This is a genomic window from Cupriavidus campinensis, from assembly GCF_905397395.1.
In the GTDB taxonomy this organism is placed as follows: Bacteria; Pseudomonadota; Gammaproteobacteria; order Burkholderiales; family Burkholderiaceae; genus Cupriavidus; species Cupriavidus campinensis.
This window is the reverse complement of the sequence record NZ_CAJPVH010000011.1, coordinates 56,541-114,211: the sequence shown is the minus strand read 5'-3', so window position 1 is coordinate 114,211 and position 57,671 is coordinate 56,541. Positions and strand designations below refer to the sequence as shown.

Below are 57,671 nucleotides of genomic sequence, written 5' to 3'. Positions count from 1 at the left end.
GCGCAAGCAGGCCGGGCGCGCCAGCGTGGAACTGGTCTTCGACAACGCCGAAGGCCGCGCCGCCGGCCAGTGGAGCCAGTACGCCGAAGTGGCCGTCAAGCGCGTGCTGACCCGCGACGGCACCTCCTCGTACTACATCAACAACCAGCCGGTGCGCCGGCGCGACATCCAGGACATCTTCCTGGGCACCGGCCTGGGGCCGCGCGCCTACGCCATCATCGGGCAGGGCATGATCTCGCGCATCATCGAGGCCAAGCCCGATGACATGCGGATTTTCCTGGAAGAGGCCGCCGGCGTCTCCAAGTACAAGGAACGCCGCCGCGAGACCGAAAACCGCCTGGGCGACACGCGCGAGAACCTGACCCGCGTGGAAGACATCCTGCGCGAACTCGGCGCCAACCTCGACAAGCTCGAAGGCCAGGCCGAGGTAGCCCAGCGCTTCAAGACCCTGCAGGCCGACGGCGAGGAAAAGCAGCAACTGCTGTGGCTGCTGCGCAAGCGCGAGGCCCAGGCCGAGCAGGAGCGCCATGCGCGCGCCATCGAGCAGGCCCAAATCGACCTGGAAGCCCAGACCGCCCAGCTACGCCATGTGGAAGCCGAGCTGGAGACGATGCGCGCGGCGCACTACGCCGCGTCGGACGGCATGCACGCCGCCCAGGGCGCGCTGTACGAGGCCAACTCCGAGGTCAGCAAGCTCGAGGCCGAGATCCGCTATGTGGTGGAGTCGCGCAACCGCGTGCAGGCGCAGATTGCCGCCCTGACCACCCAGCGCGAGCAATGGCAGGGCAAGGCCGAGCAGGCCACCGAGGAACTGGCCCAGGCCGAGGAAAACCTGGCCCTGTCCGAGGCCCGCACCATCGAGGCGCAGGACGCCGTGGCGCAGAAGTCCGACGAACTGCCGACGCTGGAAGGCCAGTGGCGCGACGCCCAGCAACTGCTGAACGAGCAGCGCGCCGGCATCATGCAGGCCGAGCAGACGCTGAAGCTCGAGGCCGCCCAGCAGCGCAGCGCCGACCAGATGCTCCAGCAGCTGGAGCAGCGCAAGGAACGCCTGTCGCTGGAAGACAAGGGGCTCGACCGCCCCGACGAGACCCGGCTGGAAGAACAACGCGGCGAGCTGGCCGAGCAGGAAGCGATGCTCGAGGAAGCCCAGGCCGTGCTGATGGACAGCGAGGACCGCGTGCCGCGCCTGGACGCCGAGCGCCGCAGCGCGCAGGAGCGCGTGCAGAGCGAAGCCGCCGCCATCGCCGCGCTGGAAGCCCGCCTGTCCGCGCTGCGCCAGTTGCAGGAAAACGTGCAGACCGAGGGCAAGGTCCAGCCGTGGCTGGAGCGCCATGGCCTGGCCGAGCTGCCGCGCCTGTGGAAGAAGGTGCATATCGAGCCGGGCTGGGAAAACGCGCTCGAATCCGTGCTGCGCGAGAAGTTGGCCGCACTGGAAGTGTCCAATCTGGACTGGGTCAAGGCCTTCCTGTCCGATGCGCCGCCCGCCAAGCTCGCGTTCTACTCGCCGCCGTCCGCTGCGCGGCCCGTGGAGGCGCCCGCCGGGCTGCGCCCGCTGATGTCGCTGGTGCAGATCACCGAGCCGGGCATCCGCGCCGTCATGCAGGACTGGCTGGCCGACATCTACACCGCCACCGACATGGCGCAGGCACTGGCCGGGCGCGGCACGCTGCCGGAAGGCGCGCAGTTCGTCGTTGCCGAAGGCCACCTGGTGGGCCGCAACGCGATCCAGATCTACGCCGCCGATTCCGAGCAGGCCGGCATGCTGGCCCGCGAACAGGAAATCGAAAACCTGCAGAAGCAGGCGCGCGCGCAGATGCTGCTGTCCGACGAGGCCAAGACCCAGGCCGTGCGCGCGGAGTCGGCCTACACCCAGGCCAGCCAGGCGCTGGCCGAGGCCCGCACCCGCGCTGAGCAGGCCACGCGGCGCGTGCACACGTTGCAGATGGACGTGCTCAAGCTGTCGCAGGCGATGGAGCGATTCTCCGCCCGGAGCGGCCAGATCCGCGAGGAACTGGCGGAGATCGAGGCCCAGATCGAGGAACAGCGCGCCGTGCGTGCCGAGTCCGAGGCGACCTTCGAGCAGCACGACACCCAGCTGGCCGAGATGCAGGCGGCCCACGAAGACCACCAGATGGCCTTCGAGGCGCTGGACGGCAAGCTGACCGGCGCGCGCCAGCAGTTGCGCGATTTCGAACGGGCCGCGCAGGAGGCGGTGTTCGCCGAGCGCAACCTGTCCGGCCGCATCGACGAACTGCGCCGCAACATCCAGATGGCGGCGGACCAGTCCGAGCGCATCGCCGAATCGCTGGAAAACGCGCGCGTCGAACTCGAAACCATCAACGAGCAGACCGCCCACACCGGCCTGCAAGAGGCGCTGGAAGTGCGCGCCGAGAAGGAAGAGAAGCTGTCGGCGGCGCGCATCGAGCTGGATGCGCTGTCGGCACAGCTGCGCCAGTTCGACGAACAGCGCCTGGCCGCCGAGCGCAGCCTGCAGCCGCTGCGCGACCGCATCACCGAGTTGCAGCTCAAGGAGCAGGCCGCGCGCCTGAACCAGGAGCAGTTCACCGAGCAGCTGACGACCGCACAGGTCGACGAGGTGGCGCTGGCCGAGAAGCTGACCGCCGAGCTGAAGCCGTCCTACCTGCAAGGCGAAGTCACGCGCATCAACAATGCGATCAACGCGCTGGGCCCGGTCAACATGGCCGCGCTCGATGAACTGTCCGCCGCGCGCGAGCGCAAGACCTTCCTCGACGCCCAGTCGGCCGACCTGAACGACGCCATCAACACGCTCGAGGACGCCATCGCCAAGATCGACCAGGAAACGCGCGCGCTGCTGCAAGGCACGTTCGACCAGGTCAACCATCATTTCGGCGAGCTGTTCCCGCAGCTGTTCGGTGGCGGCCAGGCGCGCCTGATCATGACCGGCGAGGAAATCCTCGATGCCGGCGTGCAGGTGATGGCCCAGCCACCGGGCAAGAAGAACTCGACGATTCACCTGCTTTCCGGCGGCGAGAAGGCGCTGACCGCGATTGCGCTGGTGTTCGCGATGTTCCAGCTGAACCCCGCGCCGTTCTGCCTGCTGGACGAGGTGGACGCGCCGCTTGACGATGCCAATACCGAGCGCTACGCCAACATGGTGGCGCGCATGTCCGACAAGACCCAGTTCGTGTTTATTTCTCACAACAAGATTGCGATGGAGATGGCCCATCAGCTGATCGGCGTGACCATGCAGGAGCAAGGCGTGTCGCGGATCGTGGCGGTGGATATGGATGCAGCAGTGTCTATGGCGGAGGCCGCTTGAGATGGAACTGCAAAACGCTCTGATCATCGCGGGTGTCATCCTGTTGCTGTTGCTGGTGGCGTACAACCGCTGGCAGATCCACAAGGCGCGCCGCGTGCGGCCGCTGATGCCCGAAGACGACCTGCCGCCCATGCGCGAGCCGGTGGTGGGCAAGACCGTGCATCCCGAGACGGCTGCCAAGCTGCAGGAACTGCCGCCCGAGCACATTACGCGGCGCGAGCCCACGCTGGGCGAGGCCGGCAAAGTGGCCAGGCCCGAGGTGAAGCCGGCCGCCCGCCAGGAATCGAACCACGACGCCGAGGTGGCCGAGGTGGCCACGGCCGCCGCACATGCAGCCGCCGGTTCGGCGGATGCCGACGAGATCGTCGCCGACGAAGTGGCCGTGGCGGCATCGCCGGCCATGGTGCCGGCTGCCAGCCGGGACGAGCAAGCCGACGAGGACGGCGCTCAGGCCCAGACCACCACCATGGCGGCGCGGGCCCCGAAGCCCGCCACCCCGGCGGCCGCCCCCGCTGCGATGGACGGCCAGCCGGCGCAGGCCGTGATCGACCCGCTGATCGACTGCATTGTGCCGATGCACCTCGAACGCAAGGCGTCTGGCGACCGCATCCTGCCGCTGACGGGCCGGCTGCGCCGCGCCGGCACCAAGCAGGTCCATATCGAGGGTCTGCGTGCCGAAGCCAACGCCTGGGAGCCGGTAACCGCCGGCCACCAGTACGAGGACATCCAGGTCGCCGTGCAACTGGCCAACCGCAGCGGCCCGCTGAACGCGCTGGAGTTCTCCGAGTTCGTCAACGCCGTGGAGGCGCTGGCCGAGGCGCTCGATGCGTCGGCGGACCTCCCTGACATGACCGAGACCGTCGCCAACGCCCGGGAACTGGACGGCTTTGCCGCCGGCGCCGATGTGCAACTGGGCGTGAACGTGATTTCCGATGGCGCGCCCTGGTCGGCGGCCTATGTGCAGACCGTGGCCACGCAGGACGGGCTGGTGCTGTCCCGCGACGGCACGCGCTTCATCCGCTATGAACCGGGCGCCGATGGCGTGCAGAAGCCGCTGTTCACGCTCCAGTTCGGCGACACGAACTTCCTGCGCGACGACCTGACCGTCAACGCCGGACGCCAGATCACGCTGCTGCTGGACGTGCCGCAGGCCGCGCAGGCGGTCAAGCCGTTCAAGACCGTGTGCGAGTACGGCTACAGCCTGGCCCAGCGCATGGGCGCCCAGCTTGTGGACGACAACATGCGGCCGCTGACCGAGGCATCGTTCGTGGCGATCTTCGCCCAACTCGAAAAGCTGTACGAGAAGCTCGAGGCGCGCGGCATGCCCGCCGGCTCATCGGCGGCCCAGCGCCTGTTCAGCCTGTAAGGAAGCCTGCCATGACCGCCAAGACTCAAGGCGCGCAGGCTCCGGCCTCCGCGCCCGCCGGTGCGTTGCCGGCCGATGCCGCCGCTACCGCGCGCGTGCAATGGCTGCGCGATGAACTCGAACGCCACGCCTACCAGTACTACGTGCTCGATGATCCGTCGATTCCGGACGCCGAGTACGACGCGCTGTTCAGCGAACTCCAGGCGCTGGAGACCGAGCATCCCGACCTGCTGACCGACGATTCGCCCACCCAGCGCGTGGGCGGCGCGCCGTTGTCCGCGTTCGATTCCGTGCGGCATCGCGTGCCGATGCTGTCGCTGAACAATGGCTTCGCCGACGAAGATGTCGTCAATTTCGACCGCCGCTGCGCCCAGGGGCTGGGCCGGACCGCCGCGCCCGCGCCAGCTGACGGCCACGACCTGTTCAGCGCCGCCGAGGCGACCGATCAGGCCGTGGAATACGCCTGCGAACTGAAGTTCGACGGCCTGGCGATGTCGCTGCGCTACGAGGACGGCAGGCTCGTGCAGGCCGCCACGCGCGGCGACGGCGAGACCGGCGAGGACGTGACCGCCAACGTGCGGACCATCAAGGCGATTCCGCTGAAGCTGCGCGGCAAGGCGCCGGCCGTGCTGGAAGTGCGCGGCGAGGTCTTCATGTACCGCGCCGAGTTCGACAAGCTCAATGAACGCCAGGCCGAGGCCGGCGAGAAGACCTTCGTCAATCCGCGCAACGCCGCCGCCGGCAGCCTGCGGCAGCTGGACCCGCGCATCACCGCCAAGCGGCCGCTGTCCTTCTTCGCCTACGGGATTGGCGAGTTGCAGGGCGCGGACCGTCCCGCCACCCACAGCGTGATGCTCGACGGCTTTGCCGGGCTGGGCCTGCCGGTCTGCGCCGAGCGCCAGGTGGTGCAGGGTGCGCAGGGCCTGCTGGCCTTCTATCGCGATATTGGGGCGCGCCGCGACCAGTTGCCGTACGACATCGACGGCGTGGTCTACAAGGTCAACGCCATTGCCGAGCAGGAGCAGCTTGGCTTCGTCTCGCGCGCGCCGCGCTTTGCGCTGGCGCACAAGTTCCCGGCGCAGGAGATGACCACGACCGTCGAGGACATCGAGGTGCAGGTGGGCCGCACCGGCGCCATTACGCCCGTGGCGCGGCTCGCGCCGGTGTTCGTGGGCGGCGTGACCGTGACCAACGCCACGCTCCACAACGAGGACGAGATCCGCCGCAAGGATGTGCATATCGGCGATACGGTGATCGTGCGCCGTGCCGGCGACGTGATTCCGGAGGTGGTGGCCGTGGTGCTGGAGCGGCGCCCGGCCGACGCGCGCGCGTTTGTCATGCCGACCACCTGCCCGGTGTGCGGCTCGCACGTGGAGCGCCTGGAGGACGAGGCCATCGCCCGCTGTACGGGTGGCCTGATCTGCGCCGCGCAGCGCAAGCAGGCCCTGCTGCACTTTGCCCAGCGCCGCGCAATGGACATCGAGGGCCTGGGCGACAAGGTGGTGGAGCAACTGGTCGACCAGGGCATCGTCCGCACGCCGGCGGATCTCTTCAAGCTTGGCGTGGCGAAGCTGGCCGCGCTGGACCGGATGGCCGACAAGTCGGCCACGAACCTCGTGGCGGCCATCGACAAGTCGCGCAGCACCACGCTGAACCGCTTTATCTTCGCGCTGGGCATCCGCCACGTGGGCGAGGCGACGGCCAAGGATATTGCCAAGCACTTTGGCAAGCTGGACAACCTGCTGGCCGCCGACGAGGCCGCTTTGCTGGAAGTCAACGACGTCGGGCCGGTGGTGGCGCAGTCGATCGCCAACTTCCTGGGCGAGCCGCACAATGTGGAGGTGGTCGAGCAGCTGCGCGCCGCCGGCGTACACTGGCCGGAGAGCGAGCCCGCCGCCCGCGCGCCGCTGCCGCTGGCCGGCAAGACCTTCGTGCTGACCGGCACGCTGCCGACGCTCTCGCGTGAGGACGCAAAGGAGCGACTGGAAGCGGCCGGCGCCAAGGTGGCTGGCTCGGTGTCGAAGAAGACCGACTACGTGGTGGCCGGTGCCGAGGCGGGCAGCAAGCTTGAGAAGGCGCAGGCGCTTGGCGTGGCGGTGATCGACGAGGATGGCATGCTGGCGTTGCTGGCGGACGCCACGGGCGCACAACCGGAGGACGCGCAATGATCCGTGACATTCTGAAGATGGGAGATCCGCGCCTGACGCAGGTGGCGCGGCCCGTGACCGCGTTCAACACGCCCGAGCTGCGCGTGCTGATCGACGATATGTTCGACACCATGGAACACGCAAACGGCGCCGGCCTGGCCGCGCCGCAGATCGGCGTGGACCTGCAGGTGGTGATCTTCGGCTTCGACAGCAATCCGCGCTACCCGGACGCGCCGATGGTGCCGAAGACGGTGCTGATCAATCCGGTGCTGGAACCGCTCTCCGACGAGATGGAAGAGGGCTGGGAAGGGTGCCTGTCGGTGCCGGGGCTGCGGGGCGTGGTGCCGCGCCATGCCCGGTTGAAGTATTCGGGATTCGACCCGATGGGGAACCGGATCGAGCGGGTGGCCGATGGCTTCCATGCCCGCGTGGTGCAGCACGAGTGCGACCACCTGATCGGCGTGCTGTACCCGATGCGGGTGAAGGACTTCACGCGCTTCGGCTTCACCGAGGTGCTGTTCCCGGACCTGCCGGCGAACTACGACGACTGAGGCGGCGGCCTCCCTCACCGCTTGCCGGCGAGGGAGGCACCATCTGGCGTCAGAACTTCTCGAATGCGCCCAGGAAGCGCCACTGGCCCGGCGGCAGATCGCCCAGCACCACGCGGCCCATGCGCACGCGCTTCAGGCCTACCACGCGCAGTCCCACCTGCTCGCACATGCGGCGAATCTGGCGCTTGCGGCCTTCGCGCAGCACGAAGCGCAGCTGCTCCTCGTTCTGCCAGCTCACCTTGGCCGGCTTGAGCGGCACGCCATCGAGCGACAGGCCGTGACGCAGCCGCTCGATCTCATCCGCCGGGAACACGGCGCTGATATTGCGCTCGACCGGACCTTCCGGCGATTCCCAGACCACGCGCACCAGGTATTCCTTCTCCACATTCGAGTCGTCGCCGATCAGCGCGCGCGCTACGCGGCCATCCTGCGTCAGCACCAGCAGGCCGGTGGAGTCGATATCGAGACGGCCCGCCGGCGCGAGGTTCTTGCGTTGCCACGGCTGGAAGCGCTTGCGGGTGGGGTCCTCGGCCCACTGGTTCTCGGGCGCGAACAGCACGGCGGCAGGCTCGTAGCCGTCCTCGGCCTGGCCTGAGACGTAGCCGACGGGCTTGTTGATCAGCACGGTCACCCGCTCGCCCTGTTCGGAGCGGGCGGCCTGCAGGATCTCTATCTCGGCGTCGGGGCGGACGCGCGAACCCAGTTCGGTCACGGCCTTGCCGTCTACCAGCACCCAGCCACGCGGGATCCACTCGTCCGCCTCGCGGCGCGAGCAGAGGCCCAGTTCGGACATGCGCTTTGACAGGCGGATGAGACCGTCGTCATTGGCCTCCGCCTGCTGCCGGACCGGCTCGCGTGCCTCGGCGCGCGGTGCCGGACGTTCGGTACGGACCGGACGCGCACGGTCGGCGGTGTCGCTGAAGCGGCGGGCCGGCGCGGCAGGGCGGCGCGTGTCATCGCCACCGGCACCACGCTGCGACGGACGGCGTTCGTCATCGCCATAACGGCGTGGCGGGCGGGCTTCGTCGTCACCGAAACGGCGCGGACGCGGGGCGCCGCGGTCGTCATTGCCGAAGCTGCGCTGGGGCGGACGGCGGTCATCGCCGCCGAGGCCGCGTTGCGGGGGACGACGGTCGTCGCCACCGAAGCCACCGCGTTGCGGCGGACGGCGCTCATCATCGCCATAACGGCGCGGCGGGCGGGCTTCGTCGTCACCGAAACGGCGGGGACGCGGCGCGCCACGATCGTCATTGCCGAAGCCGCGCTGGGGCGGGCGACGGTCGTCGCTGTTGAAACCGCGCTGCGGGGGACGACGGTCGTCGCCACCGAAGCCACCGCGTTGCGGCGGGCGGCGCTCGTCATCGCCATAGCGGCGTGGCGGGCGGGCTTCGTCGTCACCGAAACGGCGGGGACGCGGCGCGCCGCGATCGTCATTGCCGAAGCTGCGCTGGGGCGGTCGGCGGTCATCGCCGCTGAAGCCGCGTTGCGGGGGACGACGATCGTCGCCGCTGAAACCACGCTGCGGCGGGCGGCGCTCGTCATCGCCATACCGGCGCGGCGGGCGGGCTTCGTCATCACCGAAACGGCGTGGACGGGGCGGACGGTCGTCGCCGCCGGCGCCACGCTGGGGCGGACGGCGGTCATCGCCGCTGAAACCACGCTGGGGCGGGCGGCGCTCGTCGTCGCCATAGCGGCGCGGCGGCCGATCGCCCTCGGGGCGCGGACGGGCCGGGCGCGCCGGGCGCTCTCCACGATCAGCCCGATCAGGCCGCGCGGCACCCTCGGCCGGGGCGGCCTTGCGCTTGTTGCGCTCGCCGGCGCGTTCCCGCGCCTCCTTGATGCCCGTCACCACGTCCTGCACGCGCTTGCGGTTCAGGTCGGAGACGCGCACCGGGCGCGTGGGCTTGCGCGGCGCGTCCGAGGTGGACGTGGCGGTCTTGATGCCCAGCGTCTTGCGGCCGGGCGTTTTGCTGTCTGTCATATCGTTGCGTTTGCCCGACCCGCGTTGCCATCAGATGGCTAGCGCGTCGAGCAAATCCTGTTCAAGCTGAATCTGCAATCGGTTGTCGGCGGCAAGGCGGCTGCCATCGACCAGGAACACGTCTTCGACGCGCTCCCCCAGGGTGTTGATGCGCGCCGAATGCACGGACACGCGATGTTTGGCCAGTACGCGGGCAATCGCGTAGAGCAGGCCGGTTCGGTCGTTGGCGGACAGGGACAGCAGGTAGAACTGCCCGCGCTCGTCAGCCCGCAAATCCACGCGCGGCTTGATCGGGAAGCTGCGCGACTGGCGCGACAGCCGGCCCTGTGCCGGATCGGGCAGCGGGCACTCCAGCCGCAGCCGTTCCGCCAGTTCGTGTTCGACCAAAGCGAGGATGTCGCGGTAGTCGCCCGCCAGGCCGGGGTCGGTCACCTGGAAGGTGTCCAGCGCGTAGCCGTGGCGCGTGGTGTGGATCTTGGCGTCCTGAATCGAGAACGCCTTGCGTTCGAAGTAGCCGCAGATGCGCGCGAAGAGGTCCGGCTGGTCCTTGACGTAGACGGCCACCTGCAGGCCCTCGCCAGCCGGCGAGATGCGCGCTTTGACCACCGCCGTGTCGCTATCCACCTTGTTGAACAGGTGGCGCGTGAGCCAGGCGATGTCACGCGCGTCGTGGCGCAGGAAGAACGAGACGTCGAGCTTGTCCCAGAGCGGCTTGGCCAGTTCGGGGTCGAACGCCTTGAGCCGCAGCTGGGCGATGGTGTCGTCGCGGCGCTGGGCCCAGAGCGAGTGCGGGTCGAGCTGCGCGCCGCCGAGCACGCGCAGCGTGATGCGGTACAGGTCTTCGAGCAGCTTGCCCTTCCAGGCATTCCACACCTTGGGGCTGGTGCCGCGGATATCGGCCACGGTCAGCAGGTAGAGCGCGGTCAGGTAGCGCTCGTTGCCCACCACGCCGGCGAAGGCCTTGACCACGTCCGGATCGGTCAGGTCCTGCTTCTGCGCCACGTGGCTCATGGTCAGGTGATGCTCCACGAGCCAGGCGATCAGGTCAGTGTCCTCGCGCGAAATGCCGTGCTGCTTGCAGAAGCGGCGCGCATCGACCGTGCCGAGCTTGGAGTGATCGCCGCCCCGGCCCTTGGCAATGTCATGGAACAGCGCGGCCACCCAGAGTACCCATGGACGGTCGAAGCTGGCCATCAGTTGGCTGCAGAACGGGAACTCGTGCGTGTGCTCGACGATGGCGAAGCGGCGGATATTGCGCACCACCATCAGGATGTGCTGGTCCACGGTGTAGACGTGGAACAGGTCGTGCTGCATCTGGCCGACGATGCGCCGGAAATTGATCAGGTAGCGGCCCAGCACGCTGGTCTGGTTCATCAGGCGCAGCGCGTGGGTGATGCCCTGCGGTTCCTGCATGATGGCCAGGAACAGGCGGCGGTTCTCGGGATCGTTGCGCCAGCTCGCGTCCATGACCGTGCGCGCGTTATAGAGCCCGCGCAGCGTACGCGGGGAGATGCCTTTCACGCCTGGCGTGCGCTCGTAGAGCAGGAAGGTCTCCAGGATCGCGTGCGGGTCGCGCTCGTACAGGTCGTCGCTGGTGATTTCCAGCATGCCCTGGCGTTCCACGAAGCGGTCGTTGATCACGCGTGTGACCTTGGATTCGCTTGGGAACAGCATCGCCTCGATATTGAGCAGCAGCACGCTGTTGAGCTGCGTCACCGCCTTGGCGGCCCAGTAGAAGCGGCGCATCAGCTGTTCGCTGGCGCGCTTGTGGGTGGTCTGCCGATAGCCGAAGGACTCGGCCAGCGCGGTTTGCAGGTCGAACACCAGCACGTCCTGCCGGCGGCCGGCCAGCAGGTGCAGCCGCGCGCGGATCGTGCGCAGCAGGCGCTCGTTGCGCGTGAGTTCCTGCGCCTCGCGCTCGGTCAGCAGGCCGCGCTCGAACAATTCCTTCCAGCTGTCGCCAAGGCCCGCCGCCTGCGTCATCCACAGGATCACCTGCAAGTCGCGCAGGCCGCCCGGGCTTTCCTTGCAGTTGGGCTCCAGCGCGTACGGCGTGTCCTGGTACTTGGCGTGGCGCTGGCGCATCTCCAGCAGCTTGGCCTGGAAGAAGTCGGCGGCGTCGAGGTCCGCCAGATAGCGCCGGTGCATGTCGGCGAACAGCGCTTTGTTGCCGATCAGCAGGCGCGCCTCGAGCAGTGAAGTGCGGATGGTGATGTCCGCCGCCGCCTCGCGCAGGCAGTCGTCGACGGTACGCACCGACGAGCCGATCTCGAGTCCCAGGTCCCAGCACAGGCCGATAAAGCGCTCCAGCTTGCCCGCCATCTCCGCGTCCGGCTCGGCCGGCAGCAGGAGCAGTACATCCACGTCGGAGTGCGGGAACAGCTCGCCACGGCCATAGCCGCCCACCGCTACCAGTGCGGCGCTGGCGGGCAACTCCAGGCCGGTCCAGGCGTCGATCAGCGCGGCATCCACGGCGCGGCGCAGCCGTGTGACCAGCGGATTGACCTGGTTGTGCGCGTCGAATTCGGCGAAGAGCGCTTGCTTGTCGGCGCGCAGCTTGTCGCGGATGCGCTGGCAAAGCAGGAGTTCCGGCGTGGTGTCCATGGTGGAGGCGGTGTGGGTCGCGGGCACGGCTGGAAGTAGAAAGGGCGCCGCGGTCGGCGCCCTGGCGGTCAACGCGGCGTCAGGCCGCGACGGGTTCGGTAATGAAGGCCGGCGGCACCGGCGAGCCGGCCGACAGCGTCAGCACCTCGTAGCCGGTGTCCGTCACCAGCACGGTGTGCTCCCACTGGGCGGACAGGCTGCGGTCACGCGTCTTCACGGTCCACTGGTCGGGCATGGTGCGGATGTCGCGCTTGCCGGCGTTGATCATCGGCTCCACCGTGAAGATCATGCCGGTCTTGATCTCGGTGCCCGTGTTGGGGCGGCCATAGTGCAGCACCTGCGGGTCCGAGTGGAACACCTTGCCAATGCCGTGGCCGCAGTACTCGCGCACCACGCTGTAGCCGGCGGCTTCGGCGTGCACCTGGATGGCATGGCCGATATCGCCCAGGCGTGCGCCATTGCGCACTTGCTGGATACCCTTCCACATGCATTCATAGGTGACCTGCGCCAGGCGCTTGGCCAGGATCGAGCCCTCGCCCACGATGAACATGCGGCTGGTGTCGCCGTAATAGCCTTCCTTCGTGATCACGGTGATGTCGAGGTTCACCGCGTCGCCGCTCTTGAGCACGCGGTCGCCCGGAATGCCGTGGCAGATCACGTCGTTGACGGACGTGCAGATCGCGCCGGGGAAGGGCGGATAGCCCGGCGGCGCGTAGTTCAGCGGCGCCGGCACGGTGCCTTGCACGTCACGCATGTAGGCGTGGCAAAGCTTGTCGAGTTCGCCCGTGGTCACTCCGGGGACGATATGGGGCGTGATGTAGTCGAGGACCTCGGAGGCAAGGCGGCAAGCCACGCGCATTTGGGCGATGTCTTCGGCGGTATTCAGGTGGATGCTCATGCTGCTTCGCCAGAAATAAGTGACGGCGGGGCCGCGGGCCACGCCGGTAATCGATTCGCAAAGTGGGATTATCGCACCATCGCGCCCCGAAAGCAGGGATTTGGCGGCGCGCCGGCCAAGAATTGGCGGGGTGGCGGGCGTGCGGGGGGGCAACCGGGGGCTTGAGCCCGACGTCATTTTGTTGCTACAATCGCTGGCTGACTTGCTGCTGGCTCATGCCGGTGGCGGGTAAGGAAGCAAATTTTATTGGTAAATCGCTGGTCCGCCCATCCGGGGTGTTCCTTTTCAGGAATGTCGGGGCGGACTTCAGACCTAACCCTATTGGAGCACCTCTCATGTCCGTGACCATGCGCGAAATGCTGGAAGCCGGTTGCCACTTTGGCCACCAAACCCGCTTCTGGAACCCGAAGATGGCCCCCTTCATCTTCGGTCATCGCAACAAGATCCACATTATCAACCTCGAAAAGACCCTGCCGATGTTCCAGGACGCGATGAAGTACGTGCGTCAACTGGCAGCAAACCGCGGCAGCGTGCTTTTCGTGGGTACCAAGCGTCAATCGCGCGAAATCCTGGCTGAAGAAGCTGGCCGCGCTGGCATGCCCTACGTCGACGCCCGCTGGCTCGGCGGCATGCTGACGAACTTCAAGACCGTCAAGATCTCGATCAAGCGCCTGAAGGACATGGAAGCCGCCAAGGAAGCCGGCGCGCTGGACACCATGAGCAAGAAGGAAGCGCTGATGTTCGAGCGCGAGATGGCCAAGCTGGAAAAGTCCATCGGCGGCATCAAGGACATGGGCGGCGTGCCTGACGCCATCTTCGTGGTGGACGTGGGCTACCACAAGATCGCCGTGACGGAAGCCAACAAGCTGGGCATCCCCGTGATCGGCGTGGTGGACACGAACCACTCGCCGGAAGGCATCGATTACGTGATCCCGGGTAACGACGACTCGAGCAAGGCTGTGGCCCTGTACGTGCGCGGCGTGGCCGACGCCATCCTGGAAGGCCGCGCCAATGCGGTTCAGGAAGTGGTGGAAGCTGCACGTGGCGGCGACGAATTCGTCGAAGTCCAGGAAGGCTGATTGCCCGCTGGCGCCTGAGGCCGGGGTACACCGGCCACCGGCGCCCGCCTTGCGGCACATTGAAAAGGGGGCACTTCTGGCGCCCCCTTTTTGCAAACTGCGAATCGCAGTGCGCCGCAAGCTGAAACTGACTTTGTTGTCATCCGCCGCGCATACGATGTGCCGCGGGTGAGCCGGACCCAAGTTGATCAGACACCGGCCGGGTGTCCCGGAAGCAGGTGGGACATCGGCCCGAACCAATCAAGGAGTGACAAATGGCGGCAATTACCGCAAGCATGGTTGCAGAACTGCGCGCGAAGACCGACGCGCCGATGATGGAATGCAAGAAGGCCCTGACGGAAGCCAATGGCGACCTGGACAAGGCTGAAGAGCTGCTGCGCGTCAAGCTGGGCAACAAGGCCAGCAAGGCGGCGTCGCGCGTGACCGCCGAAGGCGTGGTGGCCTCGTACATCGACGGCACGACCGGCGTGCTGGTCGAGCTGAACTGCGAAACCGACTTCGTGTCGAAGAACGACGACTTCCTGGCCTTCTCGGCCAAGGTGGCCGAACTGATCGCCAAGCAGAACCCGGCTGACGTGGCTGCCCTGTCGGCACTGGAAATCGACGGCGTGTCGGTGGAAACCACCCGCGCCGCGCTGATCGGCAAGATCGGCGAGAACATGACGATCCGCCGCTTCGCCCGCTACGCCAATGGCGGCAAGCTGGTGTCGTACCTGCACGGCACGCGTATCGGCGTGATGGTCGAGTTCGACGGCGACGAAACCGCCGCCAAGGACGTGGCCATGCACGTGGCCGCCATGAAGCCGGTGTCGCTGTCGTCTGACCAGGTGCCCGCCGAGCTGATCGCCAAGGAGCGCAGCATCGCCGAGCAGAAGGCTGCCGAATCGGGCAAGCCGGCCGAGATCGTCGCCAAGATGGTCGAAGGTTCGGTCCAGAAGTACCTGAAGGAAGTCTCGCTGTTCAACCAGCCGTTCGTGAAGAACGACAAGCAGACCGTCGAGCAGATGCTGAAGGCCGCCAACACCACGGTGAAGGGTTTCACCTTGTTCGTGGTGGGCGAGGGCATCGAGAAGAAGCAGGACGATTTTGCTGCTGAAGTGGCCGCCCAGGTGGCTGCCGCCCAGAAGGGCTGATCGTCCGGGTGGGGGAGGGGCCTTTTTCACGAAGGGCCGATTCCGCCACCGTATAATGCCGAGGGGCGCCGCAAGGTGCCCCTCTGCACAAGCGCGCCAGGCAGCGTGCCGGGCGCCGCGGCTGTATCAGTCGATTTCCGCAGTCACCTGCATGTTGGGCGAAGTTCGCGTAACGATGCCTGCAGATGACGGCGAAAACCGGCTTCGAGCTGTCCCGCAATTCCGTATTTCCGTGCGGCCCTGAGCCAGGCCGGGGTCACAAGCCCCGACAGCCCGGGCCGCGCGCGCCAATCCATCCGTTCGAACGAGCGATCAAGAACCAGCCCGAGGGTGAACATGCCAGCCTACAAGCGCGTCCTACTTAAACTTTCCGGTGAGGCCCTGATGGGCGACGATGCCTTCGGCATCAACCGCGCCACCATCGAAGGCATGGTCAATGACATTGCCGAGATCGTGAAGCTGGGCGTCCAGGTCGCCGTGGTGATCGGCGGCGGCAACATCTTCCGTGGTGTGGCCGGCGGTGCCGCCGGCATGGACCGTGCCACGGCCGACTACATGGGCATGCTGGCCACCATGATGAACGCGCTGGCCCTGCAGGACGCCATGCGCCACGCGAATATCGAAGGCCGCGTGCAATCAGCGCTGCGCATGGACCAGGTGGTCGAGCCCTATATCCGCCCCCGCGCCATCCGCCAGCTGGAAGAGGGCAAGGTCGTGATCTTCGCGGCCGGCACCGGCAACCCGTTCTTCACCACCGACACCGCCGCCGCGCTGCGCGGGGCGGAAATCGGCGCGGAAGTCGTGCTCAAGGCCACCAAGGTGGACGGCGTGTACACGGCCGACCCCAAGAAGGACCCCAGCGCCACGCGCTACACCACCATCACGTTCGACGAGGCCATCTCGCGCAACCTGCAGGTCATGGACGCCACGGCCTTCGCGCTGTGCCGCGACCAGAAGCTGCCGATCAAGGTGTTCTCCATCGTCAAGCCGGGTGCGCTGAAGCGCGTGATCCTGGGCGAAGACGAAGGTACGCTGGTGCACGTATGACGACGGCGGGCCGCGTCACAATGCGGATTCGGCCCGGCCTGAGAGTAGAATGATTCATTTTCGATCCCGTCCGGCGGGATCCTGTCTGGCTGATTTCCGGAGGTAAACATGAGCGTCGCCGACACAAAGAAGAGCGCCGAGCAGAAGATGCAGAAGTCGATCGAAGCCTTCAGGGCCGATCTGGCGAAAATTCGTACCGGTCGTGCCCACACCGGTCTGCTCGATCACGTCCAGGTGGACTACTACGGCTCGATGGTGCCGATCAGCCAGGTGGCCAATGTCGGCCTGGCCGATGCGCGCACGATCAGCGTGCAGCCCTGGGAAAAGAAGATGGTGAGCGCGGTGGAAAAAGCCATCCGCGACGCTGACCTGGGCCTGAACCCGGCCACCATGGGCGAAACGATCCGCGTGCCGATGCCCGCGCTGACCGAAGAGCGCCGCAAGGAACTGACCAAGGTCGTCAAGGGCGAGGCCGAGGGTGCCAAGGTAGCCGTGCGCAACCTGCGCCGCGACGCCATGGAGCAGTTCAAGAAGCTCGTCAAGGACAAGACCATTTCCGAGGACGACGAGCGCCGCGGCCAGGATGAAGTCCAGAAACTGACGGACAAGTTCGTGGCCGAGATCGACAAGCTCGTGGCCGAAAAAGAGAAGGAGATCATGACGGTCTGACGGCCGCCCGGCGGGAACCCCGCCGGCTCCGTCCCCGTCCGCGAATCCATGCAGCACATCAGTTCGACGCTCGGCGTTCCCGATACCACCTACGTGCCCCGCCACGTTGCCATCATCATGGATGGCAACGGCCGTTGGGCGACCCAGCGTCATCTGCCCCGCGTGGCAGGCCACAGCCGTGGCCTGGACGCGGTACGCGCGGTGGTGGAGGCCTGTGCCACCCGCGGGGTGCAGTTCCTCACGCTGTTCGCGTTCAGTTCGGAGAACTGGCGCCGTCCGGCGGACGAGGTTTCGTTCCTGATGCGCCTGTTCATGACCGCCTTGCGCCGCGAGGTGGTCAAAATGCACGCCAATGACATCCGCGTGCGCGTGGTGGGCGACCTCGGGCGTTTCAGCCCGCGCATCCAGCAGCTGATCCGCGATGCGGAGGCCCGCACCGCCGGCAATACCGGCCTGACGGTGACCATCGCCGCGAACTACGGCGGCCGCTGGGACCTGCTCCAGGCCATGCGCAAGATGCTGGCGCGCTCGCCGATGCTCGACCCGGATGCCATCGACGAGTCCGTGCTGGCGCCGCATCTGGCGATGTCCTATGCGCCCGAGCCCGACCTGTTCATCCGCACCGGCGGCGAACAGCGCATCAGCAATTTCCTGCTGTGGCAGCTCGCGTATTCCGAGCTGTACTTCACCGATACCTACTGGCCCGATTTCGACGCCGCCGAGCTGGACAAGGCCTTCGCCTCGTACCGCCAGCGCGAGCGGCGCTTTGGCCGGACCAGCGCCCAACTGGTGGCGCCCGGACTGTCTGGTACGGCCTGAGCGGATCGCCGCGACCGGCCTGTCCTGATCCCACTTTCAAAGGAAACCGCAGCGCATGCTCATCACCCGCGTCATCACCGCCTTGTGCCTGTTGCTGTTGATCCTGCCGATCCTGTTCCTGGCGCCAGTAATGTGGCTGGCGGGGCTGATCGCCGTGATCGTGCTGCTGGCCGGCTGGGAGTTCGGGCGGCTGATCGGACTGCGCCGCTTCTGGCCCTACGTCTACGCGGTGGCCTGCCTGCTCGTGCTGATTTACTTCCATGACGCGCCCGAACGCCGCGCCATCCATTACCTGCTGGCCGCCGCGCTGGTGGCCTGGGGCGTGGCGCTGGTGCTGCTGGCACGCGGGGTGCGCAAGGCTACGCCGGGCTTCACGGTGCTGGGTGCCATCCTGGGGCTGATCATGCTGCCGGCGTTCGGTCACGCCGTGATGGTGCTGCGGGCCGAAGGCATCGCGGTGCTGCTGTCGGCCGCGGTGCTGGTCTGGGCGGCCGATATCGGCGCGTATTTCGTCGGCAAGGCCATCGGCAAGCGCAAGCTGGCGCCCACCATCAGCCCGGGCAAGTCCTGGGAGGGTGCGATTGGCGGCTGGTTGCTGGTGATGATCGTGGCCGTGGTGCTCGGCACCACCCATGTCTTCGCGCCGACCTGGTTTTCACGCATCGCCGACCAGGGCGGGGTGGGGCTGATGATCGGCCTTTCCACGCTGCTCGTGGCGGCCAGCGTTATCGGTGACCTGTTCGAGTCACTGCTCAAGCGTCAGATCGGCAAGAAGGACAGCAGCCGGCTGCTGCCCGGGCACGGTGGCGTGCTGGATCGCATCGACGCGCTCATTCCGGTATTCCCGCTGGCGGCGCTGCTGCTGGCCTGGATGTGATCACAATCTGAATTTGGTTATCTGGTTCCTATGCAACGCATTACCATCCTGGGCGCCACGGGCTCCATCGGCGAAAGCACACTCGACGTAGTGCGTCGGCATCCGGACCGCTACAGCGTGCATGCGTTGAGCGCCCACCGCCAAGTGGATAAGCTGGCGGCGGCCTGCGTGGAGTTCCGCCCGGCGCACGCCGTGGTGGGCTCCGCGGACGCGGCACGCCAGCTCGAGACGCTGCTGCGCGGCGGCGGCGTGAAGACCGAAGTCAGCTATGGCGAAGCCGCGCTGGAATCCATCGCCGCCGACGACGGCACCGATGCCGTGATGGCCGCCATCGTCGGCGCGGCCGGGCTCCGTTCTTCGCTCGCCGCCGCTCGGGCGGGCAAGCGCGTGCTGCTGGCCAACAAGGAATCGCTGGTCATGTCGGGCGCCATCTTCATGGACGCGGTGCGCGAGCACGGCGCCACGCTGCTGCCCATCGACAGTGAGCACAACGCGATCTTCCAGTGCCTGCCGACCAGCGACCCGCGCTACGGCGCGGGCGTGTCCAAGGTGCTGCTGACCGCATCGGGCGGCCCGTTCCGGACGCGTGATCCGTCCACCCTGCACGACATCACGCCGGACCAGGCCTGCGCCCACCCCAAATGGGTGATGGGCCGCAAGATCTCGGTGGATTCGGCCACGATGATGAACAAGGGGCTCGAGGTGATCGAGGCCCATTGGCTGTTCGGCGCCCCGGCGGAGAAGATCGAGGTGCTGATCCACCCGCAAAGCATCGTCCATTCGATGGTGGCGTACGCCGACGGCTCGGTGCTCGCCCAGCTTGGCAACCCCGACATGCGCACGCCCATTGCCTATGGCATGGCGTACCCGGAGCGGATCGACTCCGGGGTGAGCCCTCTCGACCTGACCGTCGCCGGCGGCCTGCATTTTGAGATTCCTGACCTGGATCGCTTCCCCTGCCTCGGGCTAGCCTTTGATGCATTGCGCGCGGGCGGGGTAGCCCCGGCCGCGCTGAACGCCGCGAACGAGGTGGCCGTGGAGGCTTTCCTCGATGGGGCGATCCGATTTACCGATATTGCCCGCGTGGTGGCCGACGTGCTCGCACAGCCGCAGTCTGGTTCGGTCGCGACGCTCGAGGGCGTGCTGGAGGCCGATGCCGCCGCACGCCGTGCCGCGCAGGCATTGCTGACGCGGCTGGCCAGCCGCTAAGTGGGTAGCGCCGTCGCGCCTCGGCGCGGCCAGCTCTGGAGAGGGTGATTTGTCATGCAGACCGTAATTGCGTTCGTCGTCGCCCTGTGCATCCTGATTTTCGTGCACGAGATGGGGCACTACCTGGCCGCCCGTGCGTGCGGGGTCAAGGTATTGCGATTCTCGATCGGCTTTGGCCGGTCGTTGGCGCGCTGGACCAGCAAGGGGCCTGACCGCACCGAGTGGACGCTCGCCGCGATCCCCCTGGGCGGCTACGTCAAGATGCTCGACGAGCGCGAGCGCGACCCCGAGACCGATCCGCCCATCCCCCCGGAAGACCTGCCGCGCGCGTTCAACCGGCAGTCCGTGGGCAAGCGTTTCGTGATCGTGGCAGCCGGGCCGGTGGCCAATTTCGCGCTGGCCATCCTTCTATATATAGTGCTGTTCGCCGGTGGCATGCGCGAGCCGGTACCCGTGGTGGCAACCCCGGCGGCCGGCACCGTGGCCGCCCAGGCCGGTGTGCGGGACGGCGACCGCGTGCTGTCGCTGACCGCCAACGACCGCACCGAGCCGGTCCAGTCCTGGAACGACCTCCGCATGGCCGTGTTCGCCGAAGGTTTTGGCGACGCCAGCGCCGTGCTGCGCGTGCGCGGCACCGATGGGGCCGAGCGCGACATCCGGCTGCCCCGCCTGCCCAATACCGGCGGCAATCCCGAGCAGGACCCGCTGGCCACGCTCGGCCTGTACCTGAAGGGTGGTCCGGTCACGATTACGGAAATCGTGCCGGATTCGGCGGCGCAGCGCGCCGGACTGAAGGCCGGCGACCGCGTGGTGGCCTGGCAGGGCCAGCCCCTGACGCAGGCGAGCGAGCTGATCCGCGCCGTACGGGCACGGCCGGGCGAGCAGGTCACGCTGGGGGTCGAGCGCAACGGGCAGCGGCTGGACGTGCCGGTCAAGCTGGACGCGGCCCCTGCCGCGGATGGCGCCAAGGACGCCAGCGGGGCGGCGGCGGCCCCTACGGGCAAGCTGGGCGCCGCGCTGAACCAGGCGGTGCAGACCGAGATTGTCCGCTACGCGCCGTGGCAGGCCGTGGTGCGGGCCGCCGACCAGGTCTGGAGTACCAGCACGCTGTCCCTGAAACTGCTCGGCAAGATGCTGGTGGGGCAGGCGTCATTGCAGAATCTGAGCGGCCCGCTCACCGTGGCGGACTACGCCGGCCGTGCCGCGAACATGGGTTGGCAGCCGTTTATCAGCTTCCTGGCGCTCGTCAGTGTCAGCCTCGGTGTGCTCAATTTGTTACCCATTCCGGTTCTGGATGGGGGGCATTTGCTGTATTATTGCGTGGAATTTTTGACTGGCAGGCCCGTACCAGATCACTGGCAGGCGATGCTGCAGAAGGTCGGCATCGCGTGCATCTTGCTCCTGACCTCACTCGCTTTGTTCAATGACGTCAGCCGACTGTTTCTTGCGCGCGGCTAGATCCGCGTAGCCGAAAGCGGCCGTTGGCCGGAGAAGGTCGCGTTCCGGCGGTGTCGTCGAACCCGTCGGGAGGGGGCGGCCTTGTCAGCAAAGCCAGGCGTCATCATGGACGGCGTCGGGACGGCATCGGAGCCAATACCCTGCATGAAATCGAAGAGGAATAGGGGATTCACGTTGATCAGACATAAGCGCATCTCGCTGGGCGTGCTGACGAGTGCCATTATCGCGGCCTGGAGCCCGGCGGGCTGGGCCGCCGACCCCTTTGTGGTCAGGGACATCCGCGTGGAAGGCCTGCAGCGCGTGGAGCCGGGCACTGTGTTCGGCTATCTGCCTGTTCGCGTCGGGGAGACCTTCACCGATGACAAGGGCGCCGATGCGATTCGTGCACTCTACAATACCGGTTTCTTCAAGGACGTGCAGATCCGCGCCGAGGAAGGCGTGCTCGTGGTCCAGGTGGAGGAGCGCCCAGCCATCTCGCAGCTCGAGTTCGTCGGCATCAAGGAATTCGACAAGGACACGCTGCGCCGCTCGCTGCGCGCAGTGGGTGTGGCCGAAGCGCGTTACTACGACAAAGCACTGATCGACAAGGCCGAGCAGGAGCTGAAGCGCCAGTACGTGGCGCGCGGCTACTACGCAGCCGACGTGCAGACCACGGTGACCCCGGTGGACCGTAATCGCGTGTCCGTGGTGTTCAACGTGGAAGAAGGCCCGGTTGCCAAGATCCGCCAGATCAATATCGTCGGCAACAAGGCGTTCAAGGAAGGCACGCTGCGCGACGAGATGCAGCTCTCCACGCCGAACTGGCTTTCCTGGTACACCAAGAATGACCTGTACTCGAAGCAGAAGCTCACGGCCGACCTGGAAGCACTGCGCTCGTATTATCTGAACCGCGGCTATCTGGAGTTCCAGATCGAGTCCACCCAGGTCTCGATCACGCCGGACAAGAAGGACATCTTCCTGACGCTGAACATCAAGGAAGGCGATCAGTACAAGGTATCCGACATCCGCCTGGCCGGCGAACTGCTCGGCAAGCAGGCCGAGATGGAAAAGCTGCTGCAGCTGAAGAAGGGCGACATCTTCTCGTCCGAAAAGCTGACGGCCAGCACCAAGTCCATCACGGACCTGCTGGGCACCTACGGCTACGCATTCACGACGATCAATCCGCAGCCCCAGGTCAATCAGGAAACGCGCGAAGTGGCACTGACGCTGATGGTCGATCCAGGCCGTCGTGTGTATGTGCGCCGCGTGAATGTGGTGGGTAACAGCAAGACCCGCGACGAAGTGGTGCGCCGTGAAATGCGTCAGATGGAAAGCTCGTGGTTCGACAGCGAGAAGCTCACGCAGTCGCAGGCCCGTATCAACCGTACCGGCTACTTCACGGACACGAACATCACCACCGAGGACGTGGCCGGCGCGCCCGACCAGGTGGATGTCAACGTGAACGTGACCGAGAAGCCGACCGGCCAGATCAGCCTGGGCCTGGGTTTCTCGTCGACTGACAAGCTCGTGCTGCAGGCCGGCTTGCGCCAGGACAACGTGTTCGGCTCCGGTACCAGCCTGGGGCTAGACGTGAACACGGCCAAGTCGTTCCGGACCATCTCGCTGACGCAGTACGACCCGTACTTCACGGTGGACGGTATCAGCCGTTCCACGGACATCTACTACCGTACGTCCCGCCCGCTGTACTACACCGGCGACCAGGACTACAAGATCGTCTCGGCCGGCGGCGGCTTCAAGTTCGGCGTGCCGTTCTCCGAGAACGACACGGTGTTCTTCGGTATCGGTTACGAGCGTACCGAGGTGCATACCTCGGTCAACACGCCGAGCCAGTACACCGCGTGGCTGAACAAGATCGGCAAGAGCAGTGGCGACCCCATCAACAACTTCCCGTTCACGATCGGCTGGGCCCGTGACCGTCGCGACAGCGCGCTGATCCCGACCAAGGGTCCGTACACGCAGGCCAACCTCGAAGTGGGCGTGCCGGGCGGCGATACGCAGTACTATCGTGCCAGCTTCCAGCAGCAGTACTTCTACCCGCTGTCCAAGGCATTCACGCTGGCCTTCAACGGCGAAGTGGCGTACGGCCACGGCTACGGCGACACGCCGTTCCCGGTGTTCAAGTACTTCTACGCCGGTGGTATCGGCTCGGTGCGCGGCTACCAGACCAGCACGCTTGGTCCGAAGGACCAGAACGGCAACCCAGTGGGCGGTGCGTCCAAGCTGATCGGTAACGTGGAATTCGTGTTCCCGCTGCCGGGCTCGGGCGTGGACCGCACGCTGCGCCTGTTCACGTTCTTCGACTTTGGTAACGTGTACCAGGAAGGTGCACCGATTACGTTCAGCGATCTCAAGTACTCGACCGGCTTCGGCATGTCGTGGCTGTCGCCGATCGGCCCGCTGAAGGTCAGCATGGGCTTCCCGCTGAAGAAGGACGATACGGATCGCGTACAGCGATTCCAGTTCCAGATCGGTACCGCGTTCTGATCCCCAAAAAGGATTTGTTTCATGAAACTCCATACACCACTGATGAAATCCCTGAGCGCCGCCGCGCTGGCCGCAGCGGCCCTGTGCGTAGCCGCCCCGGCGATGGCTCAGGAGGCACGCATTGCCGCGGTCAACTCGGAGCGCATCCTGCGAGACTCGCAGCCGGCCAAGGCCGCACAGGTCAAGCTCGAGCAGGAATTCTCGAAGCGTGACCGCGAACTGCAGGACATGGCCCAGAAGATCAAGGGCATGGCCGACAAGCTCGACAAGGACACGGCCGTGCTGGCCGATTCCGACCGCCAGCGCCGCCAGCGTGAAGTGGCTGACCTCGACCGTGAGTTTCAGCGCAAGCAACGTGAATTCCGCGAAGACCTGAACCAGCGCCGTAACGAGGAACTTGCTCAGGTGCTTGAGCGCGCGAACCGTGTGATCCGCCAACTGGCCGAGCAGCGCAAGTACGACTTGATCGTGCAGGAAGCGGTGTACGTCAATCCACGCATCGACATTACCGATGACGTGATGAAGGCGCTCAACGCCGGCAGCAAGTAAGCGGCGCGCGCTCGTTCGTCGCTGTCTCGTTCTTCAAGGAAGTACCGCCATGCAGACACCCACACTGGGTCAGCTCGCCACCGAGAACGGCGCGCAGGTTGTGGGTGATCCCGACCTCGCCGTGCGCGGCCTGGCGCCGCTCGACCAGGCCGGCCCCGGCGACCTGTCTTTCCTGTCCAATCCACTGTACCTGCCGCAGGCGCTGGCTTCCAAGGCCAGCGCCGTCATCGTGTCGCCGGCGGACCTCGAGCGTATTCGCGCCGATGGCCAGGCTGGCGGTCGCAACTGGCTGGTCGCGCGCAATCCGTATGTCTGCTTCGCCCGCGTGGCGCAGCGCTTCGACCGTGAGGCGAATGCTGATCCGCGCACTGGTATCGACCCGCGCGCGAGCGTGGCGGCGGATGCCGTGGTGCCGGCGTCCTGCTTCATCGGGCCCAACGTGGTGATCGAGGCTGGCGCGCGGCTGGGCGAGCGGGTACGGGTCCTGGCGAATGCCTTTATCGGCGCAGGGGCGGAGATCGGCGACGATACGCTCATTTACGCGAACGTTTCCGTCTATCATCGTTGCGTGGTGGGTGTGCGCAACATCCTGCATAGCGGCGTGGTGGTGGGGGCGGATGGCTTTGGTTTCGCGCCGGACATCGGCCCGGCCGGGGTGGAATACGTGAAGATTCCGCAGGTTGGCCGCGCCGTGCTGGGCAATGATGTGGAAGTGGGCGCTAATACGGCCATCGACCGCGGCGCGATGGCCGATACGGTCATCGAGGACGGCTGCAAGCTCGACAACCAGGTCCAGATTGCGCACAACGTGCGGGTGGGCGCTCATACCGTGATAGCGGGCTGCGCGGCGGTGGCCGGCAGCACCCGCATCGGCCGCTTCTGCGTGATTGGCGGATCGGCCAATTTCGCGGGCCATTTGAATATCGCCGACCGGACGACGGTGTCCGGCGGCACCTCGATTACCAAATCGATTACGAAACCCGGGGGGCATTACACCAGCGTGTTTCCGTTCACGACGCATGGCGAGTGGGAGCGCAATGCGGCCATCGTGCGCGGATTGTCCAAGCTGCGCGAGCGCGTGGTCACGCTGGAACGCCGCCTGCGCGGCCAGTCCGCCGGGTCCAATACCACACAAGACGAAGAGAAATCATCATGACCGCATCCGACATCGACATCCGCAAGATCCTGAAGCTGCTGCCGCATCGGTACCCGATCCTGCTCGTCGATCGCGTGCTGGAGTTCGAGCCGCAGAAGCGGATCAAGACCCTGAAGAACGTCACGATCAACGAGCCGTACTTCATGGGGCACTTTCCCGATCAACCCGTGATGCCGGGCGTGATGATCCTCGAGGCGCTGGCGCAGTCGGCCGGCCTGCTGACCTTCGGCGCCGACATGGAGCGCAAGGAAGGCGCGCTGTATTACTTCGTGGGTATTGATGGCGCGCGCTTCAAGCGCGTGGTCTACCCCGGCGACCAACTGCACCTGAACGTGACCGTCGAGCGCTATATCCGTGGCATCTGGAAGTTCAAGGCCAGCGCCACCGTGGACGGCGAAGTCGCTTGCGAAGCGGAACTGATGTGCACGGTCAAACAGGCCGAAGGCTGATCGGCGCCGCCGCGCCCACACATGGGCCCCGTCCCGCGTGGCAACGCGCGGGACTCAACCGAATTCAGACCACAGGACAGGACGTATGACGCAAATCCATCCCAGCGCACTGGTCGACCCGAAGGCAGAGCTTGCCGCCGACGTGACCGTCGGTCCGTTTTCCATTATCGGTCCCAACGTGCGGATTGGCAGCGGCACCCGGATCGGCTCGCATACCACCGTCGAAGGCCATACCACCATTGGGGAAGGCAACCGCATCGGGCCCTACGCCTCGGTGGGTGGCACGCCGCAGGACATGAAGTACGCCAACGAGCCCACCCGGCTCGAGATTGGCGACCGCAACACGATCCGCGAGTTCACGACCATCCACACCGGCACGGTGCAGGACCAGGGCGTGACCAGCCTTGGCAACGACAACTGGATCATGGCCTACGTGCACATCGCGCACGACTGCCGCGTGGGCAACAACACGGTGTTCTCGAGTAACGCGCAGATCGCAGGCCACGTGGAAGTGGGCGACTGGGCCATTCTCGGCGGCATGAGCGGCGTGCACCAGTTTGTGCGCATCGGCGCGCATGCGATGCTGGGCGGCGCTTCGGCGTTGGTCCAGGACGTGCCGCCGTTCGTGATCGCCGCGAGCGACAAGAACGGCAACAAGGCCACCCCGCACGGTATCAATGTGGAAGGCCTGCGTCGCCGGGGCTTTGATGCCGGCCAGATTGCCGCACTGCGCCAGGCCTACAAGCTGCTCTACAAGTCAGACCTGGGTTTCGACGAGGCGCGCAACGAGATCTCGGCCCTCCTGGGCCAGACCGATGTAGCCACCGGCGCGCCGCTGCGCGCCTTCGTGGAATTCCTGGCCGCGACGCAGCGCGGCATCGTCCGCTAAGCCGCGCCGCACATGATCCACGCCGCAGTGCAGGCCGATCCGCCTACCGTCGCTCGGGGGAATGTCAACAAGCGTGGCACGATTGCCATGGTCGCCGGGGAGGCTTCCGGCGATCTGCTGGCTTCGCTTCTGCTTGAAGGGCTGCATGCGCGGCTGGGTGAGTCCGTGGACTTCGCGGGTATCGGCGGCCGCCGCATGATGGCGCAGGGCTTTGTCTCCCACTGGCCGATGGAGACGCTTTCCGTCAATGGCTATGTGGAGGTGCTCGGTTCGCTGCGGGAAATACTGGCGACGCGCCGGGCGATTCGCGACAAGCTGCTGGCCAATCCGCCGCTGTGTTTCATCGGCGTGGATGCTCCCGACTTCAATTTTGGATTGGAAGTACCCCTGCGTCGCTCGGGCATTCCGGTCGTGCATTTCGTCAGCCCGTCGATCTGGGCGTGGCGCGGCGGGCGCATCCGCACCATCGCGCGCGCGGTGGACCACATCCTCTGCCTGTTCCCGTTCGAGCCCGGGATCTACGCCAAGGCCGGCATACCGGCGACCTACGTCGGTCATCCGCTGGCCGATGTGATCCCGATGGTGCCTGACGTCCAGGGCGCACGGGAAAAGCTCGGCTTGCCCGAGGGCAAGCGCATCGTCGCGGTGCTGCCGGGCAGTCGGCAGTCCGAGGTGCGCAACCTCGGCGCGACGTTCTTTGCGGCCATGGCACGCATGCATCGCATGGACGGCAACCTGGCGTTTGTTCTGCCGGCGGCCAGCGCGCCGCTGCACGAGATCATCCGCGGGCTGCACGAGCGCTACCCTGAGATCGACTTGACGGTGGTGGACGGGCAGTCGCACCTGGCCATGGAAGCCGCCGACGTGGTTCTGCTGGCCAGCGGCACGGCCACACTCGAGGCGGCACTCTACAAAAAGCCGATGGTCATCTCGTACAAGGTGCCCTGGCTCACCGCGCAGATCATGAAGCGGCAGGGCTACCTGCCTTATGTGGGCTTGCCTAATATTCTGTCAGGACGGTTCGTGGTGCCAGAACTGCTCCAGGACGACGCCACGCCCGAGGCACTGGCGCGCGAGACGCTGCTGCAACTGAACGACGAGAGCAATATTGCCTTCTTGCGGGAGCATTTCACGACCATGCATGAGACGCTGAAGCGCGACACCGCCAACCTCGCCGCCGGCGTGGTGGTGGATCTCATGCACGAACGGGGTGTGCGCTGATGGCCAGTCAGAAAGCCGGAAAAGGTCCGTCGCCGCAGATGGGACTCGAGCTGACCCAAACCGTCGCTGTCGTACGCCGTCTTTGCGGCGTGGATGAGGCCGGGCGCGGCCCGCTGGCCGGGCCGGTCTATGCCGCCGCGGTGATCCTGAACCCTGAGCGGCAGATCCGGGGCCTCGCCGACTCGAAGATCCTGACCGCAGAAAAGCGCGAGGTGCTGTTCGAGCGCATCTGCGAACGCGCGATCGGCTGGCACATCGCTTCGGCCTCGGTCGAGGAGATCGACTCGCTCAACATCCTGCACGCCTCCATGCTGGCGATGCAACGCGCGGTGGCGGGCCTGACGGCCAGCGGCATCATGCCCGATCTGGTGCAGGTCGATGGCAACCGCTGTCCGCAGGTGCCGTATCCGGTCGAGGCAATCGTGAAGGGCGACGCCAAAGTGCGGGCCATTTCCGCTGCGTCGATCCTTGCCAAGGTGGCCCGCGACCGCGAGCTTCATGCGCTGCACCTGGAATATCCCCAGTATGGCTTCGATGCCCACGTGGGCTATCCCACGCCGCAGCATCTGGCCGCGCTTGAGCAGTTCGGCGCGACACCGCATCACCGCAGCTCGTTCGCGCCAGTGCGGCGGGTGCTGGAGCGCGACGCGCTGCCATTCTGAGACACATCCTTGAAGCACGTCACTTCGCGCGACAATGCGCTGTTCAAGCACCTAAAGGCCCTCACGGGGTCCACGCACGCGCGCCGCAAGGCGGGGCAGTCCGTGCTCGATGGCGTGCACCTCGCGCAGGCGTATGTGGCCGCGCGGGGGCAGCCGGTCAGCTGTGTCGTGTCAGAGCGGCACTACGATCATGCCGAAGTCCGTCCGCTGCTCGAGGGCATCGATCCGGACCGTGTCGTCCTCCTTGCGGATGCGCTGTTCGCGCAGATCACCAGTGTCGTGAACGGCATCGATCTGATGTTGGTGATCGACACCCCCGGCGGGCACCTGCCGTCCACGATCGACACGGATTGCGTGATCCTGGACGGGGTGCAGGATGCCGGAAATGTCGGCTCGATCCTGCGCAGCGCTGCCGCGGCAGGCATTCCGCATGCCTTCCTGACCACGGGCTGCGCGTTTGCGTGGTCGGTCAAGACCCTGCGCGCGGGCATGGGCGCGAACTTCCACCTCAACATCGTCGAGCATTGCACGCTCGGGATGCTCGAAAGCCGGCTGGCCGTGCCACTGCTGGCGACGTCATCGCACGCCGACGCAGCCGTGTTTGACACCGATCTGCGTCAGCCGGTGGGCTGGGTCGTCGGCAACGAAGGCGCAGGCGTCAGTCCGGAATGGATGGCGCGCGTCTCGCGAACCGTCGGCATTCCGCAGCCGGGCGGCCTTGAGTCACTCAACGTGGCGGCGGCGACTGCTGTCTGCCTGTTTGAAGCGGTCAGGCAGCGCCGCGCGGCGTAGCGCTGACACCAGGAGTTCGGCCTCCAGCGCTACGGGACGATTCTCAAAATCTCAGTAGTTGTCGCGGTCTATCTTGATTTCCTGGAGGATCGTCGTGGCGATCTCCTCGATCGACTTGTGCGTGGAACTGAGCCACTTGATGCCTTCGCGGCGCATCATGGCCTCGGCCTCGTTGACCTCGTAGCGGCAGTTTTCCAGCGCCGCGTACTTGCTGCCCGGTCGCCGCTCGTTGCGGATCTCGGTGAGACGCTGCGGATCAATCGAGAGCCCGAAAATCTTCGGCTTGAACGCGTAGAGTGCCGACGGCAGGCGGCCGCGTTCGAAATCGTCCGGGATCAGCGGATAGTTGGCGGCCTTCAGTCCGTATTGCATCGCCAGATACAGGCTCGTCGGGGTCTTGCCGCTGCGCGACACGCCCACCAGGATCACGTCTGCCTCTTCCAGGTTCTTGTGCGACTGGCCGTCGTCGTGCGCCAGGGAGAAGTTAATTGCCTCGATCCGGTTCTTGTACGCCTCGGTGTCCGCATTCTGGTGGAAGCGGCCGATTGCGTGCGTGGACTTGAGTCCCAGCTCCTTCTCCAGTGGCTCGATGAAGGTCTGAAACATGTCCAGGATCATGGCCTTGGCGCGCCGGATGGCCTTGTTGGCCTCGGCATTGACCAGCGTGGTGAACACGATGGGCGGCACGCCCTCGTTGTAGAACGCCTCGTTGATCTTGCCGACGGCCACGTGAGCCTTCTCCGGCGTGTCCACGAACGGCATCCGCACCTTGCGGAAGCGCATTTCGAACTGGGCCAGAATGGAGTGGCTGAAGGTCTCGGCCGTGATGCCGGTGCCGTCCGACACGATAAAAACCGTACGGACGGCAGGGCGATCGCCAGCGCTGGCGGTGGCCGGGGACGCGGCGGCGGGAGAGGCGGCAGGGCTTGCCGCCGGGCCGGGCGCAGGCGCCTGTTGGGGCGCATCAGGCGCTTCGGGAAGGGACATGTCTGGTCAATTATTTGAGGCAGCCACGCGAAAGTGCGGTGCGGCACGGTAGAATAGCGGCGATCTTTTCGCTAAGCAATTCCGCTCGCGCCGGTGCAGTAACGATTCGCGGCACAATTGTCGACAATGTGCGCCGCAGCATCCGCATGCACTTAGGAATGGTTTAGCCAAGCGATCCGCCGGGAACAGAACCCCAACAACATACCGGTCGGTGACACCGATTTCTTACTTTGTTTTTGAGGCTTTTATGACTAACCAGGCAGATAACGGCGCCTATGTGCTGCCGTTCGAGCAGTTGCGCATGCATGACGTGGAAACCGTCGGCGGCAAGAACTCTTCGCTGGGGGAGATGATCTCCCAGCTGGCAGAGGCTGGCGTCCGTGTTCCCGGCGGTTTTGCCACCACCTCGCTCGCGTTCCGCGACTTCCTGCAGCACAACGACCTGACCACCCGCATTTCGGATCGCCTGAAGACGCTCGACGTCGATGACGTGAAGGCCCTGGCCGAAGCCGGCGCCGAGATCCGCGGCTGGGTTGCCGCCGCCCCGTTCCAGCCGCGCCTGGAACAGGAGATCCGCGAACACTACGCCCGCGTGTCGGCCCGTGAAGGCGCCGAGGCATCGTTCGCCGTCCGTTCCTCGGCCACGGCCGAAGACCTGCCGGACGCCTCGTTCGCCGGCCAGCAGGAGTCGTACCTCAACGTCAGCGGCATCGACGACGTGCTCGACAAGATCAAGCACGTGTTCGCCTCGCTCTACAACGACCGTGCCATCTCGTACCGCGTGCACAAGGGCTTTGCCCACGATGTGGTAGCGCTGTCCGCCGGCGTGCAGCGCATGGTCCGTTCGGACCTCGCCGCGTCGGGCGTGATGTTCACCATCGATACCGAATCCGGCTTCCCCGACGTGGTCTTCATCACGTCGAGCTACGGCCTCGGCGAGACCGTGGTGCAGGGCGCCGTGAACCCGGACGAGTTCTATGTCTTCAAGCCGACCCTGGACCTGGGCAAGTACCCCATCATCCGTCGCTCGATTGGCTCGAAGCTGATCAAGATGGAATTCACGGGCCCGGGTGAGGCCGGCCGGGTGAAGACTGTCGACGTGCCGCCCGAGCTGCGTAACCGCTACTCGATCACCGACGCCGATGTGTCGGAGCTGGCCAAGTACGCGATGATCATCGAGAAGCACTATGCCCGCCCGATGGACATCGAGTGGGGCAAGGACGGCAAGGATGGCAAGATCTACATCCTCCAGGCACGCCCGGAGACGGTGAAGAGCCAGTCGGCCGGCAAGGCCGAGCAGCGCTTCAAACTCAAGGGCACGGCGCCCGTGCTGACCAGCGGCCGCGCTATCGGCCAGAAGATTGGTACCGGCCCGGTCCGCGTGATCAACGATCCGTCCGAGATGGAACGCGTGCAGCCGGGTGACGTGCTGGTGGCCGACATGACCGACCCGAACTGGGAGCCGGTGATGAAGCGTGCCTCGGCCATCGTGACCAACCGTGGCGGCCGTACCTGCCACGCGGCCATCATCGCCCGTGAACTGGGCGTGCCGGCCGTGGTGGGTTGCGGCGATGCGACCGATTTGCTGAAGGACGGCACGCTGGTGACGGTTTCGTGCGCCGAAGGCGACGAAGGCCGCATCTACGACGGCCTGCTCGAGACCGAGATCACCGAAGTCGAGCGCGGCGAGATGCCCGAGATCGAAACCAAGATCATGATGAACGTGGGCAATCCGCAGCTCGCGTTCGACTTCGCGCAGATCCCGAACCATGGTGTGGGCCTGGCCCGCCTCGAGTTCATCATCAACAACAACATCGGCGTTCACCCGAAGGCGATCCTCGACTATCCGCAGGTCGATGCCGACCTGAAGAAGGCTGTGGAATCGGTGGCCCGTGGCCACGCCAGCCCGCGCGCGTTCTACGTCGACAAGCTGGCGGAAGGCATCGCCACGATCGGTGCGGCGTTCTATCCGAAGCCCGTGATCGTGCGCCTGTCCGACTTCAAGTCGAATGAGTACAAGAAGCTGATCGGCGGTTCGCGCTACGAGCCGGACGAGGAAAACCCGATGCTGGGTTTCCGTGGCGCTTCGCGCTATATCGCCGAGGACTTCGCCGAAGCGTTCGAGATGGAATGCAAGGCCATGAAGCGCGTGCGCGACGAAATGGGCCTGACCAACGTCGAGATCATGGTGCCGTTCGTGCGCACGCTGGGCCAGGCCGAGAAGGTCATCGGGTTGCTCGCCAAGCACGGCCTGAAGCGCGGCGAGAACGGCCTGCGCATCATCATGATGTGCGAAGTGCCGTCGAACGCGATTCTCGCCGAGGAATTCCTGCAGTTCTTCGACGGATTCTCGATCGGCTCGAACGACCTGACGCAGCTGACGCTGGGTCTGGACCGCGACTCCGGCATGGAACTGCTGGCCAGGGACTTCGACGAGCGCGATCCGGCCGTGATCTTCATGCTGCAGCGCGCCATTTCCACGGCGCTGCGTCTGGACAAGTACGTCGGCATTTGCGGTCAGGGCCCTTCGGACCATCCGGACTTTGCAGCCTGGCTGGCCAAGGAAGGCATCAAGTCGATCTCGCTGAATCCTGATTCCGTGGTCGAAACCTGGAAGCAACTGGCTTCGTAAGGCATTTGGCGTCACAATAGCGACAACGCATCCAAAGCGGCGCCCGGCTGAACCCGGGCCGCCGCGTGGCACCGGCCCTGCAGCAGGTGTTGCAACAGCCCCCGCAGGCGCCTATGGCGCGGCGGGGGTTTTTTATTTGGGAAAAGGAGCGGGATGTCGTCTTACTACATATGGTTCGCCGCGGCAGTGGTGCTGGTAATCGCCGAGATGGCGACGGGCACCTTTTATCTGCTGATGATTGCGGTGGGCGTGGCGGCCGGTGGCGTAGCCGCGCTTGCCGGCCTCGGTGTGCCGGCGCAGACGGTCACGGCTGCGCTGGTGGCCATCGCATGCATCACGGCCCTGCGGCGCACGCGCTACGGCACGCTGCGGCGGGGTACGGCATCCACGGATCCCGATGTGAACCTCGATATCGGGCAGGAACTTGATGTGTCTGCCTGGGACCCCAATGGGCGTGCCCGCGTGCCGTATCGCGGCGCTGACTGGACCGTGGAACTGGCGCCAGACACCGAGCCGCTTCCGGGTCGCTTTCGCATTGTCGAAGTGCGAGGCACCACGCTGATCGTCTCGCCGCGCTAATCCCTGCGCGGCACACATCCGATGACTAGTCGTTTTCCTATTTGATGGGAGTTGTACATGCTTGCCTACCAGCTCGGGCTGTTTCCACTGATTCTGCTCATCGCGGCCATCGTGCTGATTGCCAAGGGCATCAAGATCGTGCCGCAGCAGCACGCATGGGTGCTCGAGCGTCTGGGGCGCTACCACGCCACGCTGACGCCAGGCCTGACGATCGTGGTGCCGTTCGTGGATCGCGTGGCCTACAAGCACATCCTCAAGGAGATTCCGCTCGATGTGCCAAGCCAGGTCTGCATCACCAAGGACAACACGCAGTTGCAGGTGGACGGCGTGCTGTACTTCCAGGTGACGGATCCGATGAAGGCTTCCTACGGCTCGAGCAACTTCGTGGTCGCGATCACGCAGTTGTCGCAGACCACGCTACGGTCGGTGATCGGCAAGCTGGAGTTGGACAAGACCTTCGAGGAGCGCGAGTACATCAACCACAGCGTGGTCAATGCGCTCGACGAGGCCGCCGCCAACTGGGGCGTGAAGGTGCTGCGCTACGAAATCAAGGACCTGACACCGCCGAAGGAAATCCTGCACGCGATGCAGGCGCAGATTACCGCCGAGCGCGAGAAGCGGGCGCTGATCGCGGCTTCCGAAGGCAAGCGGCAGGAGCAGATCAATCTGGCCTCCGGCGCCCGTGAGGCGGCGATCCAGAAATCCGAGGGCGAGCGGCAGGCGGCGATCAACAAGGCACAGGGCGAGGCGTCGGCGATCCTGGCCGTGGCCGAAGCCAATGCGCAGGCCATCGAGAAGATCGGCCACGCAATCCGGGGGGAGGGCGGCTCGGAGGCTGTCAACCTCAAGGTGGCCGAGGAATATGTTGCCGCATTTGGCAACCTCGCCAAGCAGGGCAACACGCTGATCGTGCCGGGCAACCTCGGCGAAATGAGTTCGATGATCGCCTCAGCGTTGCAAATCGTGAAAACCCAGCAGAAGACCTGAGCGACGCGTTCTGAAGCGGCTTTGCCAGACAAGAACGGAGGCCCTGGCCTCCGTTTTTTCTTATTCCTTGTTGTCGCCCTTCATCAGGCGCGCCTTTTCGCGCTGCCAGTCCCGATTTTTCTCGGTTTCGCGCTTGTCGAACTGCTTCTTGCCCTTGCCCAGGCCGATTTCGCACTTCACGCGGCCGCGCGTGTAGTGCAGGTTCAGCGGCACGAGCGTATAGCCGCGCTGCTCGACCTTGCCGATCAGCTTCTTGATCTCGTCGGCCTTCAGCAGCAGCTTGCGCGTGCGCACGGGGTCCGGCGTCACGTGCGTGGAGGCACTCTGCAGGGGGCTGATGTGTGCGCCGATCAGGTACATCTCGGCGTTGCGCACCACGACGTAGCCCTCCTTGATCTGCACGCGGTTGGCCCGGATGGCCTTGACTTCCCAGCCCTCCAGCACAATCCCGGCTTCGTAGCGTTCTTCGATGAAGTAGTCGAAAAAGGCTTTCTTGTTATCAGCGATGGTCATGCGTACGTGGTGGATTCCTGAGCAAGGCTGCCGCGCTGCGGCAAAGAGGGGAGCGACCGTTGCGGCGTCATCAAGGGGCGCCCTGTGCGCCGGGGATGCCGTCGACCCGCGTGTCGGCTAAAATCTGGATTCTAGCAAACCCGCCCCGTTCGGGCCCAGCCCCTGGCGGCGCCCGCATCCGATTACATGGCAGACGTCCATAAATCCGTCCTGCTTGGCTATTCGGCCGAGCAGATGTATGACCTGGTCACCCGCGTGGAGGACTATCCCAAGTTCCTGCCATGGTGCGGTGGCGTGGAGATCTTCGAGAACACCGAGACCCTGCTCGACGCGAAGCTCCATATCCATTTCAACGGCATCAAGCAGTATTTCCATACCCGGAACGTGCAGGAGCGTCCCACACGCATTGATATGACGTTCGCGGACGGTCCTTTCAAGACCTTCAACGGCTCCTGGCGCTTTACGCCGCTGCGCGCTGACGCCTGCAAGATCGAGTTTCACCTGCATTATGAGTTTTCGAGCTTCATTCTCGAGAAGATCATCGGTCCGGTGTTCAGCATGATCGCCAATACGTTTGTGGATGCCTTCGTCAAGCGGGCCGAGGTGGTCTATGCCAACAATGGCTGAGGCGGGCGCCATGGTGCGGCTCTCGGTCTGCTATGCCAGGCCCGACGCGGTGTTCCTGAAGGAAGTCTCGGTGCCGGCCGGCACGAGCGTGGAGGGGGCGATTCGCGCCAGCGGCCTGACCGAGGCGTATCCCGAAGTGGACCCGACCACGGCCCGCGTCGGCATCTACGGCAAGCTCAAGGCCGCGGAAACGCTGGTTCGGGAGGGGGACCGGGTGGAAGTCTACCGGCCGCTGACCGCTGATCCCAAGCAGGCACGCCGCAAGCGCGTGCAGAAGACCCGGGCCACCGGAACGCGCGAAGGCCTGAAATGGCTGCGCGGCGGGGGCGGGCAGGGGAGTTGACTGGGCGGGCAGCCTATCCCGGCGCCCACCCTCGGCCTCAGCTGCAGTGCTGGGCCATCGACTGGCTGACCTTGTCGAGTTCGGCCGCGCGTTCGTCGCCGTTCAGGCGGTGCGCGGCGCCATCCGGGCCAGCCTTCGAGATGCGCATGCCTTCGCGCAGTCCCGTGGCGTAGTTCGACATCTCTTCGCAGCGCGTCTGGCGGGCCAGTTGCTCGCGTTCCTTGGTGGCGGCTTCCAGGTCGGCCTTGAGGCGCTCCTCGCGGCGCTCGCGGAAGGCCTGATCGGGATCGGTCCCGGCGGCGGGCTTGTCCTTGGCCCGCGCGCTGACCTGGCGGGCCCGGGGCGCGTCCCCCGCGGGGGCCTTGGCGTCAGCTTGACCATCGGCCTTCGCGGCGGTTTCGGCTTCCACCGGGCGATAGGCGCCTGCCGCGCGGCCGGGTGCCATGACGATGGCGCGGTCCGGCACGGAGGGCGGCGGCGGGACATCGCTATAGACCATGCGGCCGGTGCCATCCTTCCACTGCCATTGGGAAAAGGCCGTGGCGGGCACGGCAAGACTGGCGGCAACAAGCAGGTACAGCGCGGTCGAACGGTTCATGGCAAGGGTATCTGTGGCGTCTGGGCAGAAATGCCAGGTTGGCGATGAAAACCGGACGGTAGGAGGGTTGACAATCATGTGACCCCCGCGTCATGCCCGGTAGTCTACGCAGACTTGTCCGTGGCGTGCAAGCGCACGGACCAGGCCACCCCGAGGATCAGCAACGCGATGGCGGCCAACTCCAGCGGCCTTGGCCAGCGGTGATCGAACACAAACCCGTATGCCAGCGCGAACAGCGTCTCAAAAACGATCATTTGCCCCGAAAGCGTCAGGGGTAGGCGGCGACTGGCGATGTTCCAGAGGTTGTTGCCAATTAGCGACGCCCCGAGCGCCACGGCGGCGTTGACCGTCCAGAACCACTGCCATTCGCGCCCGCTGCCCGGGGCGGTCAGCGCGTCGCCGGCCACGAGCCAGCCGATGCCGGCCAGCACCACGGAAACCAGCCCGGTAGATAGCCCGTACAGGGCCGACCACTCGTTCCCGCTGTAATGCGGATGGCGCTGGAGGTAGCGCGCGTTGTCCACGGCGTAGAGCGTCCAGCAGACCAGCGCGCCCGCCGCGCAGGCCACGCCAGCCAGCTTCTGCCACGCCGGACGGGCCAGTGCGCCCGCCGCCGTGCCGTGCGCACTGCCGCCCCCGGCAAACAGGTCGACATTGATGCAGGCGATGCCCGCCGCCACCACCAGCAGTGGCCAGACCAGCCGCGAGAGCGGCACCGCGCCGTGGTCACGGCGGCCCATGATCGTGATGGAAACCGGCAGGATGCCGATGATTAGCGAGGTCGGCCCGACCCCGGCCAGCTGCACGCCGAATGCCAGCAGTACGTAATAGAGCAGGTTGCCGGTGAACGCCTGGCGCAGCAGGGCGACGCAATCGCCCCGGGTTAGCTTTTTTGCGAGGCGCCGCATCAGCGGCAGCGCCGCCACGAAGGCGACGAGCCCATAGGCCAGGTACCGGCCAATGGCGAGTTCCCAGGGCGAAAACGCCGGCAGCAGCTTCGGCGCGATGAACACCATGCCCCAGAACGCGCCGGCCAGCAGCCCGCACAAAACGCCGATGCCCATCGGACTCCTGTTGTGATCTGTGGAAGGGAGGCCGAGAATAGCAAGCGGGATGCAAGAACGCATCAGCAAATCCTGCATTCCTGTATAATCTGCTTTTGCGCCTAGAGGATTTGCTATGCGTCTTGTCCAGAAAGCACTCACATTCGATGACGTGCTGCTTGTACCGGCCTATTCGGCCGTCCTGCCCCGGGATGTTTCCCTCCGCACCCGCCTGACCCGTTCGATCGAACTGAACATTCCGCTCGTGTCCGCCGCCATGGATACCGTGACGGAAGCCCGCCTTGCCATTGCGATGGCGCAGGCCGGCGGCATCGGCATCGTCCACAAGAACCTGAAGCCCGCCGACCAGGCCCGTGAAGTGGCGCGCGTGAAGCGCTACGAATCGGGTGTGCTGCGTGATCCGATCACCATTTCGCCGGACATGAAGGTCCGCGATGTGATCGCGCTGTCGCAGCAGCATGGTATTTCCGGCTTCCCGGTGCTCGAAGGCAAGACCGTAGTCGGCATCATCACCAACCGCGACCTGCGCTTCGAGGAAGAACTCGACGCCCCGGTGCGCGCCAAGATGACCCCGCGCGAAAAACTTGTCACCGTGGCCGAAGGCGCCACGCTGGACGAGGCCAAGCGCCTGATGAACCGTCACCGCCTGGAGCGCGTGCTGGTGGTCAATTCCTCGTCCGAGCTGCGTGGCCTGATCACCGTGAAGGACATCCAGAAGGCCGTGGACAACCCGCTGGCCAGCAAGGACGATCACGGCCAGCTGCGCGTGGGCGCCGCCGTGGGCGTGGGTCCGGATAACGACGAACGCGTGGAACTGCTGGTTAAGGCCGGCGTGGACGTGATTGTGGTCGATACGGCGCATGGCCACAGCCAGGGCGTGCTGGACCGCGTGCGCTGGGTCAAGCAGAACTTCCCGCACGTGCAGGTGGTGGGCGGCAACATCGCCACCGGCGCGGCCGCGCTGGCGCTGGTCGAGCACGGCGCGGATGGCGTGAAGGTGGGCATCGGCCCCGGTTCGATCTGCACCACGCGGATCGTGGCCGGCGTGGGCGTGCCCCAGATCACCGCCGTCTCCAACGTGTCCGAGGCGCTCAAGGGCACCGGCGTGCCGCTGATTGCCGATGGCGGCATCCGTTACTCGGGCGATGTGGCCAAGGCCCTGGCGGCCGGCGCGCACACCGTGATGATGGGCGGCATGTTCTCGGGTACCGAGGAAGCGCCGGGCGAGGTGTTCCTGTACCAGGGCCGCTCGTTCAAGAGCTATCGCGGCATGGGTTCCGTGGGCGCGATGAAGGACGGCGCCGCCGACCGCTACTTCCAGGAAGACAACACCGCCAACGTCGACAAGCTCGTGCCGGAAGGCATCGAGGGCCGCGTCCCCTACAAGGGATCGGTCATGGCGATCATCCACCAGCTCACCGGTGGCGTGCGTGCGTCGATGGGCTATTGCGGCAGCAACTCTATCGCCACCTGGCACGAGACGGCCGAGTTCGTGCAGATCACGGCCGCCGGCATGCGCGAATCGCACGTGCACGATGTGCAGATCACCAAGGAAGCGCCGAACTACCATATCGACTGATCCCGATATGGCCCGCCCGACCTGGGCATCACGGCCGCGCTGGCAACGTCGAGGTTGACGAGGCCGCGCGGCCGCGACGCAAGAAGCATCAGGAAAAAGGAGCGCCCATGAAAGTACTATTGCGAGCCGTGCTGTTCTTCGACGCCTTGCTAGACCTGCTGCTCGGCATCCTGCTGCTGATGTCGCCGTTCACGACGCTGTATGCCGCACTCCAGTTGCCGCAGCCGCAGCCGGCCCTGTTCGGCCAACTGCTCGGCGTGGCGATGATCGGCTTGGCCTGGCTGCTGCTCCAGGCCGCCATCAACGGCCAGTTGACCGTGCCCGTGGCACGCACGGCGGGCCAGGTGAACCTGGTGAGCGCCGTACTGATCGTGGCGTGGACGCTGTTCCTCGACATGCCCGTGCAAGGCGCCGGCAAGGTCTGGCTGCTGACGCTGGCCGCTGTCATGCTGTTCTTCGCCGTGGTGCAGATGCCCGCCGCCAAGCGCGTGCGCCTGCGTGAGCGGGAGCAACTGGCCCAGCGCGAGGCTGAGCTGCGCGCCGCCCGGCATGGCGATGGCCCCGTGTACTATCCCGGCACGCCGGTCGATGCCGTCGACCCCGCCGACCCGCACCAACAACCCGGCGCCGCCTACCCGGCACGCCCGCATGGATCTCCCGAATACCGGCGCGAACCGGTCATTACCCCGCCACCCGGCTACGGCCCAGGTACCGAGGTCATGCCCGAATCCGAGCCGGAAGCTCTGCCAAACGCCCATCATGCACGACAAAATCCTCATCCTTGATTTCGGCTCGCAGGTCACGCAGCTGATTGCCCGCCGCGTTCGCGAGGCACACGTCTACTGCGAAATCCATCCTAACGATGTGACCGACGAATTCGTCCGCCAGTACGCGCCGAAGGCCATCATCCTGTCCGGCAGCCACGCCAGCACCTACGAAGACCACCAGCTGCGCGCGCCGCAAGCCGTGTGGGACCTCGGCGTGCCGGTGCTGGGCATCTGCTACGGCATGCAGACCATGGCCGTGCAGCTGGGCGGCAAGGTGGAGTGGAGCGACCATCGCGAATTCGGCTACGCCGAGGTGCGCGCCCATGGTCATACCAGGCTGCTCGATGGCGTCGAGGATTTCGCGACGCCCGAGGGCCACGGCATGCTCAAGGTCTGGATGAGCCATGGCGACAAGGTGGCCGAACTGCCGCCGGGCTTCAAGCTGATGGCGTCCACGCCGAGCTGCCCGATCGCCGGCATGGCCGACGAGGCGCGCGGCTATTACGCGGTGCAGTTCCACCCGGAAGTCACGCATACGGCAAAGGGCCGCGAGATGCTCGAGCGCTTCGTGCTCAAGATTGCCGGCGCGAAGGCCGACTGGGTGATGCGCGACCATATCGCCGAAGCCGTGGCCAAGATCCGCGAGCAGGTGGGTGACGAGGAAGTCATTCTGGGCCTGTCCGGCGGCGTGGATTCGTCGGTGGCGGCGGCGCTGATCCATCGCGCCATCGGCGACCAGCTGACCTGCGTGTTCGTCGACCATGGCCTGCTGCGCCTGGACGAGGGCAAGATGGTCATGGAGATGTTCGCGGGCCGGCTGCACGCCAAGGTGGTCCATATCGACGCCTCGGAGCAGTTCCTGGGGCATCTGGCCGGCGTGACGGACCCCGAGCAGAAGCGCAAGATCATCGGCCGCGAGTTCGTCGAGGTCTTCCAGGCCGAGGCCAAGAAGCTGAGCAACGCCAAGTGGCTGGCGCAGGGCACGATCTACCCGGACGTGGTGGAATCGGGCGGCACCAAGACCAAGAAGGCGACCACGATCAAGAGCCACCACAACGTCGGCGGCCTGCCCGAGACGCTGGGCCTGAAGCTGCTGGAACCGCTGCGCGACCTGTTCAAGGACGAAGTGCGCGAGTTGGGCGTGGCGCTGGGCCTGCCGCCCGAGATGGTGTACCGCCACCCGTTCCCGGGTCCGGGCCTGGGCGTGCGGATCCTGGGCGAGGTCAAGCGCGACTACGCCGAACTGCTGCGCCGCGCCGACGCCATCTTCATCGAGGAACTGCGCAAGACCATCGCCACGGAGCAGGATGCCGCGGCGGGCCTGTGCGAGCCGCAGCAAGTGGGTAAGAGCTGGTACGACCTGACCAGCCAGGCCTTCGCGGTGTTCCTGCCGGTGAAGTCCGTCGGCGTGATGGGCGATGGCCGCACGTACGACTACGTGGTGGCCCTGCGCGCAGTGCAGACCACCGACTTCATGACCGCCCACTGGGCGCACCTGCCGTACGCGCTGCTCGGCCGTTGCTCGAACCGCATCATCAACGAGGTGCGGGGCCTGAACCGGGTGGTGTACGACGTCTCGGGCAAGCCGCCGGCGACGATCGAGTGGGAATAAACCCAGGCCCTTCGGGGCCTGCGGAGCGGTGACATATCAACGGCCGGGGCGCAATCGCCCCGGCCGTTTTTCATTTCAGGACGCTGGGCTTCATACGCGGCACCTGTGTGGTGCGTACGCCACGGCTGACAATCAAACCGAAGATAAATGTATCGGGGCCATTACATGACATTACAATTGCGAACGAAATGCGAGTCATTCGCATTAGCATTTCCAATTCGTAACGAGAGATATCGCAATGTCTGTATGCGCCCGGCGCCGCGTTCGCGGCACGCACGCCTTCCGCCTGACCACCTTTGCCTTGAGCATGCAAGCCGCCAGCGTCTCGCTGGCCCAGGAGCAGGCGCCTGCGCCTGCCCACCAGGAATTGCCGACGATCACGGTCCGGGGCAGCAATCTGCCCGAATCGCCGACCGGCCCGGTACATGGCTTCGTGGCGAAACAAGCCGTGACTGCCACCAAGACCGACACGCCGATCATGGAGACGCCGCAGTCGATCACGGTCATCACGCGTGACCGGATCGAACTCACGGGCGCCCAGTCGGTGGCGCAGGCGGCAGGCTACACGGCCGGCGTCTCGGCGGCGGGGTTCGGCACGGACAACCGCACGGATTCGATCAAGATCCGTGGCACCGACTCCACGCAGTACCTCGACGGGCTGCTCAATGCCGTGGGGTTCTATAACAACACGCGGCCGGACCCGTACGCGCTGGAGCGCATCGAGATCCTGAAAGGGCCGTCAGGCATGCTGTACGGGCAGGGCTCGGTGGGCGGCGTGGTCAATCTCGTGTCGAAGCGCCCGCAGGCCGAGGCCGCGCGCGAAATCGGCGTGAGTTTCGGCAACTTCAACCGCAAGCAGATCCAGGCCGACTTCACGGGTCCGATCGACGCCGACGGCAAGTGGCTCTACCGCTTCGTGGCCCTGGCGCGCGATAGCGATGCCTCCGTGGACTACGTCAAGGACAACCGCTACTACATCGCGCCCTCGCTGACCTATCGCCCGACGTCCGACACCAGCTTCACCTTGCTGGCCAATTTCCAGAAGGATGATTCGGGCTCGATGATCGGCTTCTTCCCGTGGCGCGGCACCCAGATCGAGAACCCGGCCGGCCAGATCCCGCAAAGCTTCTTCATCAGCGAGCCCGGCTTCGACAAGTACACGGCCGAGCAGCACGCGGTGGGCTACCAGTTCGAGCACAAGTTCAACGACACTTTCACGGTGCGCCAGAACCTGCGCTATTCGCACAGCACCGTCGACTACCGCAGCATCTACACGGCTGGCTACACCGGCGCCACGCATGGCTGGGTGCCGGGCAGCGACACCATGCTGCGCCGCACCATCTACCTGAACCAGCCGACGCTGAACCAGTTGGCCGTCGACACGCAGGTACAGTCGAAGTTCGGCACCGGCCCCGTGCGCCACACGCTGCTGTCCGGCTTCGACTACCAGAACAACGAGATCACGGGCCGCACCGGCGTGGGCGGCTTTGCCGCGCCGATCAACGTGTTCAACCCCGTTTATGGCAACTATCAGGCGCCAACGTCCACGCGCGACCTGGCACCGGCCAAGCAGATCCAGACCGGCGCCTACCTGCAGGACCAGATCGAATGGAACAAATGGCTGCTGATGCTGGGCCTGCGCTACGACTGGTCGCGCGCGGCGCAGGACAACACGCCGGCGGGGTCGCGTGACGACAACGAGCTGACCAAGCGCTTCGGCCTGATGTACCGCTCGGACTTCGGCCTGAACCCGTACGTCAGCTATGCCGAATCGTTCCAGGGCCAGGCCGGTTTCAATGTGGACGGCGGCGCGTTCAAGCCGCTGCGCGGCAAGCAGTGGGAAGTGGGCGTCAAGTACCAGCCGCCGGGCAGGAACATGACGCTGACCGCCTCGCTGTTCGATATGCGCGAAGAAAACCGCAAGGTGGCCGGCGTGGTCAACGGCCTGCCCGGCACGGTGCAGGTGGGCGAGGCGCGTACGCGCGGCGCGGAACTGGAGGCGCTGGTGTCGCTGGGCCGGCTGGACCTGATTGCCACGTACACCTACCTGGACGCCAAGGTCATCGAAGGCACGGCTGCGGAGCAGGGCCAGCGGCTGGCAAGCATCCCGGCCAACATGGCGTCGCTGTGGGCCAACTACCGCTTCAGCCTGTTCGACATGCCGGGCTTTGTGGCCGGCGCGGGCGTGCGCTACAACGGCCCGTCGTACGATGGCACCGGCAACAACCGCGTGGGCGGCTTCACGCTGTTCGACGCCGTGCTGGCCTACGATCACGGCCCGATCCGCGTGTCGCTGAACATGAACAACCTGTTCAACAAGCAGTACATCAACACCTGTATCGCACGCGGCGACTGCTTCTTCGGCACGCAGCGCACGATCATCGGCAATGTGACATACCGCTTCTGATCGCCCGATCAGCCATGGCGAACGCCGGCTTGCCCAGGGCAGCCGGCGTTTTTTCTTGACCCTCGTCAGACAATCCAGCCAATCAATCGGAACTGTCGTGGTCTGCTGTGACAATGCGTGGCACCACCCACTCCGGAGTGACACATGCCGTACTACGCAGGGCTGAAACAGATCGAGGATACGGACGTACGCAGGCGCACCATCGACGGGCTGAAGCGCCTGCGGCCCGCGCTGGCCGCTGCCATTCCACCGCGCACCGCCACCGACACGCTGCTGCTGGCCACCTGGAATATCCGCGAGTTCGACTCGGGCAAGTACGGCTACCGTGACGACGAGGCGTACTACTACATCGCCGAAATCCTGAGCCGCTTTGATCTGATCGCCATCCAGGAGGTGCGCAGCGGCCTCTATCCGCTCCAGCGGCTGCAACGGATATTGGGTAGCTGGTGGGATTTCCTGGTGACTGACGTGACGCTGGGCACCTCCGGCAACGCCGAGCGCATGGCCTACCTGTACGACCGGCGCAAGGTCTCGTTCACCGGACTGGCCGCCGAACTGGTGCTGGCGAAGGAGAAGGGCGCGCCCGAGGAGCCGGTGCAGATGGCGCGCTCGCCTTATATCGCGGGCTTCCGGGCCGGCTGGGCTTACCTGACCCTCGCAACGGTCCACATCTACTACGGCAAGAGCGTGGCCGTGGACCCGCGCCGGCTGGCCGAGATCACGGCGTTCGCCCGCACGCTGGCCAAACATGCCGGCAAGCTCTCCGGCGCGCCGCAATACGCGCCCGGCATCCCGCCGGAGCCGGGCAACCTGATCGTGCTGGGCGACTTCAACATCTTCAACCGCAACGACGTGACCATGGAGGCCATGACCCGGGCCGGCTTCGCGGTGCCGGAAGCCCTGCAGGCCGTGCCGGGCTCCAACGTCGACAAGAACAAGCATTACGACCAGATCGCCTATCTCAGCCGACTGGCGCACCTGACGCCCACCGGCAAGGCCGGCGTGTTCGACTTCTACGAGCACGTCTACCGGATCGAGGACGAGGCGGCCTACGCCCGGCAGCGGGCCGCCAAGCCGGGGCGCGGCTTCAAGGACTGGCGCACTTACCGGATGAGCGACCATCTGCCGATGTGGGTCGAATTCGGCATCGACGATGGTGACGCCTATCTTGACGGGTTGGAGTAGCGGCGTTCGGGGGCGCGGCCAGCAGGCATGCGCGATTCGATCTATCCTCCCGTCTGCAGCACAGCGGCGGCACTGCCGCGCACCCCCACGACACCGCACCCAAGGAGCCCAAATGGCCCTCTCGATGTATGACGTTTCGATCCCGCCGTTCATCCGCGCACTGAGCAATCTATCGGCGATTCTTGAAAAGGGCGCTGCCCACGCCAAGGCGCAGGGGATCGACGAATCCGAGCTGATTCAGACGCGTCTGATTGCCGACATGGACGCGCTGCCCGCCCAGGTGCAGCGCGCCAGTGATTCCGCCAAGGGCTGCGCCGCGCGGCTGGCCGGGATCGAGATTCCGTCCTACGCCGATACCGAGGCGACGTTCCCCGAGCTGCAGGAGCGCATCGCCAAGACCATCGGTTTCCTGAAGTCGATCCGCCCCGAGCAGCTGGAGGGCAGCGACACGCGCACCGTGGAACTCAAGCTCCGCAATGGCCCGGTCACCTTCGACGGCAAAAGCTACCTGCTGGGCTTCGCGCTGCCGAACTTCTACTTCCACGTGACCACCGCCTACGACCTGCTGCGCCACAAGGGCGTGCAGATCGGCAAGATGGACTTCCTCGGCGCGCCGCGCTGATTGCCGGCGTCAGTCCCAGTCGTTAGTCCCAGTCGTCAGTCCCATTGCGGCGCGAAGGCGGGGTTGGCCAGCCGCTCGCCCCGGTCCAGCGCGGCAATCTCGGCCATCTCGCCGGCTGTCAGCGTGAGCCGCGCCGCCGCGAGATTGCTCTCAAGGTTGGCGCGCCGGGTGGACGACGGAATCACCGCATAGCCCTGTTGCATCAGCCACGCCAGCGCCACCTGCGCCGGCGTGGCGTCTCGCACGGCGGCAATCCGGCGTAGTACGGCATCCTCCATCACCTTGCCGTAGGCCAGCGGCATATAGGCCGTCAGGTGAATCCCCTGTTCGCGCATGAACCCCGCCACCTTGCGGTTCTGCAGGAAGGGATGCAGTTCGATCTGGTTCGTGGCGATGGCCGGCGCGCCAATGGCGTCGATGGCTTGCTTCAGGTGCCCGATGGTGAAATTCGACACGCCAATCGCACGCGTCAGCCCGGCGGCCTGGGCCTGCGCCAGCGCTTCCATGTACTCGGCCACCGGCAACGCGTCGCCCGGCGACGGCCAATGGATCAGCGTCAGATCGACCCGATCAAGCTTCAGTTTCTCAAGACTCGTCTCAAGGCTGGCGCGCAAGGCGTCGCGGCCCAGGTGCTCGGTCCAGATCTTGGTCGTCACGAACAGGTCGTCACGCGCCACGCCGCTGGCGGCAATCGCGCGGCCTACTTCGGCCTCGTTGCCGTAGATCTGGGCCGTGTCGATGTGGCGATAGCCCACCTCCAGCCCCATCGTCACGGAATCGATGACCTGCTGGTCCTTGAGTCGGAAGGTGCCAAGGCCAAGTTGCGGAATCTGCATGAAGTTCTCCGATGAAAGGAAGGTTGGCAAAAATCAATGAGACATCGCCCCGGCCGGCACATTGCCCGCACGGGGATCGATGCCGGCGGCGCGGTCCAGCCGGCCGCTCCATTCGGTCAGGCCCAGCGCCACGAGCACCACCAGCGCGCCGATCCACGGCGTATGCATCAGCCCCAGATGCTGGACGATCAGCCCGCCCGCCCACGCCGCCCCGGCAATGCCGAGATTGAACGCGGCGATATTGAGGCCGGAGGCCACGTCCACGGCCTGCGGCGTATGGCGCTCCGCCTGCTTCACCACGTAGACCTGCAAGCCCGGCACATTGCCGAAGGCAACCGCGCCCCAGGCCAGCACCGTGGCCACCACCAGCCAGCGGTGCGGCGCGGTGAAGGTCAGCACGAACAGCACGGCGGCGAGTAGGAGAAATACGATGCGCAGCGCTGGAATCGGGCCATGCCGATCCGCCAGCCGACCACCCCAGATATTGCCCACCGCCACGGACACGCCATACACCAGCATCACCAGCCCCACGGCGCCGGCGCTGAAGCCCGAGACGTCCTGCAGGATCGGGGCAAGGAAGGTGAACGGAATGAACGATCCGCCGTAGCCGATGGCCGTTTTCGCATAAACCAGCAGTAGCCGCGGCTCGGCCAGTACCCGCGCCTGCTGCAACAGCGAGGCGGGCGGGGAATGGCGGATCTGCGAGGGCACGAACAGCAGGCTGCCGATAAAGGCGATCACGCCGAGACCGGACACGGCCAGGAAGGTCTCGCGCCAGCCAAAATGCTGGCCGATGAATGTCCCAAGCGGCACGCCGGTCACCAGTGCCACGGTCAGGCCGGTAAACATGATGGCGATGGCGCTCGCGGCGCGCTCCTTTGGCACCAGGCCGGTGGCGATGGTCGAGCCGATCGAGAAGAACACGCCATGCGCGAGGCCGGTAAGAATGCGCGCCATGATCAGCGATTCATAGCTCGGCGCCTTCCACGCCAGCAGGTTGCCGGCGGTGAACAGCGCCATCAGGGAGAGCAGCAGCAGCTTGCGGGGCAGGCGGCCGGTGAGGGCGGTCAGCACTGGCGCGCCGACAGCCACGCCCAGTGCGTACAGGCTCACCAGCAGGCCGGCGGACGGCACCGAGATGTGCAGGTCCGCCGCGATGGTCGGAATCAGGCCGACGATCACGAATTCCGTCGTCCCGATGGCAAAGGCGCTGATCGTTAGCGCCAGCAAGGCAATAGGCATGTCGAACATCCTCAAGCAGGTTTTTTCGATGGACGCAGTGTGCCGCGTGCTTTCTTGCAGAAAAACCCCGTGATCAGCCAAAGATATTTGACTAAAATTCAAGGATGAAACTGACGCTAGAAGAATTGCTCGCCTTTGCGACCGTGGTGGATAGCGGCTCGATCACCGCCGCTGCGGAGCAGCTCGACCAGACCGTCTCCGGGGTCAGCCGGGCGCTGTCCCGGCTGGAGGAGAAGCTGGAAACCACGCTGCTGCGCCGGACCACGCGGCGGCTGGAGTTGACCGAGGAGGGCGCGGCGATGCTCGCCCACGCGCGCCAGATCCTGGCGGCGGCAGATCTGGCCGAGGAGCAGATGGCGCTGCGCCGCCAGCGGCCGGCGGGGCGGCTGCGCGTGAACGCGGCGTCGCCGTTCATGCTGCACGTGGTGGTGCCGCTGGTCGGCGCCTTCCGCGCGGCTTACCCGGAAATCGAGCTCGAACTGAATACCAACGACCAGATCATCGATCTGCTCGAACACCGCACCGACGTGGCGATCCGTATCGGCACGCTGCGCGATTCCACGCTGCACGCGCGGGCGCTGGGCAGCAACCGCATCCGCGTGCTGGCCAGTCCTGATTACCTGAATGCGCGTGGCATCCCGGCCACCGTGGCCGAGCTTGGCGATCACACCTTGCTTGGTTTCACCCAGCCGGAGTCGTTGAATCGCTGGCCGCTGCGGGGCGAGAATGGCGCGGAAGTGGAGATTCGTCCGCAAATCTCGGCGTCGAGCGGCGAGACGCTACGGCAGCTGGCGCTGGCCGGGCAGGGCATCGTCAGCCTGGCCGATTTCATGACCGATGCCGACCGGCGCGCGGGCCGGCTGGTGCAGGTGCTGAAGGGCAGTACGATCGAGGTCCGGCAGCCGATCCACGCCGTTTACTACCTCAACACGCAGCTATCGGCCCGTATTGCCGTGTTCCTGGACTTCCTGCAGGAGCGGCTGGCGCCTTAGGCGGCCATCAGCGGAGCAGGGTGCGCCTTAGCGAAAACCCTAGTCCCTTGCTATACTAATGGGTTGCTCGTCGCTACCCCACATAATGACTTACGCCGTCAAGGAAATCTTCTACACGCTGCAGGGCGAAGGCGCCAACGCCGGCCGCGCTGCGGTGTTCTGCCGTTTCTCGGGTTGCAACCTGTGGACCGGCCGCGAAGAAGACCGGGCGCGCGCGGTCTGCCAGTTCTGTGACACAGACTTCGTTGGCACGGACGGCACGCGCGGCGGCAAGTACAAAACCGCCGAGGAGTTGGCGGCCGTGGTGGCCTCGGAATGGCCCCAGGGCCCTGGCAGCGCCGGCGGCAAGCCGCTCGTGGTCTGCACCGGCGGCGAGCCGCTGCTCCAGCTGGACGCGCCGCTGATCGACGCGCTGCACGCGCAGGGCTTCGAGATCGCCATCGAGACCAACGGCACGCTGCCCGTGCCGGACGGCATCGACTGGGTCTGCGTGAGCCCGAAGATGGGCGCGGATCTCGTGGTGACGCGCGGCGACGAACTCAAGGTTGTCATCCCGCAGGACGGCCAGGACTTCGCGGCATACGAGCAGCTGGATTTTCGCTATTTCATGGTGCAAGCCATGGATGGCCCGCTGGCCCGGCAGAATACGGCCGCGGCGGTGGAATTCTGCCAGCGCCACCCGCGCTGGCGCCTGTCGCTGCAGACCCACAAGCTGCTTGGCATTCGCTGATCCATGACCAAACAAGTCTCCATCACCCGTCGCCTGGAGTTCGATTCCGGCCACCGTATCCCTAGCCATGGCGGCCAGTGCCGCAACATTCATGGCCACCGCTACCGCCTGGACCTGACCCTGTCGGGCGAAGTCCTGCACAAGGAAGGCGCCTCCGACGACGGCATGATCCTCGACTTCGGCGACATCAAGACGCTCGCCAACGAGCATCTGGTCTCGAAGTGGGACCACGCCTTCCTGATCTACCGGGGCGATACGGCGCTGCTGAACTTCCTCCAGTCGATGGAAAACCACAAGACCGTGGTGCTCGAGTCCATTCCCACGGTGGAGAACCTTGCCCAGGTGGCGTTCGACATCCTCGCGCCCGTGTTCAAGGACTGCTTTGGCCACCATCTGCAACTGACCCGCCTCGTGCTGTTCGAAACGCCGAACTGCTGGGCCGAAGTTAGCGCGCCGGTACGCCTGCCCGCGCAGGACTGATCCGGGCCGATGTCCGATCCGATGTCCGATCTGCTGCCCCAGACCTTCCCCGATCCCGACGCGCGCGACCGTTTCTACATGGCCGCCGCGCTGGAAGAGGCGCGTCTGGCCGAAGCAGCGGGCGAGGTGCCGGTGGGCGCTGTGGTGGTCTGGAACGACAGGATCATCGCGCGCGGCCACAACCTGCCGATCCGCTCGATGGACCCGTCCGCCCACGCCGAGATGCAGGCGCTGCGCGCCGCCGCCCAGGTGCTCGGCAACTACCGCATGCCCGAGTGCGAGCTGTATGTGACGTTAGAGCCCTGTGCGATGTGCTCGGGCGCCATCCTCCACGCCCGCCTGCGCCACGTGGTCTTCGGCGCGACCGACCCCAAGACCGGCGCGGCCGGCAGCGTGGTGGACCTGTTCGCGCAGGCCACGCTCAATCATCAGACCACGGTGGCCCGGGGGGTGATGGCCGACGAATGCGGCCAGATGCTGCGCGATTTCTTTGGCGCGCGGCGCCGTGCGCAGAAGTCGGCACGCGTTAAAATCGCGGCTCCAGATTCTGGTGCAGAGAATTAAGGTCCATGAGCAGCCAATCGATCGAAGTCCGCCTGATTGCGTCTTCCGGTTACCCCCATGATGTGGCGATTGCGGCACGTGGATGCGCCTGGCTCAAGCATCACGGCTATCACGTGGGCAACCCCGACGTGCTGGCCCGCCGCTACCTGCGCTTCGGCGGTACGGACGCCGAACGGCTGGCCGACCTCCACGCCATCGGCACCGGTGCGCAGCGCGAACTGACGCTGGCCGTGCGCGGCGGCTACGGGCTGGGGCGGCTGCTCGGCAAGATCGATTTCGCGCGGATTGCCGACCAGGCGCGCGCCAGCGGCACGCCCATCGTCGGGCATAGCGATTTCACGGGGTTTCAGCTTGCCTACCTCGCCGCCACCGGGGGCGTGACGTTTGCCGGCCCGATGCTGCTGGCCGACTTCGGCGCCGAACCGGTGGACGCGTTCATGTGGCAGCACTTCGAGGCTATCCTGCGCGACCCGGCCTACACGGTCACGGTGGAGGCCCCGCAGGCGCTGGCACGCCCCGTGGCCGTGGACGGCACGTTCTGGGGCGGCAACCTCGCCATGCTGTGCAGCCTGCTTGGCACCCCCTACATGCCGAAGATCGACGGCGGCATCCTGTTTCTCGAGGACATCAACGAGCCGCCGTACCGCATCGAGCGGATGCTGCTGCAACTGGCGCAGGCCGGCGTGCTGGCCCGCCAGCAGGCACTGGTGCTGGGCGATTTCTCCAATTACCGCACCACGGACTACGACAACGGCTACGACATGGACGCCGTGTTCGACTACGTGCGTGCCGAAGTCGGCATTCCGGTGCTGACCGGCCTGCCGTTCGGCCACTGCCCGCGCAAGCTGACGCTGCCGGTGGGCGCGCAGGCCCGCCTGACCGCCCAGGCGGACGGCTTCACGCTGGCCCTGTCCGGCTACCCGACGCTGTAACCGTCACAACGCGCCGCGCCCGCCGGTAATCGCCCGAGCAATCCCCGCTAACGGCCCGCGAGTGGTAAAATCTCCGGTTATTTCCGCATTTTTGCCAGGCCGGACGCGCTGATGGGCAGGTCTTCCACGCGATCCCCCAACCCTGGCAGGCCCGGGCCCGCCAGGGCGGCGCAGGCGCCCCGCGCAGCCTCCCTCTACGCACCCATACGCATTCAAAGGTTCCAGACGTGCTTTCTACCGCAAACATCACCATGCAGTTCGGCCCCAAGCCGCTGTTCGAGAACATCACGGTCAAGTTCGGTGAAGGCAACCGCTACGGCCTGATCGGCGCGAACGGCTGCGGCAAGTCCACCTTCATGAAGATCCTTGGCAGCGACCTCGATCCCTCGTCGGGCCAGGTCATGCTGGAGCCGGGCGTGCGCCTGGGCAAGCTGCGCCAGGACCAGTTCGGCTATGAAGACAACCGCGTGCTGGACGTGGTGATGATGGGCCATACCGAGATGTGGGCCGCCGCGAGCGAGCGCGACGCCATCTACGCCAATCCGGAAGCCACGGATGAGGACTACATGAAGGCGGCCGAGCTGGAAGCCCGCTACGCCGAGTTCGACGGCTACACCGCCGAGGCGCGTGCCGGCGAACTGCTGCTGGGCGTGGGCATTCCCACCAGCCAGCACCAGGGCCCGATGAGCGACATCGCTCCCGGCTGGAAGCTGCGCGTGCTGCTGGCCCAGGCGCTGTTCTCGAACCCGGACGTGCTGCTGCTCGACGAACCGACCAACAACCTGGACATCAACACCATCCGCTGGCTGGAAGACGTGCTCAACGAGCGCAATTCCACGATGATCATCATCTCCCACGATCGACATTTCCTGAATTCGGTGTGCACGCACATGGCCGATATGGACTACGGCACGCTGAAGGTCTACCCGGGCAACTACGACGACTACATGGAAGCGTCGATGCAGGCCCGCGAGCGCCAGCTGGCCGCCAACGCGCGTGCCAAGGAGCGCATCACGGAACTGCAGGACTTCGTGCGCCGCTTCTCGGCCAACAAGTCCAAGGCCCGCCAGGCCACGTCGCGTGCGAAGCAGATCGACAAGATCAAGGTGGAGGACATCAAGCCGTCGTCGCGCCAGAACCCGTTCGTGCGCTTCGAGTTCGAGAAGAAGCTGCATAACCTGGCGGTGGAGGTGGAGGGCATCACCAAGACCTACGACCGCAAGATCATCAACAACCTGACGCTGGCGATCCAGGCCGGCGAGCGCGTGGCGATCATCGGCGAGAACGGCGCCGGCAAGACCACGCTGCTGCGCAGCCTGCTGAACAATATTGTCCAGACTGGCGTGCAGCGCGGCGTGGAAGTGGACCGCGGCGAAGTGAAGTGGGCCGAGAACGCCAACGTTGGCTACATGCCGCAGGACACGTACGAAGAATTCCCGGTGGACCGCGACGTGATGGACTGGATGAGCCAGTGGACGCAGGCCGGCGACGACGACCAGTCGCTGCGCGGCACGCTGGGCCGGCTGCTGTTCTCGGCCGACGATATCAAGAAGAACGTCAAGGTGCTGTCCGGTGGCGAGAAGGGCCGCATGATCTGGGGCAAGCTGATGCTGGGCCGCCACAACGTGCTGGCCATGGACGAGCCGACCAACCACATGGACATGGAGTCGATCGAGTCGCTGCAGATCGCACTGGACAAGTTCACCGGCACCCTGATCTTTGTTTCGCACGACCGCGAACTGATCAACGGCCTGGCCACGCGTGTGATCGAAGTCCGCACGGACGGCACGATCACCGACTACCTCGGCACGTACGACGAGTACCTGGAGTCGCAGGGTATCGCGGCTTAAAGGAACTCCGAGCCGGAACACCGAGCCGGAACGCCCCTCTCCCATGGGGGAGGGGCGTTGTTCTTACCTGGCGGCCACCCCCTGCGCCGCCAGCATCGCATCCAGCTGGTCCAGAATCGCCCTTGCGGTGATCTCTCCCTTGGCCTTCTGCAAGGCCGCGGCCAGTGCCTCGCGCAACGCGGCCAGTTCGGCCACCGTTCCCGCCTTTTCCACCTTCACCTGCAAGACGTAGCCGCGCAATCCAAGATGATTGCCGATCACATCGGTATAGAAGTGGTAAAGCTGCTTGTAGCCGTCCGCGCCGCCCACTGCTACCGGCGTCGGGGCGATGGCGGTATCGGCGAGCACGTCGTCGAGTCCCTTGCCGAGTGCCGAATACGCCGCAAACAGATTGGTGTCCGGCGGGCCAGAGCGGGCCGGGCGTTGTGTGGTGGCGGTTACCGGCGGGGCAACGGGTTTGGCCGCTTCCGAGGCATCCGCCACCACCAGCCCCAGTTCCACCAGCGTGTCCAGCGCTTCCTCCCCGACCCCCATCCCGCCCACCTGCGCCAGCAACGCCGATTTGCGGCGTTCGCCATTCACGATAAGCAGCAGCGCGCGCAGCTTGTGATCGAGCTTTCGGGCACGTGTGCGAATCTCCTCCTGACCTGCCTCCGTCTTCTGAAAGACCGGATCGACCATGTCTCGCTCCTCTTTTCTTTGTTTTCGATGGGCGGCATGCGCCCGGAATCAAACAAAATCCGAGTTGGCATTCCGCTCTACAATGTGAGGCACCCTAAAAGTAACAAAAAATTGCAACCGCCGATTCACCTATCGAGAACTGTGGCCATGCAACAACGAGACAAACTTTTCATCAACGGCAAGTGGATTCAGCCCCATGGCAGCGGGCTGATCGATGTGGTTCATTCCGCCACCGAGGCGGTAATGGGCAAGATTCCCGAGGGCGACGCCCGGGATGCCGAGGACGCCATCGCCGCCGCGCGGGCCGCCTTCGACGGCTGGTCCAACACGCCGCCGGCCGTGCGCGCCGGCTATATCCGCAAGATCGCCGAAGGGCTCAAGGACCGTACCGAGGAACTGGCGCAGCTGATTGCCGGCGAAGTGGGCATGCCGATCAAGCTGGCGCGGGCCATCCAGGTGGGCGGGCCGGTCTATAACTGGGGCCAGGCCGCCTCGCTGCTGGAGCAGTTCCAGTTCGAGGAACAGGTCGGCAATTCGCTGGTGGTGCGCGAGCCCGTGGGCGTGGTGGCCGCGATCACGCCGTGGAACTACCCGCTGAACCAGATCACGCTGAAGGTGGCGCCGGCGCTGGCCGCCGGCTGCACCGTGGTGCTCAAGCCGTCCGAGGTGGCGCCGCTGAACGCCTTTGTGCTGGCCGAGGTGATCGAGGCCGCCGGCCTGCCGCCGGGCGTGTTCAACCTCGTCACCGGCTATGGCCCGATCGTGGGCGAAGTGCTGGCGAGCCACCCCGAAGTGGATATGGTGTCGTTCACCGGCAGCACGCGCGCCGGCAAACGCGTGTCCGAGCTGGCCGCGCAGTCGGTCAAGCGCGTGGCGCTGGAGCTGGGCGGCAAGTCCGCCTCGGTGATCCTGGACGACGCGGACCTGCCGCAGGCCGTCAAGGGCACCATCAACGCCTGCTTCCTGAACTCGGGCCAGACCTGCTCGGCCCATACCCGCATGCTGGTGCCGCGCGCCCGCTACGACGAGGTCAAGGCCATCGTCGCGAAGGTGGTGGAGAACTTCACGCTTGGCGACCCGCTGGCGGAGACCACGCGTCTCGGCCCGCTGATCTCGGCCGTGCAGAAGGAGCGCGTGACGGGCTATATCCGGCGCGGGCTGGAGGAGGGCGCCGAACTGCTGGCCGGCGGCCCGGATGCCCCCGAGGGGCTCGGCAAGGGCTTCTTCGTGAAGCCGACGGTGCTCGGCAACGTTGATCCGAAGGCGACCGTGGCGCAGGAGGAGATCTTCGGCCCGGTGTTGACCGTAATCTGCTATGACACCGAGGAAGACGCCGTGCGCATCGCCAATGACAGCGTCTACGGACTCGGCGGCGGGGTGTGGTCTGGCGACGAGGCCCGCGCGATCCGCGTGGCACGGCGCATCCGCACCGGTCAGGTGGACATCAACGGCGGCCCGTTCAACATGAACGCGCCGTTCGGCGGCTTCAAGCAGTCCGGCAACGGGCGCGAGGCCGGCAAGTACGGACTCGAGGAATTCCTCGAATACAAGTCGCTGCAACTGAAGAAGCCCGCCTGACGGGCGCTTCCTGGCGTTGCATCGCATGCCCGGCACGTCCGGGCATTTTTTTCTGGCGCCGGAATCTGCGATGCTTCGCTCTTTGATGGATCCCAATCGAACCCGATCGAACCAATCGAACCAATCGATCCCAATATTTCGGAGGAATACGATGCGCTGGTGGAAACGGCTCGGCGGCTGGCTGCTCTCGCTCCTGTTGCTGCTGGTGACGGGCGCCGTGGGCGGCTATGCCTGGTATCGCCAGGCTTCGCAGCCGGATACGGCCGGCACGCTGATCCTGCCCGGCCTGCATGACCGCGTGGTGGTGGTGCGGGACCGCAACGCCGTGCCGCACATCCAGGCCGCCCATGCGCTGGACGCCTACTACGCGCTCGGCTACGTCCACGCGCAGGACCGGCTCTGGCAGATGCAGATGAACAAGCGCGTGGTGGCGGGCCGGCTGGCGGAAATCCTCGGCCCGGGCGCGCTGGACACCGACCGCTTCCTGCGCACGCTGGGAGTGCGGCGCAATGCCGAGGCCATCCTCGCCCAGACTTCCCCCGAGACCCGCGCCGCGCTGCAAGCCTATGCCGATGGCGTGAACGCGTTCATCGACACGCGCAAGTCCGCGCTGCCGCCCGAGTTCCTGATCCTCGGCACCAAGCCGGAGCGCTGGGAGCCCGCCGACACGCTCGGCTGGCAGACCATGATGGCGTGGGATCTGGGCGGCAACTGGACGCAGGAAGTGCTGCGCATGGGGTTGGCCCAGCAGCTGCCCACGTCCCGCATTGCCGAGATCCTCGCTCCCTATCCGGGCGACCCACCGCTGCGCACCATGGACTACGCGGCCTTCTATCGCCATCTCGCGCCCGTGGCCACGGCCATGGCGAGCGTGGTGGAGCGGGCGCCGGCAAGCTATGTAGAGGGGATGGGATCGAACAACTGGGTGGTCTCCGGCGCCCACACGGTCAGCGGCAAGCCCTTGCTGGCCAATGATCCGCACCTGGGGCTGCAGGCGCCGTCACTCTGGTATTTCGCCCAGATGCAGGCGCCGGGGCTCGATGTGACCGGCGCCACGCTGCCCGGCATTCCGCTGGTCGTGCTCGGCCATAACGCGCGCATTGCCTGGGGTTTCACCAATACCGCGCCGGACGTGCAGGACCTCTATATAGAAAGGATCGATCCGGCGCACCCCACCCGCTACCAGACGCCGGACGGCTGGGCGGAGTTCGAGACCCGCACCGAGACCATCCGCGTGAAGGGGGCCCCGGACGTGGCCCTGACCGTCCGGGCCACGCGCCACGGCCCGGTGCTGTCCGACGTGGCCGAGCCGCTGACCATTGCCGCCAAGCCGCTGGGCGCCCAGTACGTGGTGGCGTTCCAGTGGACCGCGCTGCGCCCGGACGACAAGACCTTCGAAGGCGGCCTGAAGCTGGCCGCCGCGCGCGACTGGAACACCTTCCTGGCGGCGATGCGCGACCTCCACGCGCCGCAGCAGAACATCGTCTATGCCGATGTGGACGGCAATATCGGCTATATCGCGCCGGGCCGCGTGCCGCTGCGCCGGGCGGACAACGACCTGAAGGGCCTCGCGCCGGCGCCGGGGTGGGATGCGCGCTACGACTGGACCGGCTTCGTGCCGTTCGACGCGCTGCCGCGCCGCTTCAACCCGCCGGACGGCATGATCGTGACGGCCAACCAGAAGATCGTGGCCGACGACTACCCGTACTTCATCACCAGCGAGTGGACCGTGCCGTACCGCCACGACCGCATCCGCGCGCTGCTGGAGGCCACGCCGCGCCATACGCCGGACAGCTTCGCCGCCATTCAGAAGGACGTGGTCTCGCTGGCCGTGCGCGATGCCTTGCCACTGCTGCTGGCCGCCCCCGTGGCCAGCGACGCCAAGCGCCCGGACCGCGAGCGCGCCCTGTTCGAGGCCCTGCGCAAGTGGGACGCCACCA

The 57,671-nt window shown here is 66.0% G+C and carries 49 protein-coding genes (2 of these 49 cut by a window edge); 39 read left to right on the top strand and 10 right to left on the bottom strand.

The window, feature by feature from the left end:
* The 4 genes in view from smc to def are tightly spaced (at most 11 nt apart) and all read left to right on the top strand, a layout consistent with a single transcriptional unit that may run on beyond the window.
* Positions 1-3,304, top strand: the 3' portion of a protein-coding gene (gene smc / locus KHO18_RS09730; RefSeq protein ID WP_211943079.1) for a chromosome segregation protein SMC. Its footprint begins 212 nt before the window's first position; the window shows 3,304 of its 3,516 coding nt (coding positions 213-3,516); its start codon lies off the left edge, out of view; it ends in the stop codon at positions 3,302-3,304.
* A 1-nt stretch (position 3,305) separates the two neighbouring features.
* On the top strand, positions 3,306-4,670 hold the full coding sequence (locus KHO18_RS09725; protein WP_211943078.1) for a cell division protein ZipA C-terminal FtsZ-binding domain-containing protein: 1,365 nt from the start codon (positions 3,306-3,308) through the stop codon (positions 4,668-4,670).
* Positions 4,671-4,681: 11 nt separating this feature from the next.
* Entirely contained in the window at positions 4,682-6,838 is a 2,157-nt protein-coding gene (ligA, locus tag KHO18_RS09720; protein WP_211943077.1) for an NAD-dependent DNA ligase LigA, read from the top strand.
* Positions 6,835-7,368, top strand: a complete 534-nt coding sequence (gene def, locus KHO18_RS09715; protein WP_144195051.1) for a peptide deformylase — start codon at positions 6,835-6,837, stop codon at positions 7,366-7,368. The genes ligA and def overlap by 4 nt, the downstream gene beginning before the upstream one ends.
* 49 nt (positions 7,369-7,417) lie before the next feature.
* Here def and KHO18_RS09710 read toward each other — a convergent pair whose 3' ends face one another.
* From KHO18_RS09710 to map, 3 genes are all read right to left on the bottom strand, one after another.
* Positions 7,418-9,349, bottom strand: a complete 1,932-nt coding sequence (locus KHO18_RS09710; RefSeq protein WP_144195052.1) for a pseudouridine synthase — start codon at positions 9,347-9,349, stop codon at positions 7,418-7,420.
* Positions 9,350-9,379: 30 nt separating this feature from the next.
* Positions 9,380-11,953, bottom strand: coding sequence for a [protein-PII] uridylyltransferase (locus KHO18_RS09705; RefSeq protein WP_144196206.1), 2,574 nt, complete (start codon positions 11,951-11,953; stop codon positions 9,380-9,382).
* 79 nt (positions 11,954-12,032) lie between these two features.
* Positions 12,033-12,851, bottom strand: a complete 819-nt coding sequence (gene map, locus KHO18_RS09700) for a type I methionyl aminopeptidase (protein ID WP_144195054.1) — start codon at positions 12,849-12,851, stop codon at positions 12,033-12,035.
* Positions 12,852-13,186: 335 nt separating this feature from the next.
* Between map and rpsB the strand changes: the two genes are divergently transcribed.
* The 16 genes from rpsB to KHO18_RS09620 all read left to right on the top strand — a co-directional run bounded on the left by rpsB (position 13,187) and on the right by KHO18_RS09620 (position 29,344).
* A complete protein-coding gene (gene rpsB, locus KHO18_RS09695) occupies positions 13,187-13,930 on the top strand; it encodes a 30S ribosomal protein S2 (protein WP_144195056.1) in 744 nt (247 codons plus the stop codon).
* 254 nt (positions 13,931-14,184) lie between these two features.
* Positions 14,185-15,063 (top strand): translation elongation factor Ts, encoded by an 879-nt coding sequence (tsf, locus tag KHO18_RS09690; protein WP_144195058.1) that lies wholly within the window; start codon positions 14,185-14,187, stop codon positions 15,061-15,063.
* A gap of 336 nt (positions 15,064-15,399) precedes the next feature.
* Positions 15,400-16,110 carry a UMP kinase gene (pyrH, locus tag KHO18_RS09685; RefSeq protein ID WP_092297616.1) on the top strand — a complete coding sequence of 237 codons (711 nt, stop codon included), beginning with the start codon at positions 15,400-15,402 and terminating at the stop codon, positions 16,108-16,110.
* Positions 16,111-16,218: 108 nt separating this feature from the next.
* Positions 16,219-16,779, top strand: a complete 561-nt coding sequence (gene frr, locus KHO18_RS09680) for a ribosome recycling factor (protein ID WP_144195060.1) — start codon at positions 16,219-16,221, stop codon at positions 16,777-16,779.
* 48 nt (positions 16,780-16,827) lie between these two features.
* Positions 16,828-17,598, top strand: a complete 771-nt coding sequence (locus KHO18_RS09675; RefSeq protein WP_144195062.1) for an isoprenyl transferase — start codon at positions 16,828-16,830, stop codon at positions 17,596-17,598.
* Positions 17,599-17,653: 55 nt separating this feature from the next.
* A complete protein-coding gene (locus KHO18_RS09670) occupies positions 17,654-18,475 on the top strand; it encodes a phosphatidate cytidylyltransferase (protein WP_144195064.1) in 822 nt (273 codons plus the stop codon).
* Between the two features lie 30 nt (positions 18,476-18,505).
* Positions 18,506-19,684 (top strand): 1-deoxy-D-xylulose-5-phosphate reductoisomerase, encoded by a 1,179-nt coding sequence (ispC, locus tag KHO18_RS09665; protein WP_144195066.1) that lies wholly within the window; start codon positions 18,506-18,508, stop codon positions 19,682-19,684.
* 54 nt (positions 19,685-19,738) lie between these two features.
* Positions 19,739-21,142 (top strand): RIP metalloprotease RseP, encoded by a 1,404-nt coding sequence (gene rseP / locus KHO18_RS09660; RefSeq protein ID WP_144195068.1) that lies wholly within the window; start codon positions 19,739-19,741, stop codon positions 21,140-21,142.
* 144 nt (positions 21,143-21,286) lie between these two features.
* The gene (gene bamA, locus KHO18_RS09655; RefSeq protein ID WP_377731455.1) at positions 21,287-23,626 is read left to right on the top strand and encodes an outer membrane protein assembly factor BamA; all 2,340 of its coding nucleotides are present in this window, start codon (positions 21,287-21,289) and stop codon (positions 23,624-23,626) included.
* Between the two features lie 21 nt (positions 23,627-23,647).
* Positions 23,648-24,175: an OmpH/Skp family outer membrane protein gene (locus KHO18_RS09650; RefSeq protein WP_144195072.1), complete on the top strand. Its 528-nt coding sequence runs from the start codon at positions 23,648-23,650 to the stop codon at positions 24,173-24,175.
* A 49-nt stretch (positions 24,176-24,224) separates the two neighbouring features.
* Positions 24,225-25,331, top strand: a complete 1,107-nt coding sequence (gene lpxD / locus KHO18_RS09645; RefSeq protein ID WP_144195074.1) for a UDP-3-O-(3-hydroxymyristoyl)glucosamine N-acyltransferase — start codon at positions 24,225-24,227, stop codon at positions 25,329-25,331.
* Positions 25,328-25,780 (top strand): 3-hydroxyacyl-ACP dehydratase FabZ, encoded by a 453-nt coding sequence (gene fabZ, locus KHO18_RS09640; RefSeq protein WP_092133949.1) that lies wholly within the window; start codon positions 25,328-25,330, stop codon positions 25,778-25,780. Before lpxD ends, fabZ begins: the two co-directional genes overlap by 4 nt.
* 85 nt (positions 25,781-25,865) lie before the next feature.
* Positions 25,866-26,669, top strand: a complete 804-nt coding sequence (lpxA, locus tag KHO18_RS09635) for an acyl-ACP--UDP-N-acetylglucosamine O-acyltransferase (protein ID WP_144195077.1) — start codon at positions 25,866-25,868, stop codon at positions 26,667-26,669.
* A 15-nt stretch (positions 26,670-26,684) separates the two neighbouring features.
* Positions 26,685-27,890 (top strand): lipid-A-disaccharide synthase, encoded by a 1,206-nt coding sequence (gene lpxB, locus KHO18_RS09630; protein ID WP_377731483.1) that lies wholly within the window; start codon positions 26,685-26,687, stop codon positions 27,888-27,890.
* Positions 27,891-27,928: 38 nt separating this feature from the next.
* Positions 27,929-28,552 (top strand): ribonuclease HII, encoded by a 624-nt coding sequence (gene rnhB, locus KHO18_RS09625; RefSeq protein ID WP_377731456.1) that lies wholly within the window; start codon positions 27,929-27,931, stop codon positions 28,550-28,552.
* A gap of 9 nt (positions 28,553-28,561) precedes the next feature.
* Positions 28,562-29,344, top strand: coding sequence for a TrmH family RNA methyltransferase (locus tag KHO18_RS09620; RefSeq protein WP_144195083.1), 783 nt, complete (start codon positions 28,562-28,564; stop codon positions 29,342-29,344).
* 51 nt (positions 29,345-29,395) lie between these two features.
* Here KHO18_RS09620 and ppsR read toward each other — a convergent pair whose 3' ends face one another.
* A complete protein-coding gene (gene ppsR / locus KHO18_RS09615) occupies positions 29,396-30,331 on the bottom strand; it encodes a posphoenolpyruvate synthetase regulatory kinase/phosphorylase PpsR (RefSeq protein ID WP_144195085.1) in 936 nt (311 codons plus the stop codon).
* Between the two features lie 247 nt (positions 30,332-30,578).
* Here ppsR and ppsA point away from each other — a divergent pair, with 247 nt between their 5' ends.
* The 3 genes from ppsA (at position 30,579) to KHO18_RS09600 (ending at position 34,529) form a co-directional block, all read left to right on the top strand.
* Entirely contained in the window at positions 30,579-32,963 is a 2,385-nt protein-coding gene (gene ppsA, locus KHO18_RS09610) for a phosphoenolpyruvate synthase (protein WP_144195087.1), read from the top strand.
* A 153-nt stretch (positions 32,964-33,116) separates the two neighbouring features.
* Positions 33,117-33,542 carry an NfeD family protein gene (locus KHO18_RS09605; RefSeq protein WP_211943075.1) on the top strand — a complete coding sequence of 142 codons (426 nt, stop codon included), beginning with the start codon at positions 33,117-33,119 and terminating at the stop codon, positions 33,540-33,542.
* Positions 33,543-33,599: 57 nt separating this feature from the next.
* The gene (locus KHO18_RS09600; protein ID WP_144195091.1) at positions 33,600-34,529 is read left to right on the top strand and encodes an SPFH domain-containing protein; all 930 of its coding nucleotides are present in this window, start codon (positions 33,600-33,602) and stop codon (positions 34,527-34,529) included.
* A gap of 60 nt (positions 34,530-34,589) precedes the next feature.
* Here the strand turns inward: KHO18_RS09600 and smpB are convergent, their stop codons facing one another.
* Positions 34,590-35,042 (bottom strand): SsrA-binding protein SmpB, encoded by a 453-nt coding sequence (smpB, locus tag KHO18_RS09595; protein WP_144195093.1) that lies wholly within the window; start codon positions 35,040-35,042, stop codon positions 34,590-34,592.
* Between the two features lie 186 nt (positions 35,043-35,228).
* Here smpB and KHO18_RS09590 point away from each other — a divergent pair, with 186 nt between their 5' ends.
* On the top strand, positions 35,229-35,669 hold the full coding sequence (locus KHO18_RS09590) for a type II toxin-antitoxin system RatA family toxin (RefSeq protein WP_144195095.1): 441 nt from the start codon (positions 35,229-35,231) through the stop codon (positions 35,667-35,669).
* The gene (locus KHO18_RS09585) at positions 35,662-36,012 is read left to right on the top strand and encodes an RnfH family protein (RefSeq protein WP_244844662.1); all 351 of its coding nucleotides are present in this window, start codon (positions 35,662-35,664) and stop codon (positions 36,010-36,012) included. Before KHO18_RS09590 ends, KHO18_RS09585 begins: the two co-directional genes overlap by 8 nt.
* A gap of 37 nt (positions 36,013-36,049) precedes the next feature.
* Here KHO18_RS09585 and KHO18_RS09580 read toward each other — a convergent pair whose 3' ends face one another.
* Both KHO18_RS09580 and KHO18_RS09575 read right to left on the bottom strand, forming a co-directional pair.
* Positions 36,050-36,610 (bottom strand): DUF4124 domain-containing protein, encoded by a 561-nt coding sequence (locus tag KHO18_RS09580; protein ID WP_144195097.1) that lies wholly within the window; start codon positions 36,608-36,610, stop codon positions 36,050-36,052.
* 104 nt (positions 36,611-36,714) lie between these two features.
* Positions 36,715-37,674 (bottom strand): DMT family transporter, encoded by a 960-nt coding sequence (locus KHO18_RS09575; protein WP_144195099.1) that lies wholly within the window; start codon positions 37,672-37,674, stop codon positions 36,715-36,717.
* Between the two features lie 115 nt (positions 37,675-37,789).
* Here KHO18_RS09575 and guaB point away from each other — a divergent pair, with 115 nt between their 5' ends.
* The 6 genes from guaB (at position 37,790) to KHO18_RS09545 (ending at position 45,846) form a co-directional block, all read left to right on the top strand.
* Positions 37,790-39,253 (top strand): IMP dehydrogenase, encoded by a 1,464-nt coding sequence (guaB, locus tag KHO18_RS09570; RefSeq protein WP_144195101.1) that lies wholly within the window; start codon positions 37,790-37,792, stop codon positions 39,251-39,253.
* Between the two features lie 107 nt (positions 39,254-39,360).
* A complete protein-coding gene (locus tag KHO18_RS09565) occupies positions 39,361-40,038 on the top strand; it encodes a hypothetical protein (protein WP_144195103.1) in 678 nt (225 codons plus the stop codon).
* Positions 40,013-41,632, top strand: coding sequence for a glutamine-hydrolyzing GMP synthase (gene guaA / locus KHO18_RS09560; RefSeq protein ID WP_144195105.1), 1,620 nt, complete (start codon positions 40,013-40,015; stop codon positions 41,630-41,632). Before KHO18_RS09565 ends, guaA begins: the two co-directional genes overlap by 26 nt.
* A gap of 238 nt (positions 41,633-41,870) precedes the next feature.
* On the top strand, positions 41,871-44,039 hold the full coding sequence (locus KHO18_RS09555; RefSeq protein ID WP_377731457.1) for a TonB-dependent siderophore receptor: 2,169 nt from the start codon (positions 41,871-41,873) through the stop codon (positions 44,037-44,039).
* A gap of 144 nt (positions 44,040-44,183) precedes the next feature.
* Positions 44,184-45,224, top strand: coding sequence for an endonuclease/exonuclease/phosphatase family protein (locus KHO18_RS09550; RefSeq protein WP_144195109.1), 1,041 nt, complete (start codon positions 44,184-44,186; stop codon positions 45,222-45,224).
* 112 nt (positions 45,225-45,336) lie between these two features.
* Positions 45,337-45,846 carry a DUF1993 domain-containing protein gene (locus KHO18_RS09545; RefSeq protein ID WP_144195111.1) on the top strand — a complete coding sequence of 170 codons (510 nt, stop codon included), beginning with the start codon at positions 45,337-45,339 and terminating at the stop codon, positions 45,844-45,846.
* A 35-nt stretch (positions 45,847-45,881) separates the two neighbouring features.
* Here the strand turns inward: KHO18_RS09545 and dkgB are convergent, their stop codons facing one another.
* The gene (dkgB, locus tag KHO18_RS09540) at positions 45,882-46,682 is read right to left on the bottom strand and encodes a 2,5-didehydrogluconate reductase DkgB (protein WP_144195113.1); all 801 of its coding nucleotides are present in this window, start codon (positions 46,680-46,682) and stop codon (positions 45,882-45,884) included.
* A 33-nt stretch (positions 46,683-46,715) separates the two neighbouring features.
* Positions 46,716-47,924 carry an MFS transporter gene (locus tag KHO18_RS09535; RefSeq protein WP_211943074.1) on the bottom strand — a complete coding sequence of 403 codons (1,209 nt, stop codon included), beginning with the start codon at positions 47,922-47,924 and terminating at the stop codon, positions 46,716-46,718.
* Positions 47,925-48,028: 104 nt separating this feature from the next.
* Here KHO18_RS09535 and KHO18_RS09530 point away from each other — a divergent pair, with 104 nt between their 5' ends.
* From KHO18_RS09530 to KHO18_RS09505, 6 genes are all read left to right on the top strand, one after another.
* Entirely contained in the window at positions 48,029-48,916 is an 888-nt protein-coding gene (locus tag KHO18_RS09530) for a LysR substrate-binding domain-containing protein (RefSeq protein ID WP_211943073.1), read from the top strand.
* 85 nt (positions 48,917-49,001) lie between these two features.
* Positions 49,002-49,646, top strand: coding sequence for a 7-carboxy-7-deazaguanine synthase (queE, locus tag KHO18_RS09525; protein ID WP_144195119.1), 645 nt, complete (start codon positions 49,002-49,004; stop codon positions 49,644-49,646).
* 3 nt (positions 49,647-49,649) lie between these two features.
* Entirely contained in the window at positions 49,650-50,126 is a 477-nt protein-coding gene (locus KHO18_RS09520; protein ID WP_211943072.1) for a 6-pyruvoyl trahydropterin synthase family protein, read from the top strand.
* Between the two features lie 9 nt (positions 50,127-50,135).
* On the top strand, positions 50,136-50,690 hold the full coding sequence (gene tadA / locus KHO18_RS09515; RefSeq protein WP_377731459.1) for a tRNA adenosine(34) deaminase TadA: 555 nt from the start codon (positions 50,136-50,138) through the stop codon (positions 50,688-50,690).
* A gap of 5 nt (positions 50,691-50,695) precedes the next feature.
* Positions 50,696-51,622 carry a muramoyltetrapeptide carboxypeptidase gene (ldcA, locus tag KHO18_RS09510; protein ID WP_211943071.1) on the top strand — a complete coding sequence of 309 codons (927 nt, stop codon included), beginning with the start codon at positions 50,696-50,698 and terminating at the stop codon, positions 51,620-51,622.
* Positions 51,623-51,849: 227 nt separating this feature from the next.
* On the top strand, positions 51,850-53,472 hold the full coding sequence (locus KHO18_RS09505) for an ABC-F family ATPase (protein WP_144195123.1): 1,623 nt from the start codon (positions 51,850-51,852) through the stop codon (positions 53,470-53,472).
* Positions 53,473-53,535: 63 nt separating this feature from the next.
* On the opposite strand, the gene KHO18_RS09500 is transcribed toward KHO18_RS09505, so the two are convergent.
* Entirely contained in the window at positions 53,536-54,153 is a 618-nt protein-coding gene (locus KHO18_RS09500) for a hypothetical protein (protein ID WP_211943070.1), read from the bottom strand.
* 147 nt (positions 54,154-54,300) lie between these two features.
* Here KHO18_RS09500 and KHO18_RS09495 point away from each other — a divergent pair, with 147 nt between their 5' ends.
* Together KHO18_RS09495 and KHO18_RS09490 are read left to right on the top strand one after the other, a co-directional pair.
* Positions 54,301-55,731 carry an aldehyde dehydrogenase family protein gene (locus KHO18_RS09495; RefSeq protein WP_211943069.1) on the top strand — a complete coding sequence of 477 codons (1,431 nt, stop codon included), beginning with the start codon at positions 54,301-54,303 and terminating at the stop codon, positions 55,729-55,731.
* A gap of 151 nt (positions 55,732-55,882) precedes the next feature.
* Positions 55,883-57,671, top strand: the 5' portion of a protein-coding gene (locus KHO18_RS09490; protein WP_211943068.1) for a penicillin acylase family protein. Its footprint extends 674 nt past the window's final position; only the first 1,789 of its 2,463 coding nucleotides appear in the window; it begins with the start codon at positions 55,883-55,885; the stop codon falls past the right edge of the window.

Coding starts and splice junctions, on each gene's coding strand:
- pyrH (WP_092297616.1), top strand. CDS start 15,400: ATGCCAGCCTACAAGCGCGTCCTACTTAAACTTTCCGGTGAGGCCCTG.
- KHO18_RS09495 (WP_211943069.1), top strand. CDS start 54,301: ATGCAACAACGAGACAAACTTTTCATCAACGGCAAGTGGATTCAGCCC.
- frr (WP_144195060.1), top strand. CDS start 16,219: ATGAGCGTCGCCGACACAAAGAAGAGCGCCGAGCAGAAGATGCAGAAG.
- tsf (WP_144195058.1), top strand. CDS start 14,185: ATGGCGGCAATTACCGCAAGCATGGTTGCAGAACTGCGCGCGAAGACC.
- rseP (WP_144195068.1), top strand. CDS start 19,739: ATGCAGACCGTAATTGCGTTCGTCGTCGCCCTGTGCATCCTGATTTTC.
- KHO18_RS09500 (WP_211943070.1), bottom strand. CDS start 54,153: ATGGTCGATCCGGTCTTTCAGAAGACGGAGGCAGGTCAGGAGGAGATT.
- KHO18_RS09590 (WP_144195095.1), top strand. CDS start 35,229: ATGGCAGACGTCCATAAATCCGTCCTGCTTGGCTATTCGGCCGAGCAG.
- fabZ (WP_092133949.1), top strand. CDS start 25,328: ATGACCGCATCCGACATCGACATCCGCAAGATCCTGAAGCTGCTGCCG.
- KHO18_RS09600 (WP_144195091.1), top strand. CDS start 33,600: ATGCTTGCCTACCAGCTCGGGCTGTTTCCACTGATTCTGCTCATCGCG.
- queE (WP_144195119.1), top strand. CDS start 49,002: ATGACTTACGCCGTCAAGGAAATCTTCTACACGCTGCAGGGCGAAGGC.
- ppsR (WP_144195085.1), bottom strand. CDS start 30,331: ATGTCCCTTCCCGAAGCGCCTGATGCGCCCCAACAGGCGCCTGCGCCC.
- ppsA (WP_144195087.1), top strand. CDS start 30,579: ATGACTAACCAGGCAGATAACGGCGCCTATGTGCTGCCGTTCGAGCAG.
- KHO18_RS09520 (WP_211943072.1), top strand. CDS start 49,650: ATGACCAAACAAGTCTCCATCACCCGTCGCCTGGAGTTCGATTCCGGC.
- ldcA (WP_211943071.1), top strand. CDS start 50,696: ATGAGCAGCCAATCGATCGAAGTCCGCCTGATTGCGTCTTCCGGTTAC.
- smpB (WP_144195093.1), bottom strand. CDS start 35,042: ATGACCATCGCTGATAACAAGAAAGCCTTTTTCGACTACTTCATCGAA.
- ispC (WP_144195066.1), top strand. CDS start 18,506: ATGCAACGCATTACCATCCTGGGCGCCACGGGCTCCATCGGCGAAAGC.
- KHO18_RS09585 (WP_244844662.1), top strand. CDS start 35,662: ATGGCTGAGGCGGGCGCCATGGTGCGGCTCTCGGTCTGCTATGCCAGG.
- KHO18_RS09580 (WP_144195097.1), bottom strand. CDS start 36,610: ATGAACCGTTCGACCGCGCTGTACCTGCTTGTTGCCGCCAGTCTTGCC.
- KHO18_RS09670 (WP_144195064.1), top strand. CDS start 17,654: ATGCTCATCACCCGCGTCATCACCGCCTTGTGCCTGTTGCTGTTGATC.
- guaB (WP_144195101.1), top strand. CDS start 37,790: ATGCGTCTTGTCCAGAAAGCACTCACATTCGATGACGTGCTGCTTGTA.
- ligA (WP_211943077.1), top strand. CDS start 4,682: ATGACCGCCAAGACTCAAGGCGCGCAGGCTCCGGCCTCCGCGCCCGCC.
- bamA (WP_377731455.1), top strand. CDS start 21,287: ATGAAATCGAAGAGGAATAGGGGATTCACGTTGATCAGACATAAGCGC.
- KHO18_RS09565 (WP_144195103.1), top strand. CDS start 39,361: ATGAAAGTACTATTGCGAGCCGTGCTGTTCTTCGACGCCTTGCTAGAC.
- KHO18_RS09550 (WP_144195109.1), top strand. CDS start 44,184: ATGCCGTACTACGCAGGGCTGAAACAGATCGAGGATACGGACGTACGC.
- KHO18_RS09605 (WP_211943075.1), top strand. CDS start 33,117: ATGTCGTCTTACTACATATGGTTCGCCGCGGCAGTGGTGCTGGTAATC.
- rpsB (WP_144195056.1), top strand. CDS start 13,187: ATGTCCGTGACCATGCGCGAAATGCTGGAAGCCGGTTGCCACTTTGGC.
- KHO18_RS09535 (WP_211943074.1), bottom strand. CDS start 47,924: ATGCCTATTGCCTTGCTGGCGCTAACGATCAGCGCCTTTGCCATCGGG.
- KHO18_RS09675 (WP_144195062.1), top strand. CDS start 16,828: ATGCAGCACATCAGTTCGACGCTCGGCGTTCCCGATACCACCTACGTG.
- lpxA (WP_144195077.1), top strand. CDS start 25,866: ATGACGCAAATCCATCCCAGCGCACTGGTCGACCCGAAGGCAGAGCTT.
- KHO18_RS09555 (WP_377731457.1), top strand. CDS start 41,871: ATGTCTGTATGCGCCCGGCGCCGCGTTCGCGGCACGCACGCCTTCCGC.
- lpxD (WP_144195074.1), top strand. CDS start 24,225: ATGCAGACACCCACACTGGGTCAGCTCGCCACCGAGAACGGCGCGCAG.
- tadA (WP_377731459.1), top strand. CDS start 50,136: ATGTCCGATCCGATGTCCGATCTGCTGCCCCAGACCTTCCCCGATCCC.
- KHO18_RS09530 (WP_211943073.1), top strand. CDS start 48,029: ATGAAACTGACGCTAGAAGAATTGCTCGCCTTTGCGACCGTGGTGGAT.
- guaA (WP_144195105.1), top strand. CDS start 40,013: ATGCACGACAAAATCCTCATCCTTGATTTCGGCTCGCAGGTCACGCAG.
- KHO18_RS09650 (WP_144195072.1), top strand. CDS start 23,648: ATGAAACTCCATACACCACTGATGAAATCCCTGAGCGCCGCCGCGCTG.
- def (WP_144195051.1), top strand. CDS start 6,835: ATGATCCGTGACATTCTGAAGATGGGAGATCCGCGCCTGACGCAGGTG.
- KHO18_RS09710 (WP_144195052.1), bottom strand. CDS start 9,349: ATGACAGACAGCAAAACGCCCGGCCGCAAGACGCTGGGCATCAAGACC.
- KHO18_RS09545 (WP_144195111.1), top strand. CDS start 45,337: ATGGCCCTCTCGATGTATGACGTTTCGATCCCGCCGTTCATCCGCGCA.
- rnhB (WP_377731456.1), top strand. CDS start 27,929: ATGGGACTCGAGCTGACCCAAACCGTCGCTGTCGTACGCCGTCTTTGC.
- map (WP_144195054.1), bottom strand. CDS start 12,851: ATGAGCATCCACCTGAATACCGCCGAAGACATCGCCCAAATGCGCGTG.
- KHO18_RS09575 (WP_144195099.1), bottom strand. CDS start 37,674: ATGGGCATCGGCGTTTTGTGCGGGCTGCTGGCCGGCGCGTTCTGGGGC.
- KHO18_RS09705 (WP_144196206.1), bottom strand. CDS start 11,953: ATGGACACCACGCCGGAACTCCTGCTTTGCCAGCGCATCCGCGACAAG.
- KHO18_RS09725 (WP_211943078.1), top strand. CDS start 3,306: ATGGAACTGCAAAACGCTCTGATCATCGCGGGTGTCATCCTGTTGCTG.
- dkgB (WP_144195113.1), bottom strand. CDS start 46,682: ATGCAGATTCCGCAACTTGGCCTTGGCACCTTCCGACTCAAGGACCAG.